54 protein-coding genes (2 of these 54 only partly in view) are annotated in these 56,957 nt (G+C 54.6%); 38 read left to right on the plus strand and 16 right to left on the minus strand.

Translation table 11 applies throughout. The features are described from left to right. From D3P09_RS18410 to D3P09_RS18440, 8 genes are all read left to right on the plus strand, one after another. Positions 1–208: the 3' portion of an acyl carrier protein gene (locus D3P09_RS18410; RefSeq protein ID WP_120112868.1), read on the plus strand. 56 nt of this gene lie to the left of the window's left edge; the window shows 208 of its 264 coding nt (coding positions 57–264); its start codon lies beyond the left edge, outside the window; its stop codon occupies positions 206–208. A 24-nt stretch (positions 209–232) separates the two neighbouring features. Next, a complete protein-coding gene (locus D3P09_RS18415) occupies positions 233–1,375 on the plus strand; it encodes a radical SAM/SPASM domain-containing protein (protein WP_120112869.1) in 1,143 nt (380 codons plus the stop codon). A gap of 19 nt (positions 1,376–1,394) precedes the next feature. Then, positions 1,395–2,522: a hypothetical protein gene (locus D3P09_RS18420; protein WP_120112870.1), complete on the plus strand. Its 1,128-nt coding sequence runs from the start codon at positions 1,395–1,397 to the stop codon at positions 2,520–2,522. A 58-nt stretch (positions 2,523–2,580) separates the two neighbouring features. Beyond that, the gene (locus D3P09_RS18425; RefSeq protein WP_120112871.1) at positions 2,581–4,014 is read left to right on the plus strand and encodes a glycosyltransferase family 2 protein; all 1,434 of its coding nucleotides are present in this window, start codon (positions 2,581–2,583) and stop codon (positions 4,012–4,014) included. A gap of 14 nt (positions 4,015–4,028) precedes the next feature. Further along, the gene (locus tag D3P09_RS18430) at positions 4,029–4,673 is read left to right on the plus strand and encodes a hypothetical protein (protein ID WP_120112872.1); all 645 of its coding nucleotides are present in this window, start codon (positions 4,029–4,031) and stop codon (positions 4,671–4,673) included. A gap of 72 nt (positions 4,674–4,745) precedes the next feature. Beyond that, a complete protein-coding gene (locus D3P09_RS27755; RefSeq protein WP_165867498.1) occupies positions 4,746–4,916 on the plus strand; it encodes a hypothetical protein in 171 nt (56 codons plus the stop codon). A 55-nt stretch (positions 4,917–4,971) separates the two neighbouring features. After that, positions 4,972–5,835 carry an SDR family NAD(P)-dependent oxidoreductase gene (locus D3P09_RS18435; protein WP_120112873.1) on the plus strand — a complete coding sequence of 288 codons (864 nt, stop codon included), beginning with the start codon at positions 4,972–4,974 and terminating at the stop codon, positions 5,833–5,835. A 48-nt stretch (positions 5,836–5,883) separates the two neighbouring features. Next, positions 5,884–7,422 (plus strand): AMP-binding protein, encoded by a 1,539-nt coding sequence (locus tag D3P09_RS18440; RefSeq protein WP_207892516.1) that lies wholly within the window; start codon positions 5,884–5,886, stop codon positions 7,420–7,422. A gap of 86 nt (positions 7,423–7,508) precedes the next feature. Here D3P09_RS18440 and D3P09_RS18445 read toward each other — a convergent pair whose 3' ends face one another. After that, positions 7,509–8,054: a GNAT family N-acetyltransferase gene (locus D3P09_RS18445; protein ID WP_120112874.1), complete on the minus strand. Its 546-nt coding sequence runs from the start codon at positions 8,052–8,054 to the stop codon at positions 7,509–7,511. Between the two features lie 163 nt (positions 8,055–8,217). On the opposite strand from D3P09_RS18445, the gene D3P09_RS18450 reads away from it, so the two are divergent. The 5 genes from D3P09_RS18450 (at position 8,218) to D3P09_RS18470 (ending at position 14,225) form a co-directional block, all read left to right on the plus strand. Continuing rightward, a complete protein-coding gene (locus D3P09_RS18450) occupies positions 8,218–8,418 on the plus strand; it encodes a hypothetical protein (protein WP_120112875.1) in 201 nt (66 codons plus the stop codon). 14 nt (positions 8,419–8,432) lie between these two features. Further along, a complete protein-coding gene (locus D3P09_RS18455; protein WP_120112876.1) occupies positions 8,433–8,648 on the plus strand; it encodes a hypothetical protein in 216 nt (71 codons plus the stop codon). Positions 8,649–8,742: 94 nt separating this feature from the next. Then, the gene (locus D3P09_RS18460) at positions 8,743–9,504 is read left to right on the plus strand and encodes a peptidylprolyl isomerase (protein WP_120112877.1); all 762 of its coding nucleotides are present in this window, start codon (positions 8,743–8,745) and stop codon (positions 9,502–9,504) included. 127 nt (positions 9,505–9,631) lie between these two features. Beyond that, on the plus strand, positions 9,632–12,619 hold the full coding sequence (locus D3P09_RS18465; protein ID WP_165867499.1) for an ABC transporter transmembrane domain-containing protein: 2,988 nt from the start codon (positions 9,632–9,634) through the stop codon (positions 12,617–12,619). A 283-nt stretch (positions 12,620–12,902) separates the two neighbouring features. Continuing rightward, positions 12,903–14,225 (plus strand): MATE family efflux transporter, encoded by a 1,323-nt coding sequence (locus tag D3P09_RS18470; protein WP_120113339.1) that lies wholly within the window; start codon positions 12,903–12,905, stop codon positions 14,223–14,225. A gap of 80 nt (positions 14,226–14,305) precedes the next feature. Here D3P09_RS18470 and D3P09_RS18475 read toward each other — a convergent pair whose 3' ends face one another. Continuing rightward, positions 14,306–15,451: a hypothetical protein gene (locus tag D3P09_RS18475; RefSeq protein ID WP_120112879.1), complete on the minus strand. Its 1,146-nt coding sequence runs from the start codon at positions 15,449–15,451 to the stop codon at positions 14,306–14,308. Next, positions 15,448–15,972 carry an RNA polymerase sigma factor gene (locus D3P09_RS18480; protein WP_120112880.1) on the minus strand — a complete coding sequence of 175 codons (525 nt, stop codon included), beginning with the start codon at positions 15,970–15,972 and terminating at the stop codon, positions 15,448–15,450. Before D3P09_RS18480 ends, D3P09_RS18475 begins: the two co-directional genes overlap by 4 nt. A gap of 482 nt (positions 15,973–16,454) precedes the next feature. On the opposite strand from D3P09_RS18480, the gene D3P09_RS28365 reads away from it, so the two are divergent. The 4 genes from D3P09_RS28365 (at position 16,455) to D3P09_RS18525 (ending at position 26,413) form a co-directional block, all read left to right on the plus strand. Further along, positions 16,455–21,659 carry a hypothetical protein gene (locus D3P09_RS28365; RefSeq protein ID WP_341538300.1) on the plus strand — a complete coding sequence of 1,735 codons (5,205 nt, stop codon included), beginning with the start codon at positions 16,455–16,457 and terminating at the stop codon, positions 21,657–21,659. Between the two features lie 33 nt (positions 21,660–21,692). Further along, complete coding sequence (locus D3P09_RS18515) at positions 21,693–22,775, plus strand: tetratricopeptide repeat-containing glycosyltransferase family 2 protein (RefSeq protein ID WP_120112883.1); 1,083 nt, start codon at positions 21,693–21,695, stop codon at positions 22,773–22,775. Then, positions 22,762–25,047, plus strand: coding sequence for an FkbM family methyltransferase (locus D3P09_RS18520; RefSeq protein ID WP_165867500.1), 2,286 nt, complete (start codon positions 22,762–22,764; stop codon positions 25,045–25,047). The genes D3P09_RS18515 and D3P09_RS18520 overlap by 14 nt, the downstream gene beginning before the upstream one ends. Positions 25,048–25,465: 418 nt before the next feature. Continuing rightward, entirely contained in the window at positions 25,466–26,413 is a 948-nt protein-coding gene (locus tag D3P09_RS18525) for an SDR family NAD(P)-dependent oxidoreductase (protein ID WP_120112885.1), read from the plus strand. A gap of 2 nt (positions 26,414–26,415) precedes the next feature. Here the strand turns inward: D3P09_RS18525 and D3P09_RS18530 are convergent, their stop codons facing one another. Continuing rightward, on the minus strand, positions 26,416–27,051 hold the full coding sequence (locus D3P09_RS18530; RefSeq protein ID WP_120112886.1) for a LysE/ArgO family amino acid transporter: 636 nt from the start codon (positions 27,049–27,051) through the stop codon (positions 26,416–26,418). A 129-nt stretch (positions 27,052–27,180) separates the two neighbouring features. Between D3P09_RS18530 and D3P09_RS18535 the strand changes: the two genes are divergently transcribed. Beyond that, a complete protein-coding gene (locus D3P09_RS18535; RefSeq protein WP_120113341.1) occupies positions 27,181–28,647 on the plus strand; it encodes an aminotransferase-like domain-containing protein in 1,467 nt (488 codons plus the stop codon). Here D3P09_RS18535 and D3P09_RS18540 read toward each other — a convergent pair. After that, complete coding sequence (locus D3P09_RS18540; protein WP_120112887.1) at positions 28,644–29,522, minus strand: LysR family transcriptional regulator; 879 nt, start codon at positions 29,520–29,522, stop codon at positions 28,644–28,646. The genes D3P09_RS18535 and D3P09_RS18540 overlap by 4 nt on opposite strands. A gap of 111 nt (positions 29,523–29,633) precedes the next feature. On the opposite strand from D3P09_RS18540, the gene D3P09_RS18545 reads away from it, so the two are divergent. From D3P09_RS18545 to D3P09_RS18590, 10 genes are all read left to right on the plus strand, one after another. Beyond that, complete coding sequence (locus D3P09_RS18545) at positions 29,634–30,917, plus strand: adenylosuccinate synthase (protein ID WP_120112888.1); 1,284 nt, start codon at positions 29,634–29,636, stop codon at positions 30,915–30,917. A 37-nt stretch (positions 30,918–30,954) separates the two neighbouring features. Then, positions 30,955–31,431, plus strand: a complete 477-nt coding sequence (locus D3P09_RS18550) for a RidA family protein (protein ID WP_120112889.1) — start codon at positions 30,955–30,957, stop codon at positions 31,429–31,431. Positions 31,432–31,642: 211 nt separating this feature from the next. Further along, complete coding sequence (locus tag D3P09_RS18555) at positions 31,643–31,903, plus strand: hypothetical protein (protein WP_120112890.1); 261 nt, start codon at positions 31,643–31,645, stop codon at positions 31,901–31,903. Between the two features lie 33 nt (positions 31,904–31,936). Further along, positions 31,937–32,224: a hypothetical protein gene (locus tag D3P09_RS18560; RefSeq protein WP_120112891.1), complete on the plus strand. Its 288-nt coding sequence runs from the start codon at positions 31,937–31,939 to the stop codon at positions 32,222–32,224. A 56-nt stretch (positions 32,225–32,280) separates the two neighbouring features. Then, on the plus strand, positions 32,281–32,634 hold the full coding sequence (locus D3P09_RS18565; RefSeq protein ID WP_120112892.1) for a VOC family protein: 354 nt from the start codon (positions 32,281–32,283) through the stop codon (positions 32,632–32,634). A 172-nt stretch (positions 32,635–32,806) separates the two neighbouring features. Further along, the gene (locus D3P09_RS18570) at positions 32,807–33,439 is read left to right on the plus strand and encodes a TetR/AcrR family transcriptional regulator (RefSeq protein ID WP_120112893.1); all 633 of its coding nucleotides are present in this window, start codon (positions 32,807–32,809) and stop codon (positions 33,437–33,439) included. Between the two features lie 57 nt (positions 33,440–33,496). Next, positions 33,497–34,420: an ABC transporter ATP-binding protein gene (locus D3P09_RS18575; protein ID WP_120112894.1), complete on the plus strand. Its 924-nt coding sequence runs from the start codon at positions 33,497–33,499 to the stop codon at positions 34,418–34,420. 4 nt (positions 34,421–34,424) lie between these two features. Next, on the plus strand, positions 34,425–35,261 hold the full coding sequence (locus D3P09_RS18580; protein ID WP_120112895.1) for an ABC transporter permease: 837 nt from the start codon (positions 34,425–34,427) through the stop codon (positions 35,259–35,261). Between the two features lie 44 nt (positions 35,262–35,305). After that, a complete protein-coding gene (locus tag D3P09_RS18585; protein ID WP_120112896.1) occupies positions 35,306–37,645 on the plus strand; it encodes an ABC transporter permease in 2,340 nt (779 codons plus the stop codon). A 14-nt stretch (positions 37,646–37,659) separates the two neighbouring features. Then, positions 37,660–38,427, plus strand: coding sequence for an ABC transporter ATP-binding protein (locus D3P09_RS18590; RefSeq protein ID WP_120112897.1), 768 nt, complete (start codon positions 37,660–37,662; stop codon positions 38,425–38,427). A 38-nt stretch (positions 38,428–38,465) separates the two neighbouring features. On the opposite strand, the gene D3P09_RS18595 is transcribed toward D3P09_RS18590, so the two are convergent. The 5 genes from D3P09_RS18595 to D3P09_RS18615 form a co-directional block, all read right to left on the minus strand. Then, positions 38,466–39,116 carry a ThuA domain-containing protein gene (locus tag D3P09_RS18595; RefSeq protein WP_120112898.1) on the minus strand — a complete coding sequence of 217 codons (651 nt, stop codon included), beginning with the start codon at positions 39,114–39,116 and terminating at the stop codon, positions 38,466–38,468. 12 nt (positions 39,117–39,128) lie between these two features. Then, complete coding sequence (locus D3P09_RS18600; RefSeq protein ID WP_120112899.1) at positions 39,129–39,344, minus strand: helix-hairpin-helix domain-containing protein; 216 nt, start codon at positions 39,342–39,344, stop codon at positions 39,129–39,131. A gap of 115 nt (positions 39,345–39,459) precedes the next feature. Then, positions 39,460–41,301 (minus strand): ABC transporter ATP-binding protein, encoded by a 1,842-nt coding sequence (locus D3P09_RS18605; RefSeq protein WP_120112900.1) that lies wholly within the window; start codon positions 41,299–41,301, stop codon positions 39,460–39,462. Beyond that, positions 41,294–43,030: an ABC transporter ATP-binding protein gene (locus D3P09_RS18610; protein WP_120112901.1), complete on the minus strand. Its 1,737-nt coding sequence runs from the start codon at positions 43,028–43,030 to the stop codon at positions 41,294–41,296. The genes D3P09_RS18605 and D3P09_RS18610 overlap by 8 nt, the downstream gene beginning before the upstream one ends. Before the next feature lie 13 nt (positions 43,031–43,043). Beyond that, on the minus strand, positions 43,044–43,475 hold the full coding sequence (locus tag D3P09_RS18615) for a MarR family winged helix-turn-helix transcriptional regulator (RefSeq protein WP_120112902.1): 432 nt from the start codon (positions 43,473–43,475) through the stop codon (positions 43,044–43,046). A 170-nt stretch (positions 43,476–43,645) separates the two neighbouring features. On the opposite strand from D3P09_RS18615, the gene D3P09_RS18620 reads away from it, so the two are divergent. From D3P09_RS18620 to D3P09_RS18635, 5 genes are all read left to right on the plus strand, one after another. Further along, entirely contained in the window at positions 43,646–44,410 is a 765-nt protein-coding gene (locus tag D3P09_RS18620) for an SDR family oxidoreductase (protein WP_120112903.1), read from the plus strand. Between the two features lie 152 nt (positions 44,411–44,562). Then, positions 44,563–45,435 carry an AraC family transcriptional regulator gene (locus tag D3P09_RS18625; protein WP_120112904.1) on the plus strand — a complete coding sequence of 291 codons (873 nt, stop codon included), beginning with the start codon at positions 44,563–44,565 and terminating at the stop codon, positions 45,433–45,435. A gap of 146 nt (positions 45,436–45,581) precedes the next feature. Then, positions 45,582–45,725, plus strand: a complete 144-nt coding sequence (locus D3P09_RS27760) for an RAxF-45 family protein (protein WP_165867501.1) — start codon at positions 45,582–45,584, stop codon at positions 45,723–45,725. Between the two features lie 107 nt (positions 45,726–45,832). Further along, positions 45,833–47,767 carry a ribosomal protection-like ABC-F family protein gene (gene abc-f / locus D3P09_RS18630; protein ID WP_120112905.1) on the plus strand — a complete coding sequence of 645 codons (1,935 nt, stop codon included), beginning with the start codon at positions 45,833–45,835 and terminating at the stop codon, positions 47,765–47,767. 35 nt (positions 47,768–47,802) lie between these two features. Next, the gene (locus D3P09_RS18635; RefSeq protein ID WP_243644300.1) at positions 47,803–48,387 is read left to right on the plus strand and encodes a DUF1697 domain-containing protein; all 585 of its coding nucleotides are present in this window, start codon (positions 47,803–47,805) and stop codon (positions 48,385–48,387) included. Positions 48,388–48,468: 81 nt separating this feature from the next. Here the strand turns inward: D3P09_RS18635 and D3P09_RS18640 are convergent, their stop codons facing one another. Next, entirely contained in the window at positions 48,469–49,050 is a 582-nt protein-coding gene (locus D3P09_RS18640; RefSeq protein ID WP_120112906.1) for an NAD(P)H-dependent oxidoreductase, read from the minus strand. Positions 49,051–49,171: 121 nt separating this feature from the next. Between D3P09_RS18640 and D3P09_RS18645 the strand changes: the two genes are divergently transcribed. Continuing rightward, entirely contained in the window at positions 49,172–50,245 is a 1,074-nt protein-coding gene (locus D3P09_RS18645; RefSeq protein WP_341538301.1) for an AraC family transcriptional regulator, read from the plus strand. Here D3P09_RS18645 and D3P09_RS18650 read toward each other — a convergent pair. Both D3P09_RS18650 and D3P09_RS18655 read right to left on the minus strand, forming a co-directional pair. Then, entirely contained in the window at positions 50,207–50,461 is a 255-nt protein-coding gene (locus tag D3P09_RS18650) for a hypothetical protein (protein ID WP_120112908.1), read from the minus strand. The two genes, D3P09_RS18645 and D3P09_RS18650, sit on opposite strands and share 39 nt — an antisense overlap. 133 nt (positions 50,462–50,594) lie before the next feature. Then, positions 50,595–51,125 carry a hypothetical protein gene (locus tag D3P09_RS18655; protein WP_120112909.1) on the minus strand — a complete coding sequence of 177 codons (531 nt, stop codon included), beginning with the start codon at positions 51,123–51,125 and terminating at the stop codon, positions 50,595–50,597. A 108-nt stretch (positions 51,126–51,233) separates the two neighbouring features. On the opposite strand from D3P09_RS18655, the gene D3P09_RS18660 reads away from it, so the two are divergent. Then, positions 51,234–51,878, plus strand: a complete 645-nt coding sequence (locus tag D3P09_RS18660) for a DUF4825 domain-containing protein (RefSeq protein ID WP_120112910.1) — start codon at positions 51,234–51,236, stop codon at positions 51,876–51,878. A 66-nt stretch (positions 51,879–51,944) separates the two neighbouring features. On the opposite strand, the gene D3P09_RS18665 is transcribed toward D3P09_RS18660, so the two are convergent. Beyond that, the gene (locus tag D3P09_RS18665; protein ID WP_120112911.1) at positions 51,945–52,394 is read right to left on the minus strand and encodes a MarR family winged helix-turn-helix transcriptional regulator; all 450 of its coding nucleotides are present in this window, start codon (positions 52,392–52,394) and stop codon (positions 51,945–51,947) included. A 175-nt stretch (positions 52,395–52,569) separates the two neighbouring features. On the opposite strand from D3P09_RS18665, the gene D3P09_RS18670 reads away from it, so the two are divergent. Further along, positions 52,570–53,814, plus strand: coding sequence for an MFS transporter (locus D3P09_RS18670; protein WP_120112912.1), 1,245 nt, complete (start codon positions 52,570–52,572; stop codon positions 53,812–53,814). Between the two features lie 200 nt (positions 53,815–54,014). On the opposite strand, the gene D3P09_RS18675 is transcribed toward D3P09_RS18670, so the two are convergent. Continuing rightward, positions 54,015–54,767 carry an SDR family NAD(P)-dependent oxidoreductase gene (locus tag D3P09_RS18675; protein WP_120112913.1) on the minus strand — a complete coding sequence of 251 codons (753 nt, stop codon included), beginning with the start codon at positions 54,765–54,767 and terminating at the stop codon, positions 54,015–54,017. A 194-nt stretch (positions 54,768–54,961) separates the two neighbouring features. On the opposite strand from D3P09_RS18675, the gene D3P09_RS18685 reads away from it, so the two are divergent. Then, positions 54,962–55,618, plus strand: coding sequence for a TetR/AcrR family transcriptional regulator (locus tag D3P09_RS18685; RefSeq protein WP_120112915.1), 657 nt, complete (start codon positions 54,962–54,964; stop codon positions 55,616–55,618). Positions 55,619–55,655: 37 nt separating this feature from the next. Continuing rightward, positions 55,656–56,069, plus strand: coding sequence for a VOC family protein (locus D3P09_RS18690; protein ID WP_120113343.1), 414 nt, complete (start codon positions 55,656–55,658; stop codon positions 56,067–56,069). Positions 56,070–56,080: 11 nt separating this feature from the next. Here the strand turns inward: D3P09_RS18690 and D3P09_RS18695 are convergent, their stop codons facing one another. Beyond that, on the minus strand, positions 56,081–56,957 hold the 3' portion of the coding sequence (locus tag D3P09_RS18695; RefSeq protein WP_120112916.1) for an aldo/keto reductase. 44 nt of this gene lie beyond the right edge of the window; the window shows 877 of its 921 coding nt (coding positions 45–921); its start codon lies off the right edge, out of view; its stop codon occupies positions 56,081–56,083.

Consider the following 56,957-nt stretch of genomic DNA (forward strand, 5'->3'; position numbering starts at 1 on the left):
CAACGTGGACGATCCGTCTGCACTGGACCAAATTGGACCGGATGATGAGCTGTCTTCGCTAGGCATAAATTCGCTTACGTTCATTAAGCTGGTTATCGCGACAGAGATGGAGTTTGGCGTCGCTTGGAAGGATGAGGATCTGGATTTCCGCAATTTCAGCAGCATTAATGCCATTATGCAGTACATCGCCACGTCGAGTGAAGAATAGCCAATACGAGGAGGGATTTCTTATATGTTGACGAAAGCAGGCAGTCTTGGTGGAACGGCGTTAGTCGAGCATGTCCAAAATTTGAAGCCGGAAATTAAGCAGCTGACGCTGTTTCCCTCGGAAATGTGCAACTATCGCTGCAGCTTCTGCCACATCTGGGGCGAGACCGGCTGGGCGCTCAAGGAGCCTCAACGGGCTATTCGCGAGCAGCTCGATATCGATGTCTTGAAGCGATTCCTTCATGACGTAACCGAGGTGAACAAAAACCTCAGCGTCATCATTACCGGCGGCGAGCCGATGCTGTACAAGAATTTCACCGAGCTGGTAGAGTATTTGCGCAGCCGCAAGGCGAATATCTATCTGCTGACGAACGGGTCGCTTATTAAACGGCAGGTTCAATTCATTATGGAAAACATTGTAGCGATGAACATCTCAATCGACGGGCCGGAGGAATTCCATGATTCCATCCGCGGGAAGGGCAGCTTCAAGACGATTTGCGAGAACATCGATGCTCTGATCGAAGAAAAACGCCGGCGCAAAAAGATGTTCCCGTTCATTAATATTACGATGGTGCTCTCCAAATACAACTATCACAGCATCAAGGACTTCCTTGGCGCGCTGCGCGAGCGGTTCAAGGATGCGAATGTCGTGCTTCACGATTCCAAGAATCCTTGGCTGAAGCGCCGCGATCTGTCGGTTAATTTCGCTCCTCTCTTGTTCACGACACAGGAGCGCGGCCTGGCGTACGCCAAGCAGATGAAAGAGCATCTGAACTGCGATGTATCCGCCGGCTGGCAAGGCTTTGTGGAAGAGGATATCGGCATTGACACATTGGCGCTTAAGAAGGATTTGGAGGAGATCTGGGAATCCGAAGGCGTCGACACGTCCAGCTTCGTCGATATCCATGAATATTTCACCGATATTGACAATGTGTTCGGCCGTACGAAGTGCGTGGCGCCTTGGCATGAGATGGTGATTCGCAGAACAGGCGAGGTGTATCCTTGCGTCGATCTGCCGGACTATAAGTATGGCAATATCTATGAAAATTCGTTCCAGGAGATGTGGGAGGGCGAGCGTGCGACCAGCTTCCGGGAATATTTGAAAACGACCAATCTGATGATGTGCAACCGCTGCACGAGAATGTTCGCCGACAAAGAATCGTTCTAACAGAGGAAGGGGACTATTGATGAGCAACGAAGCTGTGCGTACAGAGGACAGTGAATTCGACGGCGTAAGGAAGCTGCCTTTTACCATTCCTGACGTATACGGATTTCTGGGACATGCTTATGTGCTGGGCATTCTCCAAAACTATGAGGAGTGCAAGCCATGGATTTACACCCATTACAATCAGCTCTATATCTCCAAGGATTATATCGGAATCGGGGAGTATCGCCTCGACTTTTTCCCTAATCTGATGGTTCTGTTCGGCAATGTGCCGTGGCTCAAGTACCGGCAGACGTGCAAGGGCATGCTGGCCGATCTTGGTGTCGATATCCACGCTTTCCTGAAGCGGCATATTGATGGAGGCTATTATTGCTCGACGTATGTGGACGAATATTATATCCCAAACTCGATCAGCAACGGCGCGCATCACTTCAGCCATGACCTGATGGTATACGGCTACGATCTGAACCGTCAAATTTACAACATTGCGATTTTTGATAAAAACCGGCAGTTTTCCTTCCAGGAAGTGACCTTCGAGAACTTCGGCCTTGCTTATTACAAGGATACGGGGCAGAAGGGAATCAGCCTGTGCCGCAAGGTTGAGCCGCGCGAATACGGCGGTTCGCGCTACGGCGCGCAGCTGGGAAGATTCGATCTGGAGCTGCAGACGATGGTGGACAGCATGAGCGATTATTTGAATGGCGTCGATACATCGAAGCGGCTGCGATTCTATTATCAAAGCATAGAAGGGTATTATGGCCTCGATATTTACGAGGGACTGCAGGAAGGCTTTAGGCTGACCGCCGAAGGCAGCATTAATCTGGACGTCAGGCCGCTTCATATTTTATGGGAGCATAAAAAAATGATGACGGCACGCATTCGCTATTTGCAGGAACAGGGCGCGCTGGGTGAAGATAACGGGGCTCTGGAAGGCTACACGCGTTTGGAAGGCGAGGCGATGGTGCTTCGCAATATGCTGCTGAAATACTTTTACTCGCGCAACAATGCCACTTTGGGAGACATCGTAACCAGGTTAAGCCATATGCAGGCGGCGGAGGAGCAGGTATTGGGAGAGCTGGTGGAGGAGCTGTGCAGGCGCAATCATTTGACTCCTTACCAGTACGAGCAAGCGGAGAAGCTGGAAGTTTAATCATCGGGGGAGGCTTCTCCCGGAAGCCTTCCCTAAGATCGGCAGAGGATGGAGGGGAATGAAACGCATGGATATTTCAATCATTATTCCGGTGCATAACAAGCCGGATCAATTGGAGAAGACGCTATACTTCATTAGCGGGCAAAAGGACCTCGGCGGCATCGGGATGGAAGTGGTCATTGTCGACGACGGCTCCACGGAGCCGGTTCGCGAAGTCGTTGATTCTTACCGCGATAAGCTGCCTTCGCTGAATTATATTTTTATCCCGAGGGACAAGCATTCCTGCAGATCGAGAGCGCGCAATACCGGCATTGCCGAGAGCAAAGGGCGCATATTGGTTTTCTTGGACTGCGGAATCGTCATCCCGGATACGATGATCCGACAATCGGTGGGACGAATCGGAGACAGCGCGAATATGGTGCTGTACCATTATATATTGGGAGCTTTCACCGACCCGGACGTAGAGGATATGTCGGTCATTGAAGGCATTACGCCGCAGAACCTGGCGGACACTTGCGAACGGCTGAAGTTCCATCCCGGCTGGGAGGATATGCGGACGGCGCATTTCGAGCTGGTCGGCGGCGATTTGAACCGGATGGATGTGCCATGGACGATGGGCTGGAGCGGCGCGGTCAGCGCGTCGAGGGAAATCGTGGTGAAGTCCGGCGGCTTCGACGAGTCGTTCAAGGGCTGGGGCGCGGAGGATACAGACTTCTCCTACCACTTGCATCTGCATGGCGCGGCCATGTACGCCACGGAGGAGATATGCGTGCTTCATCTCCCGCATGCCGCAGACGACAAAATTGATATGAAAATCAAAACCAGCTTTATGAACCGCAAAAAAATGCATTTCAAGCATTACACATTCGATACGGAGCTGTACCCGTATTCCGCCGATATGCACTATGACGGGATTATGTCGAAGTTCAATCGGCTGGTCATCAAATATTATACGCCGCTTTATCCCGCGGAGTTAATCGGGAGGCTTCATGACGACTACCTCGCGGGCGCGGAACGCTCCGCTATTGTCGGGGCTGACAGCTACGCCCTCTTGAAGGAGCTTGACGTCTCGCATATTTTCTTGCAGAACAAGCATATCTATCAGGATTTCAAAAGCAAGCTGACGGATAAAGAGGTAGTCTACATGCTGGGTGCGGATACGCCGTATGCGTCGGGTTACTTTGATGTGCTCGTGGTAACCGACTTCTACCGGATGATCAGCGAGCCGATTGCCGGCATATGGCTGAAGGAGCTCCAGCGGATTTCGAAAAAGCTCGTATTCATCCACAACGAAACTTACGTATCCTACCTCGCAACTGTTGCAGGCTGGACATGGCATAGCCTCGACGAACTGCAGGCCATCTTAGGTCAAAAGCAGCTTGCATATTCGGTTTCCGCGCAGATTGGCGAATTCCTGCTGCTAGATATTGCGAAGGCTGCCCCGGCAGCGAACATTGCAGCTCCCGAGAAGGAGCCCGCGCTTAAAGGGTAAGCAGGGATGTTAAGATGGCGGTGACCAGGTGTTATTCCTGGCACCGCCATTTTTTTGTGCCGAGCCGCAGGCTCCAAGCCGTGATTTACGGCTTGGAGTCTGCGGAGCCGGCCCGCGTGGAGCAGCAAGCCGAGATTCTCGGCATAGAGCGTGCGGAACGAGCTCGCAAGAATCTGCAGGCCGAGTTTCTCGGCTTAGAGCTCGAGGAACGAGCCCGCATGGATCTGCAAGCCGACTTTCTCGGCATAGAGCCTGCGGAACGAACTCGCAAGGATCAGCAAGCCGAGTTTCTCGGCTTAGAGCTCGAGGAACGAGCCCGCATGGATCTGCAAGCCGACTTTCTCGGCATAGAGCCTGCGGAACGAGCCCGCGTGAATCAGCAAGCCGAGTTTCTCGGCATAGAGCCAGCGGAACAGGCTCGCGTGGATCAGCAAGCCGAGTTTCTCGGCTTAGAGCTTGCGGAACGAGCCCGCATGGATCTGCAAGCCGACTTTCTCGGCATAGAGCCTGCGGAACGAACTCGCAAGGATCAGCAAGCCGAGTTTCTCGGCTTAGAGCTCGAGGAACGAGTCCGCGTGGATCAGCAAGCCGAGTTTCTCGGCTTAGAGCCCGCGGAACGAGCCCGCGTGGATCGGCAAGCCGAGTTTCTCGGCTTATAGCATGCGGAATGAGCTCGCAAGGAACTGCAAGCCGAGTTTCTCGGCATAGAGCCTGCGGAACGAGCTCGCAAGGTGCTGCAAGCCGACTTTCTCGGCATAGAGCCTGCGGAACGAGCCCGCGTGGATCGGCAAGCCGAGTTTCTCGGCTTAGAGCTTGCGGAACGAGCTCGCATGGAGCAGCAAGCCGAGCTGTACGGCAGCGTTTATGCGTTGCGGCACATCTGCTCTTGTCTCAGCTGCTAGAGTAGTGGACAATAGAGATATTGAACATTACTTTTCCAATAAAGGGAATATGACGATGCGTAGATACAGCGTAGTTGAGAGATTACTTTTTCCGTCCGCACAGTTAAATGAAGATAAGCTGGCAAAGGCGGTCCAAGGCAAGACTGTGCTCATTACAGGGGCAAGCTCTGGCATTGGCGAGCAGACAGCATTATTGCTTGGACAATTCCCGGTTCATCTGGTGCTGGTGGCGAGAAGAGAGGACAAGCTCATGGAAGTTAAGAGCCTGATAGAGTCGAAAGGAATAGCCCGGGCTACGATTGTTGCTGTCGATATGAGGCGGGATGAGGAGCTGGAGGAACTTCTTCGGTTGCTACGAGAGAAGCAGAATGCCCCTGACATCGTAATTAGCAACGCGGGGCTGTCGATCCGGCGCTCCATCTTTGCGTCCTTGGACCGTCATCATGACTACACTCGTACGATGTCGATCAACTATCTGGCTCCAGTCAAGCTGCTGCTGTCCGTTATCCCAGAGCTGGAGCGCCGCCAAGGGCAAGTCATAAATGTATCTACTATTAATACTTCTTTAGCCCCTCTCCCGAAGTGGTCCGCGTATCAAGCCTCCAAGGCTGCATTCGATACCTGGTTCCGTTCGGCAGCGCCAGAGCTGAATGCTGCAGGAATCTTCACGACATCTATCTATTTGCCGCTGGTACGCACGCCGATGATCGAGCCTACTTCCGCCTACAAGTCCATGCCCGCGATGAACCCGGAGCATGTAGCCCGCATTATTGCAAAATCTATATATGCCAAGCAAACAAAGTGGCAGCCCTGGTGGCTGTTCATAGGCCAAGCAGCTTCACTCATATTCAGAGGGCAATGGGAAAAATGGATGGCGCGGAAACACGGCAAGCAACGGGGCAAACAAGAGAACGGATAGATTGGCGCAGATATGCTTGCGGGGACATTATAATTGGGAGGAGCGAATATGGGGATCGTAAAATTAGTGCAAGTGATGCGTAAAATAGGGATGTTGAGCCCACGGGGCCTGTATCGTTTGCTTGCCGCTATCTTCCGCTACGGTATTAATGTCATGGCGCTGCTGAAAATTGCCGAGCGAACCTATGGAGAGTCTGCCGCCATCGCGGATGACCGCGGGACGATTACTTACCGCGAGCTGCTGGGTCAATGCGAAGTGTTGTCGGTTTCGCTGCGGGAGAACTATGGAATCAGGCCGGGGAGCAAGGCTGCGCTCCTGTGCCGCAACCACGCATCGCTGGTGAAAGCTATCTTCGCATTATCTTGGTCAGGAGCGGATATCTATCTGCTGAACGCTGAGATGAACAAAGATCAATTGCAAGACTTGCTCACGGCTTATGATTTTGATTTGCTGGTCTATGACGAGGAGCTATCGCCTTTTATAGAACAAGCGGCATACAGCAAAGGAAAGCTGCTAAGCTACCACGAACAAAAACCTGCCATTAACTTGCTTTCAGCAGGGACGGCTGCCAAAAAGCGCAGCGGGCACCATCGTGCATCATCGGGCAGCATTATGCTTCTGACGGGCGGCACGACAGGCAAGTCGAAAAAGGTGCCGCATAAGCCATCGTTATTCCATTATTTGAATCCGTTCTATACGCTGCTTGAACGGCTTTATCTCGTACGTTACCATACCGGATATATTGCAACGCCGATTTATCACGGCTATGGCATTGCGATTTTGCTCTTGTTCGTTGCTCTGGGCAAAAAGATTGTATTGACAAGCGGCTTCCATGCGCCTAAGGCATGCGAGCTGATTCGGGAGCATCAGGTGCAGGCAGCGTCCGTTGTTCCGCTTATGCTGGACAAAATGCTGAAGCATAATGCTGACGATTTGCGTTCTCTTGCTTGTATCGCTTCTGGGGGCGCAGAGCTGAATCCAAGGCTGGTGGCCCATGCGTTCGATAAGCTAGGAGATGTGCTGTACAATCTGTACGGCACGTCGGAGACGGGGCTTAATATTGTCGCTTCGCCGCAAGACTTAAAGCAGTCTGCGCATACGCTCGGACGGAGAATTGAGGGGGTGCCCCTCTATGTGCTGGATTCCAATATGAATGAGACGGTACCCGGTGCGGTCGGCCAGTTCTGTGTCGAAAACTATTTTAGCCGCTCGCGCCAAAACAAGAAGTGGATCGAGACGGGCGACATGGGATATCGGGACAGCAGCGGTCTTTATTACTTGTGCGGAAGAGCGGATGACCGAATTGTATCTGCGGGTGAAAATGTGTATCCGATCGAGCTGGAGCATATTTTGATCCAGCATCCGCATGTCGAGGATCTGGCGGTCATCGGCATACCTGATGAGGCGTTCGGGCAGCGGCTGAAGGCCTACGTTCAGCTTGTCCCGGAGTCCCGCCAAAACGCTGAACAGCTTATGGAGTGGCTGCGCAGCCGGGCTGCGCGTTATCAGATGCCAAAGGAAATCATATTGGTCGAGCAGATACCCTATACCCAGCTGGGTAAGCGCGACAAGAAACAGCTAGTCTAACCGCTGCGGGCTCTATCCATGGAGAGCTGCGCCAAGCAGCCAAGAGAGGCTTATTGTCCGGCAAGCGCAATACCGCCGTGGGGCGTCTATTCGCGAAAGCGCCCCATGATTACGGTGTTATAATATTGCCCGTCGGATAATAATTTGTCATTCTGAAGCACGCCTTCAATCTGAAATCCGCATCGCTCGTACAATCGGATAGCGCTTGTATTCGTCTCCAGTACGCTTAACGTCATTTTGGTGATGCCGCATGAGTCTGCCCATGCCAGTGACGCTCTCAGCAGTTCCTTTCCGATACCGTATCCCCAGCACTCCTTTAGAATACAAACCCCGAATTCCGCTTTATGGGCAAGTCGTCTTAGTTGATTGCCCTCGCATCTGGAGAAACCGACGAGACGGCCGCCCGCTTGTGCAACGAGAAATAAATTACGCTCTAACTCGCTATCTGACTGAATCAGCTTTTCAAATCCCTTCGAATCGATAAAAGCTTCTCCCGCCTCTCGATCCATATGCTCAGTCTCGCCGTCGATCCTAACACGAAGCTTCGATAATTCCACCGCATCTCCTGCTGCGGCTGATCGAATGACATATCGCATGCCCCGAACCTCGAATTGTTGCTGCTCCATTTTCATTTATATCTCTTCCTTTCTATCAGCTTATCAACCAACATTTACTAACATAAAAACAGTGTTACGATCGTAACACTCCTCTCTATCAAATGACAACTTTGGTTGCTTTAACAATATTGTCGTTTCCTGTAGACTAAACCAGACTACGATGAAGAGGTGAATAGAAATGCCAGAAAATCATCAGCAAATTTCGTCAGAGTCCAGACAGAAATTACATTTGGAAGAATTGAGGGAAGAAGGCAAAGCGCTCACCGAGCAAGAAATGAAGCAAGTTACGGGCGGAGCTGGAGTTGGAAAGCTTCAAGGCACAGCCGGCATTAATATGAATGGAAAAACTATCCCTACTAATAAACAATTGAAATTTTAAAAGGTGGCGAGAACATGTCAGAGAACAATCAACAAATATCAAAGGAGTCCAAGCCAAAGCTTCGTCTTGAAGAATTGAAGGATGAAGGGAAAATGTTGACCGAACAAGAGATGAACCAAGTGGCAGGCGGAGTAGGACCCAATAGATATAACGTCGGCTCCGTTACGAATTCGGCTCAATTGCAGGGCAACAAAGCTGTATTGCCAGGTAGAACGATTTATATGAGCTAGGATAGGCGGCTGAAGATTGATCAAGATGAATCACCTCTACAATGAGGTGATTCTTTCTTTTCATCCTATTTATGAACTTAGATGAGGAGTCTGTATGTCAATAAATAACGTTTTAATGACGGTCAAAGGTCAGGCTGTTACGCATACGGAGTTGTTGAGGTACGTCCGCAATCATCAAGCTATCGCTGTCCTTCAGCTTAAGGCAAGACAGATGCTTATTGGCCAATATGCGGAGCAAGCGGGATTAACGGTTTCGGATGAGGAGCTGCAGGGCGGCATTGATGTGTTTCGCCGCGAGCGAGGGCTGTTGAAGGTTGCTTCAGCTTTGGAGTGGCTAGAACGTCATAGCATGACTTTAGAGGATTTGGGGGATCGGGTGCGGGATCAGCTATTGGAGTCGAAAGCGGCTGAGCACTTCTCCCAGCCTAAGATTGAGCCCTATTACTACGAAAATCGCCAATCCTTCGATACCGCGATCGTCTCCAGAATTGTGCTGAAGGAATACGGCGCTGCGCGCGAGCTGCTGTTCCGTATCGAAGAAGGCGGCGACTTCCATAGCCTTGCGCGCGAATTTTCCGAGGAAGACGAGACAAGAAGAGCGGGCGGATACGCCGGAGAGGTTGGACGCGACAGCTTAACCCCGGCTGAAACTGCCGCGGTGTTCGGTGCGCAGGCTGGAGAAGTGTTGGGGCCACTCAGGACCAACCAAGGTTATCTGATCTTTAAAATAGAGGAAATTAAAAGCGCGCGGCTCAATGAATCTCTTAGAAGCCGAATAGGAACGATTCTGTTCGAGGAATGGCTGCGCGAGCAGATGAAGGAAGTCGATATTCACTATGCGATGTGGCAGATATGAAATATAAGACCGTCGATGGGTGTGAAGCAAGTTGGAATCGCTGTTAAACAGGGTCTCTCTTTTTGATGTTATGAATGAGCAGGAGAGGGCCCTCTTATCGCAAAGGCTTGTGCCAGAGCATTATCAGATGGGACAAGCGATTATCGAGACGGGCAAGCCGATTGAAGCTTTTTATATTATTGCAACGGGACAAGCAAGACGAATCAAGGTGCAGGCGGACGGGGGCGAGATTAATTTGGGTCTGCTGCAGCCTGGTGAGCATTTTGGCGAGAGCGGATTGCTTGGTCAGGAAATCGCCGATATGACGGTTCGGGCTTCGACCGAGCTGTGGCTGTGGAAGCTGGAGAAGGAAGACTTCGCAGAGCTGCTTCTGCTGCAGCCGGAGCTTGAAGGCTACTTGAACATGTATATTGCTTCGGATTCCACGCTGACCTTTTTGCAGACATCCCCTTTATTTTCCGGGCTTGAAACCAGTGTCTTGCATTCCCTGTTGGGTAAAATGGCGGTGTGCCGTTATGAAGCCGGTACGATTGTAGTCACGGAGGGGGAAGTGGGAGACTTCCTATATATTCTGCGCTCCGGACGTGCGGAGGTGGTGTCAGAAAGCACAGGCGAGTGGCATGGCGAACTTCTGGAGGGCGACTACTTCGGCGGATTATCGCTGCTGGATGCCGTTGCATCTGATCGAACGGTTCGAATGACGGAAGAATCGACTCTTCTCCGGCTGTCCAAAGAAGTGATGGACGTGCTGATGCGCATGTATCCGGATATGAAGGAGGGGATCGTCAGCAATGCCGCCAAGCTTTATGGCATAGGCGGTCTTGCGAATCGGAGTGCTGCTGCAGCAAAGAATACTGAGGAGCAAACGGATCTCACGGGCAACAAAGAGCTTAAATTAGTAGCTGAATATGATGGCAGCGCAACCATTGGCCAGCCGTTGCTCCTTCCTGATGGGATGAAAGCGCGCAAGCGATTGTGGCGGAGATATCCGCTTGTGCTCCAACAAAGCGAAATGGACTGCGGTCCGGCATGTCTCAGCATGATAGGCAAGCATTATGGGATAAAAATTCCCGTTCATGCGATTAGGGCGATTGCCAGGACTTCCCGTTCGGGGACGACGCTTCAACAATTGAGCATGACGGCGCAGTCGCTTGGCTTCGCGGCGCAGGGCTATCGTACTGGCATGGAGGAGCTAGCCAGCCTGCATTTGCCGGCTATTGCGCATTGGAGAGGCAATCACTATGTTGTCGTCTATGCGATTACTAATGAGCATGTCATCTTAGGCGATCCCGCGGTCGGCATCGAGAAGCTGACCCGCGAGCAATTCACCGCGGGCTGGAACAGCATGCTGCTTCAGCTTGCGCCAACAGATGCGATGAAGGCAAGCGGCGGCACCAGCTCTACGATGCGCCGATATGTCTCATTCTTGAAGCCGCATGCCCGGATGCTGGCCCTTGTCCTCTTCATGTCTGTCGTCATTCAATTGCTTTCGCTATCGATGCCAGTCTTTACCCAGAAGGTTATCGATACGGTGCTGGCCGACAAGGATGAGGCGCTGCTGCTTATGCTGCTTCTGGCTATGCTGGGCATCTCGCTGGCGAATACAAGCTTTATTTTTATCCGGCAATGGATAGCTTCCCGAACGGCACTCAAGATTGATATGAATATGATCCATGCCTTTTATCAGCATGTGCTAAGGCTTCCGCTTTCGTTCTTTAATGAACGGACAGTTGGCGATATGCTGGCGCGGGTGAATGAGAACGAGAAGATTCGCAATGTGCTGACGAACAGCGCGTCGGGCTTTATTTTGGATTTGGTTACGATTGTCGTCTACAGCGCTCTTATGCTTTATTACAATGCAAAGCTATTTTTGCTGGCGGCTATTATTTTTCCTCTGTATGCCTTATTGATCTATGTAGTCAGCCCGCGAATGAGGAAGAATAGCCGAAAGCAATTTCTGGCGGAGGCCGATTCCGATTCGACTATGGTGGAAGTTGTGCAGCATATGGCTGCGGTTAAGAGCCTGACAGCTGAGCGCAAGATGTTCGACCAGCTTAAGCATAAGTTCAAGACTGCCATGGATTTGCGGCTCAAAGGCGTATTCCTGTGGGTATCGGCGGAAGCGGGCAGCGAATGGATACGAACGCTCGGCACGATCCTCGTGCTGTTCTTTGGCTCACGCTACGTGCTGGCTGATGAGATGACGGCGGGCGAGCTGGTGGCGTTCACCGTGCTTCTGGCGACGGTTACTCAGTCGCTGGCTTATTTGGTTCAAATGCTGGATGATCTCATGGAGGCGCGAATCTCGATGGAGCGGCTGGATGATGTATTCCAGACGGCTCCCGAGCAGCCGGATGGCGATGGACTTCGTAAGCTTGCAGACGTAAGAGGGCATGTATCTTGGCAAAATGTCACGTTTCGCTACGAGGAAGACGGCGCCAATGCGCTGCAGAATGTTTCTTTCGAGATGCTGCCGGGGCAGACAGTCGCATTGGTTGGAAGGAGCGGCTCCGGCAAATCCACGATTGCGAATCTGATGGCAAAGCTGTATCACCCCTCAAGCGGGGCAATCTTGCTGGACGGCCATGATCTGCGAAGCCTAGATGCAGAATCGCTGCGTGCCCATATCGGAGTTGTGCAGCAGGAGACGGCAATCTTCCGCGGCTCTATACGGGACAATATTGCATTCCGCAACCCGAATGCGTCCATTCAGGATATTGAGGCGGCTGCCGTTATGGCTGGCGCCCACGATTTTATCCGTATAGCCCCGCTAGGCTACGATACCATGATTGGCGAGGGAGGCATGAGATTGTCTGGCGGTCAAAGCCAACGTATTGCTATTGCAAGAGCATTGCTAGGCGATCCTCCGCTGCTGTTGTTCGACGAGGCGACTAGCGCGCTTGATACGGAATCAGAGAGGCTGATTCAGCGCAATATGGATGGGATGCTGAAGAACAGGACGACGCTTATTATTGCGCATCGCCTTAGCACGGTGAAGCATGCGGACCGCATCATCGTGATGGATAAAGGCAGCATCGTCGAAAGCGGATCGCATCAAGAGCTGATGGAGGCCAGAGGCCTATACTATTACTTGATCCACCAGCAGTTGACGTAGCGGACCAGTTGAACACTTATGCCGATTCTCTTTACAATAAATAAAATAAAATTTCGGAAAAACGGCACATTCGCCGTTTTTTTGTTATACTGGGGTAGAAGTCATATGACAGATTACGTCCGATTCTATTCAGGTTGAATAGATCGGGCTTTCTTTATGGACAGCGACGTGGATAAGTCAGAACAACAGGAAAAGAAGTGATGAGGCTGTGGCTGGTGGCATACGATCCGTCATTCAACGGAAGAGCGACTCGTTGTTAACGAAGTATTTTACGGGCAACTCGATGGATTACAAGCAAATATTCGCAATCATTATTCCCATTTTTGTAGACTCGGCGTTTATCGTATTAATGGCCATTATGAACACCGCCATGGTCAGCTCCTCCGGTGTTGCAGCCGTCAGCGCGGTCAGCATGGTCGATTCGATCAATATGTTTCTGGTGAACCTGTTCGTTGCGATTGCAACGGGCGGTACCGTCATCGTAGCCCAGTACAAGGGCAGCGGCAATGGGGAGATGGTGGCAAAGTCAGCTTCTCAAGCTATATCGTCGGTAGCTATCATATCGGTCGTTATTGCGGCGTTCATCATTGTGTTTCATTCGTCTACCTTAACCCTGCTGTTCGGCAACGCGGATGCCGATGTGCTGCATAATGCGAAGATCTTCTTGATCGGCAGCTGCATCTCGTACCCGTTTATCGCGATCTATCAAGCCGTCACCGGCGTGCTTAGAGGCGTTGCAGAGACCAAGGCTTGTCTGATGTTATCGCTGGTTTTGAATGTATCGTATTTTCTGCTTAATGTTGTGTTAATCAAAGTGTTCGATATGGGCGTCGTCGGCTTGTCGATCTCGTTAATTCTGGCCCGTGTGCTGGGGATGGCCGTATCAATGATTTATTTGTTTAAATATAATCAGACCATTCGCATCAAGCTGAGGGACACCTTCCTTGTTCATTGGTCGATTCTGAAAAAAATTCTGTTTATCGGCATTCCATTTGCGATGGAGCAAATGTTCTTCAACGGCGGCAAGCTATTGACCCAGACATTCATCGTTCACCTGGGCACGCTGGCTATTACGGTCAATGCGATCGGCAACTCGCTTTCGATGCTGTTCCAGATTGGCGGGACGGCGCTAAGCGTCGCTGTTGTGACGGTAGTCGGCCAGTGTATCGGGCGAAGGGATATCGAGGATGCAAGGAAGTTTGTGAAATCGTTTATCGGGTTGTCTACGATTTTCTTTATTGTCATTACGGTCATCCTGCTGCTTCTGTTCCCGATGCTGGTCAATTTGTACGCTCCTCCGAAGGAGATCGTGCCTTCCATCTTCTCGCTGATCCTGCTGATCTCAATTGCGCAGCCGATCGTATGGTCGTTCAGCTTCATCATGCCGTCGGCCTTGCGGGCAGCAGGAGATTCCAAATTTACGTCGATCGCATCTCTGCTGTCAATGTGGCTGTTCCGCATTATATTGGGATACGTTCTTGGCATTACATTGGGCTTTGGCCTGATGGGCGTATGGGTGGCGATGGTCGCCGAATGGGGCGTCCGCGGCGCCATCTTCGCGTGGCGCTTCCGGGGAGACAAATGGTATAGACATAAGCTTATATAGAAAAAAGCCGTCCTGGCAGTCTTCAGACTACAGGGCGGCTTTCTTTAATTAGCAATCGATGCGGAAACCGGATGCGGTCGTTACTGCTGGGGATCAAGTTTAATGATTCTGCCGGTAATGATTCCGTTCTCGTCCCGGTGGAATTGTTTGGCCCAATAGAGATCGTCTTTTCCGCTGACAGAGAACCTGTCGGAATCGCCAACCTGGCCCTCTCTAAAGAACTCCTCGGGAGATGCTGTAAAGCTCCAATCTTTATACTCATATTGGAAGTTTCCTGAACTGTCATAAGTAACTTCTTTCACCGATTCTGGAATCACCAAGCCGATCGATTCGCCATCCCGCAATTTCAGCCTCAATTCGTTAATCCACTCCATCCACTCTTGGTCGGGATGCGCTTCAGCCTTCAGCTGTGACGGCTGAAGGAGCTTTTCTATATAGGCTTCCGCTTCTTCATGATTTGCTTTAGCAATGTCGAGAGGCAGATCGAACAGCACCGCCGCGCCCTTATAATCTTCTTTGGCCTCAATCTCGCCTGTAGCTTCATCGAATGAAAACGCTTCGTTTCTAAAAAATGTATTGCCGCTGCTAATGGCCAAATATACGCCCCGATCTGCAAATATCTCTACCTGATCGCATTCAATCAATCTGTACATAATGCCGTTGATAACGGTCTCGTTGTAGGCTCCGTTCATGGAAGCAATGTTGAACTGCCACGGCTTCAGTCCCTTAATGAGAGGCGAGATAAAGAACGGAACTTTGCCGTATTCGTCATCAGCAGTTGCTGGCATCGGCTGCCCATCTTGTCTTGCTATCGACACAACCGCATAGGTTCTGTCCGGATAGATTTCTTCTGCCGAATGTTTGAATTGACTTAAACCTGCTCCCGATACAAGGCCGTGAAGAATAAAGCGATAATCGCCGTCTTCCTTGGACTGATTAATTTCTATGGCATCGGCGCTTTCAAAAGCTTCTGCTAACAATTGGTCTCCAAATATCTCGGTAACCTGTTTCGCGCTGAATAACTGAGTTGCGGCATAGGCGGACACAGACAGGACAAGCAGCAAGACGGCTGCCAATAATCCTGCGGATAAGCTTTTTCGATATTTAAAGTTCATGGTATTGCGCTCCTTTAATTGATGAATGAGGGATAAATGGAGTCGTTCATCGGGCTCAGCATCGGCAGCCAATGATTGGCGGAGTACACGCTCCAGATCCGCATCTTTCATAGGGATTCCACCTCCAACACTTGCTTTATCATTTTGCGGGCTTTGTGCAGCCTGCTTTTGACCGTTCCTTGAGGGATTCGAAGCGCTTCGGCAATCTCTTCAATAGTCATATCCGCTGTGTAATGCATATAAAGCGGGTGCTTAAGCTTGTCATTGAGCTTGCTGGCGGCCTTGCGAATCATGGCGCGAAGCTCTAACGACAGCAAGGATTCCTCCGGCGACGCTTCGCTTGCAGCTGACAGGAAGAGGTACGCCGCATCGTTAAGCTGGGCTGTAGGGGTAATTTTTCGCCGCCAGGCAAGCTTGAGGCGGTAATTTTGCTGCAGCCGGATAGCGATGGCTATGAGAAAGGCTTTTGGATTGCGGGATGCATCCAGCTTGTGCCGCAGCTCCAAGGCTTTGAGGAATGTTTCCTGATACAGGTCGTCGGTATCTTCTTTGCTCCCCGTCAGTTGGAAGCAGAAGCCGTATATGGACTTTCCATGCAGCTTAACTAGCTCGATCAACTCTTCAATAGTCAAGTAACTTCTCCTTCCTGAATGGCCATTCATCTATCTATTGTCATAAGCCGAGAGAACGGTTCATTTTTATTTCCTTGATCGTTTACAGAATTGTACCATTTTGGGACTATTCATTCGGACAAGTTTTTTTGAGCTTGTACATGCGAAATAGATTCATTGGATGAAACCCTGATGATGAAAGGATTAGCCTTTATCGGCATGGCAAGCCCAGAATGGTATGAATTGATAGGTTCAGTCATAAAAAATATATGAACATAAGGAGGAGGTGCAGGGCTATACCAAATCCAAGGCGGAACAGAAAATCGCTTCGGCTAAAACGCGGACGTTCATCTAAACCAATCGGAGAATCTCTCCATAGAAAAAAAGGAGCTATTCCTTCGAGAAAGCTCGGAGAGCGGGGCATTAGCGGAAGAAGGGAGAATTCACGGGCCAACGAGCCGCTTGGGCTGCCAGGGGAAGCAAAGCCTCCTTGGCCGCCTGGCTTGCCAGCAACAGGCCCGACCGGTCCTGCCGGGCCAAGAGGGCCGAAGGGGCCGCGCGGCCCCAGAGGAAAGCGGGGACATGCTGGCGATCCGGGCGTGACAGGCCCCATTGGACCAACCGGGCCACGCGGCATTGCAGGAGCTCGGGGGCCTGCCGGTCCAACAGGTGCTGAGGGTCCAACGGGTCCTCAGGGAAGCACAGGTGCAACGGGAGCTGCTGGTCCTGCAGGGGCAACAGGTGTGACAGGGGCTGTGGGCCCTGCCGGTCCCGCAGGGGCGACTGGAGCAACCGGACCAACAGGTGTAACAGGAGCTGTGGGCTCTGCCGGTCCCGCAGGAGCGACTGGAGCAACCGGACCAACAGGTGTAACAGGAGCTATGGGTCCAGCCGGTGCCACGGGGGCAACCGGAGCAACTGGTGCAACAGGCGTTACGGGGACGCCGGGTCCAGCGGGTCCCGCGGGAACAACAGGAGCGACAGGGGCGACCGGTCTTGCTGGGCCTGCGGGAGCAACCGGAGCAACAGGGCCAACTGGTCCTGCAGGCGGCCCGCCGGGAGCAACAGGGCCGACTGGAGCGACAGGACCAACGGGTCCGTCAGGTATGGACGGGGCGACAGGGCCGACTGGTCCAACTGGTCCTGTCGGTGCTACGGGTGCGACAGGAGAGTCTGGATTAGTCGGCCCGACAGGTGCAACAGGAGCAACAGGAGCGACAGGTCCTGAAGGTCCGACTGGAGCGACAGGCGTTACGGGTGCGACAGGTCCGGCGGGGGGACCGCCGGGAGCTACGGGGCCTACTGGCCCTACTGGCCCTGTCGGTCCGGCAGGTGCGGACGGAGCGACAGGTGCGACCGGTCCGACAGGACCAACAGGAGCCGACGGAGCCGCTGGCCCAACAGGACCAACGGGAAGCGACGGGCCTGCGGGAGCGACCGGTCCGACTGGTTCTGCGGGGGCTGAGGGGGCAACGGGAGCGACAGGCCCGGCAGGGCCTCCAGGCTTGACCGGAGCAACGGGAGTGACAGGAGCTACTGGCCCTGTCGGTCCGGCAGGTGCGGATGGAGCGCCAGGTGCGACCGGCCCGACAGGGCCAACAGGAAACGATGGAGCTGCTGGCCCAACCGGCCCTACTGGAGGCGATGGACCTGCGGGAGCGACCGGTCCGACTGGTCCTGCGGGAGCTGACGGGGCAACGGGCGCGGCTGGTCCAACCGGTCCGACAGGTGCGGATGGAACGACAGGAGCGACCGGCCCGACAGGACCTGCGGGTGCAACGGGGGCTACGGGAACAGCTGGAGCAGCCGGTCCGCAAGGGATTCCAGGTCCGACAGGACCAGTTGGAGCAACTGGCGAGCAGGGTCCGACAGGTCCGGCAGGGGCTGCCGGCGGAGAGGGCACGATAGGCCCTACGGGCCCGCCGGGAACAACAGGTCCGGCTGGCATACAAGGATTTCAAGGGCCGATAGGTCCGTTGGGACCGGTAGGTTTTACGGGGCCGACCGGAGCGCAAGGTTTGGCCGGCTTCGCTGGCCCGACAGGTGAAATGGGGGAGCTTGGCCCAACGGGCCCGCTGGGCGCGACGGGTACACAAGGAATAGATGGACCTGTTGGCCCCACCGGACCGCCAGGAGCGGCAGGTCCAACCGGTCCTGCCGGCGGCGAAGGTACGCCTGGTCCGACAGGACCGCAAGGCGTGCAGGGCGCTTTTGGTCCGCAAGGTCCGGCAGGAACAACAGGGCCGACCGGATCGGCCGGAGCGACAGGTGTCCAAGGCGAGGCTGGACCCGCAGGAACGACGGGGCCTACAGGTGTAGGGGCAACCGGCCCGACCGGCCCTACAGGAGAGATTGGTCCAACTGGAGCCACTGGTCCAACCGGTCCTGCTGGTGGACCGCCGGGTCCCACAGGTCCAACGGGACCTGCAGGTCCGGCAGGAGGCCCGGCTGGCCCGACAGGCGCAACAGGAGCGGATGGTCCGACAGGTCCAACCGGCCCGACAGGAGCTCAAGGAACTGTAGGTCCGACAGGGCCGACGGGGTCTCAAGGAGCGACAGGGGTTGTCGGTCCGCAAGGCTTGCCGGGCATTACGGGGCCCACCGGACCTCAAGGCCCGCAAGGAGCAACAGGCCTCCAGGGGTCAACCGGGCCGACTGGCGAGCAAGGACTGCAAGGCGATCCGGGGCCGACCGGCGCGCCCGGTCCAACCGGCCCCGATGGTCCGCCGGGGGCTACGGGTCCGCTTGGTCCGGCGGGAACGCAGGGAGCGCTTGGTCCTCCTGGTCCCCAAGGTCCGACAGGTGCCGATGGCACGCAAGGTCCGGCTGGTCCGACAGGTCCTCCCGGACCGATTGGCCCGCAGGGTGTAGCCGGTCCGACTGGCGCAGCTGGACAGCCGGGCCCCACCGGAGCGCAAGGTCCGACGGGCAGCATCGGCCCTACAGGGACGGCAGGCTTGCCTGGAGCGCAAGGTCCGCAGGGGCCAATCGGTCCGCAAGGCGCGACCGGCCCGACGGGAGCGGTAGGAGCAACTGGCCCTGCAGGGTTGCAGGGCGATGCTGGACCTACAGGTCCGGCAGGCGGGCAAGGCCCGACCGGTCCGGCAGGCGGGGTAGGTGCTACAGGTCCGACAGGTCCGCAAGGAACGGCCGGTCCGACAGGAGAAGCGGGAGCGCAAGGTCCGCAAGGTCCTGCAGGCCCTGCCGGTGATGCCGGACCGCAAGGTCCGATCGGTCCTGCTGGACCTCAAGGTCTTGTGGGAGCTACCGGCTTGCAAGGCCCAGTAGGACCCGCGGGAGCGACTGGCCCCACAGGAGTACAGGGAGCGGACGGAGCTGTTGGTCCTGCGGGAGCCCAAGGCCCTACCGGACCAGCAGGAGATGCCGGCCCGACCGGCCCGGTTGGTCCGCAAGGAACGCAAGGCCCGACAGGGGCAGACGGGGTGCAGGGGGCGGCTGGCCCTCAAGGGGCGCAAGGCATTACCGGCCCGACTGGCCCGGTGGGACCTCCAGGCGCTACAGGCCCTATCGGCGATGACGGCCCGGCAGGAGCAACAGGCCCGACGGGACCTGCCGGTCCGCAAGGCGCGGTAGGCCCGGCCGGCTCGACTGGTCCTGCCGGAGATGTTGGCGCGCAGGGCCCGGCCGGTGATACCGGCGACACCGGAGCGCAAGGCCCGGCCGGTCTTCAGGGACCGCAAGGCCCGACAGGAACGCAAGGCGTGACAGGCGCAGACGGCGCTGTCGGTCCGACCGGTTCGGTTGGTCCGGCAGGTCCGCAGGGGGCAACTGGCCCGCAAGGCGAATTAGGCCCGACAGGGCATTTGGGTCCAGCAGGAGCTACCGGCCCGACCGGCCCGATCGGCGCAACCGGCGTCCAAGGCGACATTGGTCCGACCGGCCCGACCGGCCCGACGGGCTTCGGCGTAACGGGTCCGACCGGTCCGGCAGGACCGCAAGGAGACACCGGCCCGACAGGTCCGGATGGTCCGACGGGTCCGGCGGGCGGCCCTCCAGGTCCGACAGGTCCGACTGGACCAGCGGGCCCAACCGGCCCGGAAGGTCCGGCGGGCGGTCCAACCGGTCCCACCGGCCCGACCGGACCTGCCGGTGATCTCGGCCCAACCGGTCCCATAGGTGATACCGGCCCTCCAGGTGATACAGGCGCAACTGGCCCGACGGGTCCTGTAGGCGCGACCGGTTTGGTTGGTGCATTGGGGCCGCAAGGCCCGGCAGGGGCGACCGGTCCAACCGGTCCGCAAGGCGTGCAAGGTCCGACCGGTACACAGGGAGTGACCGGCCCTCAGGGAGTTGTCGGTCCAACCGGACCAGCAGGTCCGCAAGGCGTACAGGGCGCAGACGGACAGCAAGGCGCAGTCGGTCCGACTGGACCGGCAGGAGTAACGGGACCAGCGGGAGACATAGGCGCGACCGGCCCGGCTGGCGTGACAGGGCCGACTGGCGCCACCGGTCCGGTTGGTGTCGCCGGGGCTACAGGGCCGACCGGCCCGGCAGGCCCGCAGGGCGCGGATGGCAATGTCGGGCCAGCGGGGCCAATCGGCCCGGCAGGTCCGACCGGTCCAGCCGGGCCGCAAGGCGTAACGGGACCGACGGGGCCGCTTGGTCCGCAGGGGCCCGCTGGCGCTCAGGGCGTTGCCGGTCCACAAGGCGATGTAGGCCCGACAGGTCCCGCAGGCTCGCAGGGCTCACCAGGTCCGACTGGCCCTGCAGGAGCTTTGGGAGCCCCCGGTCCGACGGGTGTTACCGGACCTGCTGGAGCGACCGGCCCGACTGGGGCTCAGGGCGTTACCGGCTCGCAAGGTCCGGCCGGCCCGCAAGGCGCGATCGGTCCAACAGGCGCCACAGGTCCGCAAGGTCCCTCGGGTCCGACTGGCCCGCAAGGCCCGACGGGTCCGCAAGGCATTGCCGGCCCGACCGGCCCGCAAGGTCCCGCAGGATCAACGGGTCCGACCGGTCCACAAGGCGCGCAGGGCCCGACCGGTCCGCTTGGCGCTACCGGTCCAACCGGATTTATCGGCCCAACTGGCCCAGCAGGCGCACAGGGCAATGCCGGCCCGACCGGCGCCACCGGATCTGTCGGGGCTACAGGAGCTGCTGGTCTTACAGGTCCGCAAGGCCCGACCGGTGCAACCGGCCCGCAAGGGGCGACCGGCTCGCAAGGTCCGACGGGAACGCAAGGCCCGACTGGCCCGACCGGTCCGATCGGAGTTACAGGCGCAACTGGCGCGACGGGAGTTACGGGTCCAACAGGAGCGCAGGGAGTGACAGGGCCTACCGGATCGGGCACATCTCTGCAATTTGCCCAGACTTCTGCAACATTGGCAATTCCGCTTGACGGTACGGAGACGGTGGTGCTTGCGATCGTGCAAAATGCGGCAGCCAATAACCGGGTCAAGGTGGATGTGTCCATGCAAAGCAATGTCATTCTCAGTTCGGGCAACCAACGTCTTGACTTGCGAATGCGGTTATACCGCGACGGGGTCTTGCTGACGGAATACCGGTCAGAGAGTAACTTCGCGGGGAATGACGGCAATCAAAGATTCATAATATGCTCAACCTATGTGGATACGCCGCTTGCCGGCGTCCATACCTACCAGCTTCGGGTTGCTGTCATTACAGCTACGAACGTTTCCAGCGTTACGGTAGAGACACGCGCAATGAATAATTTGATTACTACATTTAGTTAGCTTGGGATCGGTTCAATGAAAGGTGAGGTGCATATGAGAACCATCAGCTTATGCCTAATTGTGAAGAATGAACAATCCACCCTGTGCAGCTGCCTGGAATCGGTCCGAGAAGCGGTCGACGAAATCGTCATCGTCGATACAGGCTCGACGGATGAGACTAAAGAGATAGCCGGGCGGTATACGGAGCGCATCTTCGACTTTGGATGGAGGGATGACTTTGCGGCCGCCCGCAATTACGCATTCAGCAAGGCGACTTGCGATTATATCCTCTGGCTGGACGCCGACGACGTCTTGCTGGAGGAGGATTGCCGCAAGCTGAAGGAGTTGAAGTTGTCCATAGCCGAGCAAGTAGATGCGGTGTCCATGATTTATCATTACGCGTTTGATGAATTCGGGAATGTGACGATGAGCCTGCGGCGGAACCGGCTGGTCAAGCGGGAGAAGGGCTTTCGGTGGCATGGGGCGGTTCATGAATATTTGGCGGTATCCGGAATGGTCATCAACAGCGACATTATCGTGACGCATCGCAGGGTACACCGTCACTCGGACAGAAACTTAATGATATTCGAGAACAGAATGCGGCGGGGAGAACCATTCTCCCCCCGCGATCTGTATTATTACGGCAACGAGCTGTCCGATCATCAGATGTGGGAGCAGGCAGAGAAGATATATGAACGTTTTCTCGATACGGGGGAAGGATGGTCGGAAGATATTATATCGTCCTGCATGAAGCTCTCGGATATAGGCGAGCGGCTGGGCAAGCCCCAGAAGCAGCTTGCTTATTTGTGGAAGGCCATGGACTATGACGAGCCGCGCGCGGAGGGATGCTGCAGGCTTGGCGCTTATTTTTTGAAGAGAAACCGTTTGAGGGAAGCGGCTTTCTGGTACCGGCTCGCGGTCCGAAGGGAGAAGCCGAAGGAGCTGTGGGGTTTCGTCCATGACGCTTATTGGACATGGATTCCCCATCTGCAGCTCTGCATCGTCTATTGCGGGCTAGAACAATACACAAGGGCTTTCTACCATAATGAAATGGCCGGACGCTACAGGCCGGATGATTCGTCCGTGCTTCATAACCGACGATACTTGGAAGGAGTGTTGCGCGATGAAGCCCTTTGAAGCCACGAGCGGCCCGCTCACCATCGTTCAGGTTGCCCCCGATTATTATCCCGTTCCGCCTCCAGCCTATGGCGGCATCGAGCGGGTCATTCATACGCTGACGGAACGGCTGATCGGACTTGGCCACAGGGTGATATTATATGCGCCAGAAGGCAGCGGCACTTCGGCCGAGCTGATCGCGTATGCGCATGGGACGGGCAATCCGGAGGGCATTCGGGATAGGGTCACGCGTACGCTTCCCGTACATGTCGATGTCATTCATGATCACACGCATTCCTCTGTGATCGGTAAGCTGAATCTGCCAATCCCTACCGTATGCACGCTTCATGCTACCGTCCATAACCATATCGAGCATCCCGTCTATATTAGCCGGACCTCGCAGCTCGCGGCGGGCGATCCTGCCGGCTGCTTCATCTATAACGGTGTGAGTCCGGATGAGTTCGATTATGCGGAGCAGAAGAGCGACTATCTGCTCTACATGGGTGTAATGAGCCCGCACAAAGGCATACACCATGCCATACATATTGCGGAATCAACCGGGCAAAAGCTGATTATGGCCGGGCCGGTCTATAGCACGGACTATTTTCAATCGGATATTGAACCTGCACTGAAGCGCAATCCTTTGCTTCAATATGTGGGCGAGGTAGGCGGTTTAGAGAAGCGGCGTCTTCTCAAGGAAGCCCGCTGCATGCTGTTTCCGACATGCTGCGAGGAGGCCTTCGGCCTGGTCATGGTCGAGGCGATGATGAGCGGGACGCCGGTGCTCTCCCTTGCCAATGGGGCGGTGCCCGAGGTGATGAGCGGCTTTCCCGAGCTGGTATGCCAGACCGTGGAAGAGATGCGGGAGAAGGCGGAGAGGAGCCGTTTTCCCAGCAGTGCTGCGCTGCGCTCCTATGCCATGAGCAGATTCATCGATGAGGAGATGGCGCAGCAATATGTGCAGTTATACCGCCGCCTGATTGCGGGCAACAAATGGTCACGGGAAGGCATTGGGCAGTGGAAGGAGCTTAAGCGGAACGATCATGCGCTAAGACAATGCGAGCGCATTATTCTTAGTGACGCCGCTGAGCTGGATGACCGTCTGCATGCATGTTACGAAGAGTCGGAAATTCGCCATGTGCAAGGGGATATAGTGAAGGCGCGTGAGGCGGTCTACCGCTCCTTCGAATATGCGCCGCCGCGGGCTGAATTTTGCTGCAAGCTCGGCCATTTGTACCTTGAGAAGAAGGATTACGCCAAAGCAGCCTATTGGTACAAGCTTGCCACAGAGATCGAGCCGCCATCCGACCGCAGAGGGTTTTACAAAGAAGCTTGCTGGACCTGGCTGCCGCATCTTCAACTAGGCATCTGTCTCTATCATACAGGTAATATCCAGGAGGCTTACCGCCATAATGAAATAGCGCGCGAGTATTTCCCCGATGAGCGGCATATCCTGTTCAACAAAACGTTCCTGGAGCCGCTGCTTGCGAAAGAGCGCGCGAGCGCAAATCTGCAGGTTGAGGTTCAATTGACGGGACCGGAGGATATACCGTTCCGAATGCAGCTGGCGTTGCCCGGCTTTCTGGAGGAGACGATTGCAGAGCGCGGCGCTTGGGAGCCTGAACTTGCCAAGCTGCTTTGCAGGTATGTCAAGCCGGGCAGCATCTTCGTCGATATTGGCGCCAATATCGGCTACCACACGCTTTATATGGCGAGCCGGGGAGAGAAGGTCCAGTGTCTCGCTTTTGAGCCGCATCCCGATATTTATAGCCAATTGACTGAAAACGTGAGGTTGAACGAATATGGCCATGTAGAGACTTACAATCATGCGATCAGCGACAATGACGGAAGCCTATCCTTCTACCGGCAAAGCATGTCTGCCTATAACCGGGGGCTGTCTGGCGCTACATTAGCCGATTCGTCTGCATCGGGCAGCGACTTCGAGCCGATCGAAGTGGAGGCGCGGACGCTCGACCATTCCTTGAAGGATGAACAGAAGAAGCGTATAAGCGTGATCAAGATTGATACGCAAGGTTTTGAATACGAAGCGTTATGCGGCGCAATGGATATTATACGCCAGTCGAAGCCCGTCATCGCATTCGAGTATCATCCTTATGGATCAAGGCCGCTGGCGGATATTATCGGTCTGCTGGAAGGCTACGAGCTGTATAAGCTCCAGATCTGGACCGGCGAGCTGCGCCGGATGGAAGAGGAAGATCCGGTTGGATATGAGCAGGATTACATTTGTATCCCCAGCCATTATGAGCCATTGATCCCTTCTGCACAGCGTTAGATGTCGCTGCTGACGCCTTATTCGAGACGGATGAGGCTGATAAGCGAATTTGTACTTCGGAATAAATAATATGCACGCAAAAAAAATTGCGGCGGCGCGGGATGCAAGCCGTAAAAGCCGATTCTATCGATTTATTCTGAGCGTGCTGGTTCTGCGTAAATTCAAGACAACAAACACCTATGTAATACTCGAATAAAGTTCTAGCTGACCATCCAGAGAGGAAGCGGCATACGGAATAATGGGCCTCGGAAAAGGCCCTTTTGTTTTGCCTTCTAAGGAATGCGGCTTGAAAGGTATCTTCCTCTGGAATCTATGTTATGATCGTTTTAGATATTGGAATTTTTGCCTTTTTTGCAAGCTCGATATGCATCACTAGTAAGGAAACAGGCAACCTGACAAGATGGAGAGTGTGGCGAAAATGAAAGACAAAATTGTAGTGATTACAGGAGCGAACTCAGGAATCGGCAAAGCAGCCGCCATCAAATTTGCGGCGGAGGGGCATCGGGTCGTAATGGCCTGCCGTAATCTTGCGATCAGCAAGCCAGTGCAGGAGGAGATTATGGCGTCTGCGGGCAGTCAATCTATCGATCTGCTGGAGCTTGACATCTCCTCCTTCGGCTCCATCCGGAAATTCTGCGAGGCATTCAAAGCCAAATATGACAAGTTAGATATTCTGATTCATAATGCGGCTTTCCTGAGCCATGGCGAGAAGGAATACAGGCTGAGCCCGGAGCGCGTCGAGCTGTCTTTTGCGACGAATGCGTTTGGCCCGCTTTATATGACCGAGCTGCTCGCCGGCTGGCTGGAGAAATCCGAGGATGCCCGCGTACTGAATGCCTGCACGACGAATATCAAGAACTTTTTTGATCCCAAGAGAACGATTGAATACGACAACCTGCGCGGCGAGTATCAGACAACAAGGCGATACAGCTCCTACAAAATGTACGGCGATTCCAAGATGGCTTTTCTGATGCTGACCTTCAAAATGGCGGAGCAGTGGAGAGAGAAGGGCATTCACGTCAATGCGATCCAAATCAATCGCGTGAAGCTGTCCAAGGAAACGATTGCGAAGATGAGCTCGTACTGGAAGGCGCTGGCTTGGGCGCAGAATCTGACGAATCCGCATCCGTCGGCGATGGCCGACAATTACTATTACATATGTACATCGGATCAATACCGGAATGTTACCGGACAGCTCATTAACCATATGCGGGAGATCGTGCAGCCGGCTCCGAGCGAGCAAGGGCTGGACCAGCTGAAAAATATATTCGGCTCCGCGTACTACCCCAGATATGCAATCGATCGGACTAATGTGGATAAAGTATGGGGAATGGGACAGGAGTTGATCTCTGCCCATTCCAGCTAGTGTCAGGCTTGTCCTTGCAGGAGCAGGATGAAGCGATAGCCCAGATAGAAAGCTGTGCCCCACATCATTATCGCGGATAGGACGGGGATCAGGGTGATAATGCCAGATGACCCTGCCCGTTGTCTTATGAATCTCCCTGCGGCTCCAAGTCCGATGAACCAGATCCATGACGTGATGATGCATACGATTGCAAAAACTAGCTTGGCCGTTCCGGCGTATTGTACGGAGCTGGCGCCGATAACGCCAACCGTATCCAGAACGGCATGGGGATTGAGCAGGGAAACCGTGACCGCAAAGCCGATTTGCTTTTTGGGCGATAAGCCGCTGCTGTCTTGTTGAATGGAGCGTACCTCGAGCCTGCTTTTCCATGTTGTCCAGCCCGTGAAGATCAAGAAACCGCATCCCAGCACATACAGCAAGCCTTTGATCCAATCATGCTCCAGCACAATCATGGATACGCCGAGAACGGCCAGAGTGATTAGAATGGTATCGCACAGAGAGGCGGCAATAACAACAGGCAAAACTTTTATAAATCTGCGGTGAACAGTCCCTTGCGTCAGGACAAATGCGTTCTGCGCGCCGAGCGGCAGAATGAGCCCCAGCGCGAGAATAAAGCCGTGAATAGCAGCTCCGGTCATGATGATGCCTCCTCTTTTTTTACCTATTCTAGCGGGTGGAGGAGGCGGGGTCGACAACCAAGCCGCTATCGCTTGGCCCAACCAATCTGCTACAATAAGCACAAACTTATGAATGAAAGAATGGATGTTATGACAGAAGAATGGCTGCTTGACCGCAGTTCGGATACCCCGCTGTATCAGCAAATTCATGACCGCATCGTCGGGAAGATCCGGAGTGGAGCATGGCCGGTCGGTACTAAAATTCCGACACAGCGGGAGCTGGCAGAGCGATTCGGGGTTAATCGGAGCACGATTGTATATGCGCTGGATGAATTGTCGGCTGACGGTCTTATTCAGTCCAAGGTTGGACAAGGAACGGTCGTTGCCAACAATACCTGGAATGTCATCGCCTCCGCACGCACGCCGGATTGGGGCCGCTATGTGGCGGCTGGAGCGCACCGGCCCAACCAACAGCTGATCCAGCTTATTAATAAAGCGGAGGAGAATCCGGCTATCCTGCGGCTTGGCACCGGAGAGCCGGCTCCCGAGTTGCTGCCTGCCCGGGCTATGATGCTGTCGCTTCAGAATAGCGCAGCTTCTTTGTCGTTAAGCTACTCCGAACCGCGGGGAAGCCTTCGGCTCCGCGAGACGCTCAGCCGGTATTTGCTGGCAAAAGGGATCAATGCGGCGCCGTCGTCGATTCTGATCGTATCGGGCGGCTTACAGGCATTACAACTCATCGCGCTAGGCCTGCTGCATGATGGCTCGGCAATACTGACGGAGAGCCCCAGCTATCTGAACTCCGTACATGTCGTACAATCCGCCGGAATCCGCCCCTGCGGCGTTCCGATGGACAAGGACGGCCTGCTCGCGAGGAGACTGGGATCAATGAAGCGGAAGACGGATGCCGCGATGCTGTATACAATACCTGCTTTCCACAATCCTACGGGCTGCTTAATGCCGGCAGCTCGCAGGGAGGAGCTGCTGCATGTGTGCATGCATGAGAGGCTGCCTGTTGTGGAGGATGATGTGTACGGCGATTTGTGGCTGGATGAGGAGCCGCCACCGCCGCTTAAAGCAATGGACCGTGAAGGATTGGTGCTGTACATCGGAAGCATGTCCAAGTCGCTGGGGCCAGGCCTAAGGCTGGGGTGGATCGTTGCGCCTGTGCCGGTAATTGACCGCTTGGCTGACATCAAGATGCAGACAGACTACGGAACAAGCGCGTTGTCGCAGCATGCCGTCGCGGAGTGGCTGGAGACGGGGCGTTATGACGAGCATCTTTCCGGATTGCGCGCGGAACTGCGGCGCAGAAGGGGGTATATGGATACGCTTTTGAATCGTTACATGGGTAGTCGGGCTGAATGGAGCTTGCCGCAGGGAGGGTTCTACATTTGGCTGCGTATCCGAAGCCCGATACAGGTGAGGAGGCTATTCGATCTTGCCCTCAAGGAAGGCATCCTGCTCCATCCCGGGAGCGTATACGATCCCGGGTTGGACGAGCCGTATTTGCGCTTGTCTTATGCTTACGCCTCATTCGATCAGATGGAGCTTGGAATCCGCCGTTTGGCGGCGCTTATCTCCCAGCTTAGCGGCGACAATACGCAGGAGCTTTAAGGCAAACGCTGAAGAAAGCTCTTCGAGGCGGCAGAGAGAGGAACGCCTTTCAGCGTCGCGATGCCGATTGCCCGCTCTGGAAGGGGCGGATTCAGCGGAATTTCGATGAGACGCCCGTCAGCCAGCTCCTCCATGACATAGTCTCTCACAATAAAAGTCAATCCAAATCCGCGCTGGGCGAATTGAACCAGCAAGTCAAGGCTGCCCAGCTCGAACTCCGGCGCCAAGCGGAAGTGATGCGATGCCGCATACTGATCCAGATAGGCCCTTGTACTCCCGCCTGGCTCCAGCAGAATCAGCGGGCGATCCTGCAGGCTGGCAAGCTCGAATGGCGATCGGGCAAGAGCTGCGTAAGCCGGACCGCCGACAAGGCAATCCTGCAGCGGAGAGCTCTTCCTAATCTCTATGCTGCTGTCTGCCGCAGGAAGATTGACGATGCCAAAGTCAATGCGTCCTTCCTTCAGCAGCACAATTGTCTCTGGCGTGGTCCGGTTTGTGACGCGTACGCGAATGCCCGGATGCTGCTGATGAAAGGATTCCAGATATGGCAGCAGATAATGCTTGCATAACGAATCGCTTGCTCCTATATTGATTTCTCCATACTCCAAATTATGCATCTCCGCAATTTTCTTCTCTCCGCTGTCGATCGCCCGGAATGCTTGCTCAATATGCCGCAGCAGCACTTCGCCTTCTGCTGTAAGCGTAACGCCGCGCGCGGTGCGGAAGAACAGCTGGCCTCCAAGCCCGCTCTCGAGCTGCTTCAGCGTATGGCTGACGGCAGGTTGCGTAATATGCAGCTTCTCCGCCGCTCTCGTCAAACTCCCAAGCTTGGCTGTCCAGTAGAAGACCCGGTACCATTCCATATTAAATTCCATAGTCATTACCTCAGTTTATATCTAGTATTATTAATATCAATTATACTAATAAGTTATTGCCCATTATAATCATTCCTGTAAGAGATGACAAGAACAGGAGGCGGTTCGCAGGTGACGGTAACAGCGATTGTGGGAGCGAATTGGGGCGATGAAGGCAAAGGGAAGATGACGGATGTGCTTGCGGCTCAATCGTCTTATGTCGTTCGTTTTCAAGGCGGCAGTAACGCGGGGCATACCATTATTAACGACTACGGGAAGTTTGGGCTGAATATGCTGCCATCAGGCGTGTTTTATCCGGAAGTGATTAATATAATCGGGCCGGGAGCGGCTTTGGACGGCGAATCCTTCATTCGCGAGCGGGAGCAATTGCTGGCGAGAGGCATACCGGAGCCGAATCTGAAGATATCGGACCGGGCACAAGTCGTGCTGCCCATTCATCGGTTATTGGACGCGCTTGAGGAGAAACGGTTGGGCAATCGGAGCTTTGGCTCGACGAAACGCGGCATAGCCCCTTTTTATGCGGACAAGTATGCAAAGCTTGGCGTACAGACAGCGGACCTGTACGACCGGAGCCGATTGCTGGAGCGGGTGGGCCAGCTGCTGGAGCTCAAAAATGTACTGCTTACCCGTCTGTACGGACATCAGCCGCTGGAAGCAGGACCGATTGTGGAGGAATTGCTGGAGCTGGGCGACAAGCTTCGCCCGTTTATATGCGATACCACGATGATGCTGCAGCAAGCATATAAGGAAGGGCGGCCGATCCTGCTGGAAGGCCAGCTTGGGGCGCTGCGCGATCCCGACCACGGCATCTATCCCTATTCGACATCCTCGTCCACATTGGCAGGGTATGCCCCTGTTGGAGCAGGACTTCCCGCTTATGCGCTGACAAATGTGCTGGCGGTTGTGAAGGCGTATTCCAGCTGCGTGGGAGCGGGGCCGTTCGTCTCTGAGCTTGAAGGCGCGGAAGCGGAGCAATTGCGGCTTCGGGGCGGAGACGCCGGCGAGTTCGGAGTGGTAACGGGAAGACCGAGACGCGTAGGCTGGTTTGACGCTGTGGCGACAAGATACGGCTGTATGGTGCAAGGGGCGACGGAGGTGGCTCTAACCAATCTGGATGTGCTGGGTTATCTGGATTCTATTCCGGTATGCGTGGGTTACACATTGGCGGACGGCACGGTTACGGAGCAATTCCCCGTTAATGCCAAGCTGGAAGGAGCGAAGCCAATCTTAAGAGAGCTTCCCGGCTGGAAATGTGATATTTCTGAGTCGAGGACATTCGAGGAGCTGCCGGCGGCAGCGCGGCAGTACGTGACGTTCATCGAAGCGGAGATTGGTGTGAAAATCTCTTATCTGTCCATTGGGCCCAAACGCGACCAGCTTATGAAGCTGGTGTAATATCTATTGCAGGTTAGCTGGAAGGGAGCTGAGTGTTATGTCTGATGTGTCAGCTATGGAACGATTGCAAGCGCTTGGCATCGTATTGCCGGAAGCGAGCAAACCGGCAGCGCGATATACCAACTATGTTCTGGCTGGTAATCTGCTGTTCATCTCGGGAAAGGGTCCTGCCAGCATGCCGAAAGGAAAGCTGGGCATAGACTATTCGACCGAAGAAGGGTATAAGTATGCGTGTCTGGCCGGATTGGAAGTGCTGGCTGTATTGACGGAAGCGCTTGGCTCATTGAATCGGGTGAAGCAAGTCGTTAAAATACAAGGCTTCGTGAATGCCGGGCCGGAATTCGAAGAGCATCACAAAGTATTGGACGGCTGTTCCGATCTGATGCTGGATGTGTTCGGGGACAGAGGCGTGCATGCGCGCTCGGTACTCGGCGCGTCATCGCTTCGCGACAACTTGCCGGTTATTATCGATTCTGTTTTTGAGGTAGAGCCAAATCAGTCAGCAGCAATATAGGCTAACTAAAGTTAATCATGTACAAGTGACGGCAATGCGGGATGGAGTAGTCCTGCATTGCCGTTTCTTTTTGCGGCGGATTGGCAATATAGTCTTCAACGATGATTCGAAATGGAGTAAAATAGAAACGGATGAAAGTATTGGGCGCATTAGCGATTGACAGTTGATTGAACAGAACGTTTTAGCTTAAGCGGAGAGAGGAGTGGATGACATGTTCGATACGCTAAGGCGCTGGTCAATGGCCATTGTTATATTGGGAGTCGTATTGCTGGTATATGGTATCGCTGCTTATCTGCCGGGTTTTGACGAAATGCTTTGGGCCGCAGGGGCGAGCGGTATGTTTATTTCAATTATCGGCATTGTGTTGATGATTGTAGGGGCTTTGAATATGAAGCTGCAGGAATTGCTGCTTGAAGAGGTCTCTTTGGTAAAATATGAATTGAATAAGCTGCGCCAATCCGAGAATGGTTAACATCATATCCGTTTCATAGAAGGGACTGTAACGATGAAGAAGATAGCAGCTGGAGGCATTTTAGTATTTTGTGGCGTCTTACTCTACCTGGGTGTTTATATTCCCGCATCCCTGGAGGCCGTCAAGCTAAGCGGATGGTCCACGCCGCCGGGTCGTCTTGGAACGGCTCTGCAAGAAATAGGCGGAACTACGCCTTTTGTTTTTGCCATTATCATGATGGCTGCCGGTGCATGTTTGCTATTGTGGGGATGTCTTCTGGACGATATTCTCCGTAAAAAAACAGAAAACAAGACAGAAACATTAGAGCAACAGGTTAACTAAGATAAAGATGTTAGGCTATTGGAAGAACAACAACACAAATTAGGAGCGTGCAAGAGATGGCAAATCCAGTTCAGAACAAAGTCGGTTGTATCTTTATTCCAGTGAGCAACTTGGAGAAGGCAAGAGATTGGTATTGCAAATTGCTAGATTTGCCTGCGGATGGCGATATCATCTATGGACATCTATATATTTTGCCGATGCAAGGCCATTCCAATATCGTATTGGACAGCAAGATTTATTCGCCGGAGAAGGTGATTCAGGTACCGTTCATCCAGCTTGTGACCGCGGATATCGAAGCTTCGTATGCCTATATGAAAGAGCACAAAGTGGAGCTCCTGACGAATATTGAGAACGGCCATTGGTTCAATATTAAAGACCCGGACGGCAATGTGCTGATGATTTGCCAGTAGCGTAAGGGCAGCTACAACCGAAGTAGGCGAAAGCCCCGATTAGGAAACGCTTGAATATCCAAGCGTTTTTTTTGTTGTGTTCGTAGAAATGCGGTTGACGCTGCAATTGGTAAAATGCTACAATACATTCAATCGACCGACCGTCGGTCTATGAAAGTGGAGGGTGCCCGAAATGAGAATCTCAAAAAAACCGGATGAACGAAAAAATGAAATTTTGGACGCAGCCGAGATGCTTTTTGGCACCAAGGGGTATTCCAAGACGACGATCAACGACATTTTGAATGAAGTAGGCATTGCCAAGGGAACGTTCTATTACTATTTTCAATCCAAAGAAGAAGTGATGGATGCGATTGTGAGCCGGTACATCGAGGCTGGCGTGGAAGCGGCGAAGGCGGTTGTAACCGCGCCCGGGCTGACGGCGCATGAGAAGCTGCTCGGCATTCTGATGGCACAGAAGCCCGACACGGACCGCAAGGAGCAGATGATCGACCAGCTGCACCAGATCAACAATGCCGAGATGCATCAGAAGAGCCTCGTAGAGACAATTCTCCAGCTGACGCCTGTTCTGACGGAGGTGATCGAGCAGGGGATCGAGGAAGGCGTATTCCAGACGGCGTACCCGAGAGAGACGATTGAGTTTCTGCTCGTATCCTCTCAGTTCCTGTTCGACGAAGGCATCTTTGAGTGGGAGCCTCATGAGCGGCTACAGAAGGCTGCAGCATTCACTTCCATTATGGAGAAGACGCTGGGCGCCGAAGAAGGGAGCTTCAGCTACATTCTTGGCGTTATCGGTCAAGGCTCTTAATGCGGTCCGAGTTGAAGGAAGCGGCATGATTAGGAATAGGTTCGAGGAGGCTGTATCATGACTGACCCCATTATTGTCGTCAAGGATTTGGTGAAGCGCTACGGTTCCTTTACAGCGGTGGACCATGTCTCCTTTGAAGTGGAGCGCGGCAGCATCTTCGGTTTCCTGGGCCCTAATGGAGCAGGCAAAAGCTCGACGATACACGCATTATGCACGATAAGCGGGTATGCGTCGGGAGTGCTGACGATCGACGGGATCGATGTCGGCCGCGACAAGGACGGAGCAAGAAGCCGGATCGGGGTTGTCTTTCAGGATTGCACGCTTGATCCCAAGATGACGGTAGACGAAAACTTGCATATGCACGGCTGCTTCTACGGCATGCCGAAGGCGCTTATCCGCGAGAGATCCCGGTTCGTGCTGGAGCTTGTGGACATGACGGATTGGCGGAAGGCGATGGCCGGGAGCCTGTCAGGAGGAATGAAGCGGCGTGTGGAGATTGCCAGAAGCTTGATGCATATGCCGCAGGTGCTGTTCTTGGATGAACCGACAACGGGTCTTGACCCGCGCACCAGGGCGGAAATGTGGGCTTACATCGACAAGCTGCGGCGGGAGCGAGGAATTACGGTTTTTCTAACGACACATTACATGGACGAAGCCGAGATATGCAATCGGATTGCCATTATTGACAAGGGCAAGATTGTTGCGCTCGACAGCCCGTCTTCGCTCAAAAAAAGGTATGCAGCGGACAAAGCGACGATCGCAAGCCGGGATCCTGAAGCATTGGAGAAGCTGCTGGAGCGTCATGGGATGAGTTATGCATCCGCAGGCGCGGACGGGGATTATCTGATTCAAGTTGAGGATCAAGCCAGCCTAATGGAGCTGATCAGCGAGCATCGTACCTCGATCGGCAGAATGGAAGTGAGCAGAGGAACGCTTAACGACGTGTACCTCGAAATAACGGGCAAGGACATAAGGGGGTAACGCTATGCGTGTGATTGGGGCGCTGTGGCTTCGCAATGTGCGGCTGTTTGCCAGAAACCGCGTTCAGCTATTGCTGCTGTTCATCATGCCGTTTTTTTATCTATATCTGCTTAGCGCCATATTCAAAAGCACCTCCGTCAGCCAGCCGATTCCGTATGTGCTTGCGGGCATTGTGATGATCGTCGTGTTCCAGACTTCGCTGAATATCGCAACGTCGACGATTGAGGATATCGTGTCCGGCTATATGAAGGAAGTGCTCGTCAGCCCTGTGCGCCGCATATCCATTGTGGTCGGCCAGATCCTGTCCTCGACGACTGTTGCTGCCTTCCAGGCGTTCCTGATTCTCGCGGTCGGCTATGCGCTGGGGCTTACGTATACGAGTATGGTTACGCCCATTGCGATTGCCGGGTTTGTTGTGCTTGCGGGGCTGGTCTTCTCTTCGTTCGGACTTTGGCTCGCGGCATCGGTGAGGAATTCGCAAACGTTCCAGATTGTATCGGTAGCGGTGACGACGCCAATCACGTTCCTGTGCGGCGTATATGTACCGCTCAGCCTGCTGCCGGAAGGGCTGCAGACGGCTGCCTTGCTTAATCCGATGACATATGCCGCGGCATTCTTCCGGGCGCTTAGTCTGGAGAAGCTGTCGCTGCCGGCCGACGAGCTGGTCGCTGAGCAATTGGCGTTCCGCTTCCACGGCGTGCTGATTACGCCTGTGACCGGCCTTATTATTTTGGCGGTATTCGGGCTGATATGCGCCATGCTTTCGGCTATTGCCTTCACTAGGGCGGACTTTTCCGCCATGAACCGCTCTGCCATCCAGAAGGATGTGTTCCAGCAATAAGCAAGCGCTATGCCAGTTGATAGGAAAGGAGCTGTACCTTCAAGATGCTGATCCAGATGCTGCGGAGAGATTTTCGCAGGAAAAAGAGCATTTCTATCGCTTTATTTATTTTTATCTCCATCTCCGCCCTGCTGGTTGCCAGCGGCTCCAATATGCTGATGGAATTGACGCAATCGCTGAATGCCCTGTTCAAGCAGTCGAAGGCTCCGCATTTTGTCCAGATGCATGCAGGCGAGCTTAATGAAGCCGAGGTTCAGAAGTTTGCGTCAGCACATGACCTGGTTGAAGACTATCAGGTTGCAGCTATGGTGAATGTCGACGGCTCTCATCTCTACCTGAAGCAAGACGGGGAATCGGAAGAGCAAAGCGTTATGGACCATTATTTCGTCATGCAGAACGAGTCATTCGACCTCCTGCTGGATACGGGCAATAAGCCGGTCCGGGTAGAGAGAGGCGAGATTGCCGTTCCTGTCTATTACAAGCAGCAGAGCAATGTCAGCATCGGCGATACGATCAAGCTGTCTGACGGCGCTTTTGAGAGGGAGTGGACCGTAGCGGGATATGTGCGCGATGCGCAAATGAATGCGTCGATTGTCCATTCCAAACGGTTTGTCCTTCATCCGTCCGACTGGGCCGCGCTTAGCCAGCGCACGGGAGAGATGGAATATTTGATCGAGTTCCGCCTGAAGGACCAGGGGATGCTGCAGCAGTTCCGGAGCGATTATCAGGCCGCATCGATGCCAAGCAAAGGCCCGAGCGTGGATGAGTCGCTGTTCAAGGCGCTGAATGCGCTCACGGACGGCATTCTGGCGGCAGTCATTATACTGGTAAGCTTGCTGCTCAGCCTGGTAGCCATTCTATGTCTTCGGTATACGCTGATAGCGGCTATGGAGGAGGACTACCGGGAAATCGGCATTATGAAGGCGATTGGCATCCGGCCTAAGACAATCAAAAATATGTATTTGCTGAAGTATTCCGCACTAGCCGTCCTGGCTGCGATTATCGGTTATGCCGCTTCTTGGGGTGTGAATGCGCTGTTTACTTCCAATATGGAGCTGTATCTTGGCTCTGCCCCCAGATCTCTGCCGCTGCTTGCCGTCCCGCTAATTGCATCCGCATTGGTCTGCGCCATCGTTATCGGCTGCTGCAAGCTGACGCTGAGGGCCTTTGACCGGGTAAGCGCAGTAGAAGCGCTTCGAGCCGGGACGCTTGGCGAAGCGCGCTCTTCGGGAAAAGCGCCGGCGCTGCACCGCAGCAGATGGATGCCGGTACCGGTATTCCTCGGCATGCGGGATGTGCTGTCGCGGTTCAAAATGTACCGGCTGCTGCTTGTTGTCTTCATCATCAGCACATGCATCATGATTGTTCCGGTCAATCTGCTTAATACGTTCAAGTCGCCAAGCTTCAACACATATATGGGCATCGAACGAAGCGATCTGCGCATCGACATGCAATATTCGGAGCAGGTTACCGAAGAATTCATGAGAGTATCTCAGACGCTTACGAATGACGCCGATGTGGAGCGCTTCTCGCCGATCTTCGCCAGCGCGTTCCAGTATGTCAACAGCGATGGCGCTATGGAGGAAATGGCGGTCGAGACCGGGGATTTCTCCCTCTTTCCGCTGGAATATGCACAAGGCCGCGCGCCGGTAGAGGAAAATGAGATCGCGCTATCCTATTTGAACGGCAAGGATATGGGCAAGAAGGTCGGAGACCGAATCCGCTTACATGTAGACGGGACCGAAAAAGAGATGACCGTCACCGGAATCTACCAGGATGTGACGAATGGAGGCCGCACAGCGAAGGCAGTGCTGCCATTCCTGCCGGACCAGGTCATACGCTATGAAGTGAGTGTAGATCTGAAAGAGGGTGTTCCAGTCCGCGACAAGATGGAGCAATATGCCAAGTCGTTCTATCCGGCGAAGGTGACGGATTTGGAAGGGTACTTATCGCAGACGCTGGGCAACACCATCCATCAGCTTAGGCTGCTGACAGCGGTCGCCGTGATTGTTGCGATCCTGATCGCGATCCTGATAACCGCGCTGTTCCTCCAGATGGCGGTTGCCAAGGATGCTGCGCAGATTGCGATTATGCGGAGCATCGGCTTCTCGCTGCCGGCCATCCGCATTCAATATGTGACAAGGGCGCTGCTGGTACTGGGCATCGGAATACTATTCGGTACCATTGTGTCTAACACGGCGGGACAAAGCTTGGCAGGCTTGATCTTGTCCTTCATAGGCGCGTCGAGCATCAAATTCGTGATCAACCCGGTGCAAGCCTATGCCGGCTTACCTCTGGTTCTAATGGCGGCGGTGGCGGTCACAACGCTGCTTAGCATAGCCTCAATTAAAAAGACAACGATAACGGAGTGGAATGCGGGATAGAGAGGGGAAACTGCATGGAAGTTTTATTGGAATCCAGAGCGCTCAGCAAAACGTTCACATCAGGGAACGAGCAAGAGTATCAGGTGCTCAAAGCTATTGATCTGCAAATCCGGAAAGGCGAGTTCGTGGCGGTGATGGGTCCGTCGGGATCTGGCAAGTCTACGCTGCTGTACAATATTAGCGGGATGGACCAAGCAAGCGGAGGCAGTGTCAAGTTCGGCGGCATGGAGTTAACGGGCATGTCCGAGCAGGAGCTGTCCGATCTCCGGCTTACCCGCATGGGCTTTATCTTTCAACAAATCCATTTGCTCAAAAATTTGACGTTGCTGGACAACATCATCTTGACCGCCTATATGGCGAAGAAGCAGAGCAGAAAAGGGCTGAACGATAGGGCGATGTCGCTTATGAAGCAGTCTGGCATTGAAGGGCTGGCGAATCATGATATTACGCAGGCATCCGGGGGGCAGCTGCAGCGCGTTGCGATATGCAGAGCCCTTATCAATCAGCCCGATATGATCTTCGGCGACGAGCCGACAGGCGCGCTTAACTCGAAGTCGGCAGGCGAGATTATGGAGCTGCTTGCGGATATTAACCGCTCAGGCACGACGATTCTGCTGGTGACGCATGATGTGAAGGTCGCCGCCAAGACGGACCGCATCTTGTTTATGATGGACGGCAGCCTGGTGGATGAGAATCGGCTGGGGAAATACCGCAAGGAGCTGGATGATTTGAGGGCAAGAGAAGAGAAGCTGACGGGCTGGCTTGCGGGATTAGGGTTTTAAAATAATGCGAAGCGGCAGCCGGAGGGCTGCCGCTTGTGTTAGGGCAGCGGGTTTCGTGCGGCTGCCCACCGCATGCTGTTCCGGATTAATTGCCGGTACGAATCCGGCAGGAAAGACGGGGCGCAGTGTCCCGGCTGCAAATAAACAAGCCTGCCGAGGCCGTAGCGATGCTCCCAACCAGCCGGATAACGGCTTCCTTCAAATTCATACTCCAGCAATAGATTTCGTGGTGACAACGCATCGAATTCGAACATGTAAGGCTCTTCGTCTACTGTAAAGGCTTGTACGCCCTCAAGCAAGGGATGATCCACTTGCATGGGATGATAGGTTAGCGGCTGATAGGGCGGATGGCCCGTAAAGCGGGCACCGATCAGCCCTGCCAGCTCGTGGCTGGTCCTCCCCAGCGAGATGCCGTTGTGGATGACGAGCAGCCCGCCGCCGCCCGCAACGAAGCGGAGCAGGCGGCCAATCTGCTCTGGCGCAAGCTTTCTGTCAAAGCAATCGGCATATGAGATGACAGCCGAATATCCGTCCTGATCCAGTGTCGTAAGCGCCTCATAATCCTCGGTCGATACCAGCTCGAATTCGTCTGCGGCAATCTCCTCAAGCTGCTGGCGCGCAGGCTCCAGCGGATGCCAGGCGCTGCGGACGTTGTCTCCAATCAGCAATAGCTTGGTTAATGTAGTCACGGGCATCGCTCCTTATCGTTTCCTGGCAAAGGACAAGCCTTTTTCCTGAAGCGCCTCCCGGAGAATCCGGATGCCTTTGGGTCCCATGCCATGCAGCATCAACAATTCTGCTTCGGTCACTTGGGTGAATTGCTCCAGATTGTAATAGCCGGCCAGCCCGAGTGCCCGATTAGCAGGTTTGCTGATTACCGGGATATCGCTTGCGGGATTCGAATTTTCAGTCGTCATCGCTAAGCTCCTTTCCTTGCAGCCATGTTCATGTATTCCAAGTATAGCCTGATCCACTCGATCCGAACATAGAAAAAACACGCCTCGAGTGCGTGTTTTTTCTGTGCCTGGGAGATTACCCGGAACGTTTGAATTGGCTGTTGTACAACTCATAGTAGAAGCCCTCGCGAGCTAACAGCTCGTCATGCGTGCCTTGCTCGGCAATGCCGCCGTCGCGGATGACGAGAATCCGGTCCGCTTCGCGGATTGTGCTGAGCCGGTGCGCGATGACAAAGCTTGTCCGGCCTTCCATCAGCTTGCGCATGGCGGACTGGATATGCATCTCTGTACGCGTATCGATGCTGCTCGTCGCTTCATCCAGGATGAGAATGGCGGGATCGGCCAGCACGGCGCGTGCGATCGTAAGCAGCTGGCGCTGTCCTTGGCTGAGATTGCTTCCGCCGGAAGCCAGAAGGGTGTCGTAGCCCTTCGGCAGCTTGCGGATGAAGCTGTGGGCATTGGCCAATCTGGCCGCCGCTTCAATCTCGGCATCAGTCGCATCGAGTCTGCCGTACCGGAGATTTTCCCGAATGGTATCGGAGAATACATAGGCGTCCTGCAAAACGATGCCAAGCTTGCTGCGCAAATTGTCCTTGTCCAGCTCGTTAATTGCGATGCCGTCGATCGCAATACGGCCTGAGCCGATGTCATAGAAGCGGGTCAGCAGGTTTATAATCGTTGTTTTGCCTGCTCCGGTAGGACCTACAAGTGCAATCATCTCGCCTGGATTTGCAGTCAATGAGACATTGCTCAGGATCGGGGTGTCTGCCTTATAGCTGAACGATACATCATGGAATTCCACTTTACCTTTCATCGCCCCTAATGTCTTCGTAGACGGAGCATCTTCATATTCGGTAGCGGAGTCGATCGTCTCGAAGACGCGTTCGGCGCCGGCTACAGCCGACTGAACAAGATTGAACTGGTTGGCAAGATCGCTCAGGGGACGCTGGAATTGCTTCGAATAGTTCAAGAAAGCGACGATGACGCCGACTGTCGTCCAGTCCCGGAAGGCCATCCAGCCGCCGACCGCCGCAATCAATGCGAAGCTGGCATTGTTCAGCATGTTCATGACAGGCCCGACTGTGCCTGAATAGATTTGCGCACGGATGCCGGCTGAGGTCAGCTTGCGGTTAATCTCTGCGAATTGCGCTTCGGCATGCTGCTCGCGGCGGTAGATTTGAATCACCTTTTGCCCCGACACCGTCTCCTCGACAAAGCCGTTCAGCTCGCCCAGGCTGGCCTGCTGCTTGCTGAAGTTCTTACGCGTGCGGGAGGCGACCGTCTTCGTAAATAAAATGACGAGAGGAATGGTAACCATGCTCAGCAGCGTCAGCCACACATTCAGGTACAGCATGATGGCAAGCGACCCAGCCAAGGACAATACGCTTGCGATCAACTGCGTGACGCTTTGATTCAAGGTGCCGGATACGTTCTCGATATCGTTGGTCGTGCGGCTCATCAGCTCGCCATGGGTCTTTCCATCGAAATACCGGAGCGGCAGAAGCTGAAGCCTTGCGAACAGATCGCGCCGCATCGCCTGGACCGATTGCTGCGATACCTTCACCATCACATGCTGCTGAAGCCAGGAGGTCAAAGCCGCTCCTGCGTAGATAGCCAGCAGGATCCCGCCAAGACGAAGCAGTCCGTCATAGCGGCCTGGGATGATATAAGCGTCGACGGCATGTCCCAGCATATACGGGGCGATTAGCGATAGCGCCGTAGTTAGGAATGTAAGCAGCAGCACAGCGATCAAGCCGCGACGGTATGCGCGGATATAAGCCCAAATACGGCGAATGGTCTCCATCGTATTTTTCGGCTTAGCTTTTGGAGCGGACATGCCGGCCCGTGCGCCTCCGCGCATGGAGAGGTCAGGAGCCTCTACGCTGCCTGCCTTATTGCTGTCATTCGAGTTAGCCATAGACATGCTCCTCCTTCCCGTGCTGCGACCGGTAAATATCCCGATAAAGCTCGCAGCCTGCCAGCAGCTGCTCGTGAGTCCCCTCGGCGATCAGCCGTCCTTCATCCATGACGAGAATGTTGTCGGCATCGATAACGGAGGAGATGCGCTGGGCGATCATAATCGTGGTGCGTCCCCTCATCAGCTCCGCAAGCGCCGCCTGAAGCCGCGATTCCGTCCCCATATCGATGGCGCTGGTGCTGTCATCGAGAATGAGAATGCCCGGCTGCTGGATAAGGGCGCGGGCGATGGACAGCCGCTGCTTCTGGCCGCCGGACAGATTAATGCCGCGCTGGCCAAGCAGCGTATCATAGCCGTCCTTCATCGCGGCAATAAAATCATGCGCCTGGGCAGCTTGAGCCGCGGCGATCACTTCTTCTTCAGAGGCGTTGGGCTTGCCGAAGCGGATATTGTCCCGAATGGTGCCCGAGAACAGGAGGGATTCCTGCAGAACAATGCCAATCCGCTGGCGGAGCGAGCCAAGCTCGTATTCCCGTACATCGGTGCCGTCGACGAGCACGCGCCCTTCCGTTGCATCGTACAGCCTCGGAATCAGGCTGACGAGTGAAGATTTGCCCGAGCCGGTCGCGCCAATGACGGCGGTCTTCTGCCCCGGACGGATTGCAAAGCTCACATCCCGAAGCACTTCTTGTCCTGGCTCCTGTCCATACGCGAATGTGACGCGGTCGAAGACGACCTCGCCTCTCCAGATGCGTGCCTCCCCCGGATGCTCCGCGCTTCGTATATCCGATTCGGTCGCCATGACCTCTTGAATGCGGTCGGCAGAAACCTTGGCGCTGGAGAATCGGACCAGCATCATGGCAACGGAGGAGACGGCGAACAGCACTTGAGTGACATAATTGATGAAAGCGACAAGCTGGCCGACCTCGAATGAACCGCCGATCGCATCCTTGCCGCCCAGCAATAGAACGGCAACGATCGATACGTTCAGAATCATGGTCAGAATCGGCATGTTGACTGCAACCAACCGCTGCGCTTTCATGCCGGCCTCCGTATAATCCTTGTTCGCCCGGTTAAAGCGCTTGTTCTCGTAATCCCTGCGGACAAAAGCTTTCGATACCCGAATGCCGGCAAAGTTCTCCTGCAGCACCGTATTGAGCTTGTCCATCCTCCGCTGGACCTTCGTGAACAGCGGTAGCGTCGCGCGGATCAGCAGGAACATGACGATGAACAGGAGCGGTACGGCTATCGCGAGAATGAGCGCCAGCTTAGTGCTGATCATGACGGCCATGACTATGCTGCCGATCGCCAGAAGCGGCGAACGCACGAAGATGCGCAGCAGCATCTGAACCATCGTCTGCAATTGCGTGATATCGCCGGTCAGCCTCGTAATGAGCGACCCTGTACCCAGGTCATCCAGGTTCCGGAAGGAGAAGGTCTGTACCTTGCGGAATACGTCATGCCGCAGATCCGCGCCGAAGCGCTGCGCGGCAATCGAGGAGAAGACGGTACAGCCGAAGCCTCCGATCAGTCCGATCAAAGCTGCGCCCAGCATGATGAGGCCGGTATCGCGAATATGCGCCAGATCGCCTTGCATAACGCCTTTATCGACGATGCTGGCCATGAGGAACGGTTGCAGCAGATCCATGCATACCTCAAGCAGCATCAGCAGCGGCGCTAGCAGGACATAGATCCAGTGCGCCCGCAAATAGGACAATAATTTAAACATAAGTGCACCTCGGTTAGTTATCCATATTATCTTTCACCCGCATCAGAAAGCTGCGGAACAACGCTTCTTCTTCGGCGGTAAATTGCTGCAAGGCTTGTTGCTCCAGCCGATCGAGCGTTTCTCCGACGAGGGATACCGTGTCGAAACCCTTGGCAGTCAAATAAATGCGGGATATGCGCAGATCGGCCGGATCTGCTTCGCGCCGGACCAAGCCGTTCTTCTCCATGCGGTTCAGCATGACAGTCAGTGTAGCGGGCTTGATCTCGAGCCTGCGCGCAAGCTCGTTCTGGCTTTGTCCGCCATCTCTGGCCAGCGCCAGCATCAGCGGAGGCTGACCGGGATAGACTTCATGCCCGTTCAGCTCCGTATGAACCTGTTGATGATGTCTTCTTACAATATGGGACATAAGCCGGGTAATCGGCTTTTTGGATGTGGGAAGAGTCATCAGTTATCGCCTCCGGTTCAATTAGTTAGTCGGCTAATGAATAGAGTAGTCCCATTTCGGATTCTTGTCAAAATATTGTGGTGTGCCATTGTCTCCAATAGGAGAGCAACATTGTGCAATCCGGCCCGTGATATAACGGACATGAACACACGAAGAGGAGATGAAGGTTCATGAAAAAGCTGGACGGCAAGATCGCATTGGTGACGGGAGCAAGCAGAGGGATTGGCAGGGCCATCGCTTTGCGGTTGGCGCGGGATGGAGCATTGGTTGCCGTACATTACGGCAGCAATGCAGAGCTTGCGGACGATGTCGTGCAAGAGATTAGAGGAAGCGGCGGGGACGCATTCCCGATTGGCGCGGATTTGCTGGCGGCTGACGGTCCAAATCAGCTGTTGTCGGCGATGGATGCAGCATTAACGGTTCGGACAGGCGGAGATCAATTCGATATTTTGGTCAATAATGCGGGAATAGGGCAATACCGGACGATAGAGGATATTACGGCCGAATCGCTGGATGAGGTGATGGATCTCCATGTCAAAGCGCCAATTCTAATAATCCAGCAAGCGCTGCCCCGGCTTCGGGAAGGCGGGAGCATCATTAATCTGTCGTCAGCGGTCACACGCATCGCTTTGCCGAATGTGCTGGGCTATAGCGTCTCCAAGGGCGCAGTCAATACATTGACTCATGTGCTGGCTCAGCATCTGGGCGATCGCGGCATCAGGGTTAATGCGCTATTGCCGGGAATTGTGGAGACGGATATGAATGCGGATACGCTTGGCTCATCGGATGGACGGCAGTTCGCCGCCGGATTATCCGTCTTCGGCAGATGGGGCCAGCCGGAGGAGATTGCGGATATGGCCGCATTCCTTGCTTCGCCAGACAGCCGGTGGATAACCGGCCAGCTGCTTGATGCAAGCGGAGGCTCGCGCCTGTAAGCTGTATCTGCTGCCGGGCAGGAAGGAGTAATGAGGCTTGCCGGCTAATATTTAATCAGAAGAGCAGACCCTGCTGAACTTGAACCCGAATCGTCGGGCCGGCCTATCGGTCCGCATGCTAATCTGTGAATGAAAGGAGGCGATGAGCGGATATGCTGGAGCATCTGAACCGCGCAATTGCTTATATGGAGGATCACTTGGATGAAGAGATTGATGTGAGAGAGGCGGCAAGGATTGCGTTATGCTCAGAGCATCATTTCAAGCGCATGTTCTCATTCCTTGCAGGAGTGTCCGTCTCGGAATATATCCGGCGCAGGCGGCTGTCGCAGGCTGCTCTTGAGCTGCAGGGCACGGATGCGCGCGTCATTGATATCGCCTTGAAATTCGGCTACAGCTCTCCGGACGCCTTCACAAGAGCGTTCCAGCAGCTGCACGGTGTAACGCCGACGGACGCGAGGCTTCCAGGCCAGCGGCTGAAAGCTTATCCGCGCATGGCCTTCCGATTAACCATTCAAGGAGGCATGGAGATGAACGTACGAATTGTAGAGAAGGAAGCATATCGCATCGCCGGACTGATGAAGACCGTCAACATCCAGTTTCATGGCGTCAATCCGGAAATCGCGGGCATGTGGAGCAGTCTGGATCAAGACACCATCCTGCTGCTTAAGAGCCTGTCGAATATCGAGCCCGCGGGATTGATCAGCGCTTCGGTGAATTTCTCGGAGGGACGGATGGAGGAGCAGGGGACGCTGGATCATTATATCGGCGTAGCCTCAACTGAACCTGTGCCGGAGCATCTGGCGAAGCTGGAGGTGGCTGCGGGGACATGGGCGGTATTCGAGTCAACAGGTCCATTCCCGGAAGCGCTGCAGGAAGTATGGGGCAGAATTTATGCGGAATGGTTCCCGTCTTCCGGCTATGAGATTGCAGAAGGTCCCGAGCTGCTGTGGAATGAATCGAAGGATACCTCCTTGCCCGACTACAGGAGCGAAATCTGGATTCCGGTGATCAAGAAACGGGCATAAGCAAGCATCTCCGTTGCCATTGGCGCGGCGGAGATGCTTTTTTTCGTCTGTGAATGATAGGGCATGGATGGTCAAGCGAGAACCGATTGCAAACCTCTGCTGCATCATGGTATATTAGTTGCATTATGACGAAGGAGGTGAGGTAGGTGAATCTCGAAATGGCGAACAATCGTATTAGCCAGCTGCCAGTGGCAATGTCTGGCATTGTTCATGCTGTTACCGTTAACGGGATCAGTCTGTCCAATTTCAACTATACGATTACAACATTCGCGAGAAGACGCCTGCCTTAACCGCTACGGACTGCTTTACCATCCGGAGGGTCGCGTGCTTATTGCCGCGGCCCTCTTTTTTATTGCGCGCGAGGGTCAGGATCTTCAACTATTAGGAGGATCTTGAGATGATTATTGTACAAGTGCAGAACGTGAAAAAATACCATGCCGCCAATCTGGTGCTGGAGAATATAAGCTTCCAACTGAAAGAAGGGAGCAAAGTTGCCTTGATCGGGCGCAACGGCAGCGGCAAATCGACTCTGCTGCGGCTAATCGCCGGACATGACCGGGTCGACGAGGGTATATTGACGATCAGGAAAGGACTGGGGATCGGCTACTTGCCGCAAATCCCGGCCGAGTTCGAGAGCCTGACGGTCTATGAAGTGCTGGCATTCGGCTACAGGGAACTGCAAGCCATCCGAAGAGAGATGACAGAGCTGGAGAAAGTGATGTCCTCGCCCGAGATAGCGGAATCGTCCGGGAAGCTGGATCGGCTCCTGGAAGACTACGCGAAGCTTCAGGAGAAATTCGAGCAGGGCGGCGGCTATGAGATGGAGACGAATATCGACCAGATTGCAGCCGGCTTGCAGATCGACCGGAACCAGGACAGCCGCTTCTTCGGCAGTCTGTCCGGCGGCGAGAAGACGCGGATTGTGCTTGCTTCGCAGCTGGTCATGCGGCCGGAGCTGCTGCTGCTCGATGAGCCGACGAATCATCTGGATCTGAAGGGAATCGAATGGCTGGAGCAATTCCTTAACCGATATGCCGGCGCGTATGTCATCGTCTCGCATGACCGCTACTTTCTGGATGCCGTCACGACAGAGACGATTGAGGTGGAGGATGGTGAATCCCATCTGTATCTGGCCTCCTACAGCGGATATTTGAAGGAAAAGGAGGAGCGCTTGCTTCGGCAATTCGCCCAGTACCAGGAGCAGCAGAAGGTGATCAAGAAGATGAAGGAAACGATTCGCCAGCTTGAAGAGTGGGGCAGAAACGGCGATAACGAAAAGTTTTTCAAACGTGCCGCCGCGATGCGCAGGGCGCTGGAGCGGATGGAGAAGATCAAGCGTCCGGTGCTGGAGCGCAAGGCTGCAGAGTTCGAGCTAACGCCGCTGGACCGGTCTGCCCGAAGAGTGATTGAATTCTCCGGCGTGCGCAAGCAGTATGGCGACCGGGTTATCTTAGATGAGGCAGAGGGAAGTCTGCTCTACGGCGAGAAGGTTGCGCTGCTTGGCGACAACGGCGCCGGGAAGACGACGCTGCTGAAGCTGCTGCTCGGCGCGGAAGGCCCGGATGGGGGCGAGCTCGCAATCGGCTCCCGCGTAGATATCGGCTATCTGGCCCAGCAAGAAGCGATCGCGAATCCGAAGCAGACGGTGCTGGACTATTTCCGCATTGAAGATGGCCTTGAGGATGGAGAGGCCCGCAATGTGCTGGCTCACTATCTGTTCTACGGCAATGATGTGTTCAAGCCGCTGGGTTCGCTGTCGGGAGGAGAATGGTCACGGCTGAGGCTGGCGCTGCTCGTCAGACGCAAGCCTAACCTGCTTCTGCTGGATGAGCCGACCAATCATCTCGACATTGATTCGCGCGAGGCGCTGGAGGAGGCGCTGGAGGAATTCCCCGGTACCATTCTGGCGATCTCCCATGACCGCTATTTCATGAACCGGCTTGCGAAGCGGATCTGGGAGCTGGAGCAAGGGCGGATCGTCTCTTATCTTGGCGATTACAATGACTATAAGGCGAAGAGGAATGAACGGGCACTACAGGAGCCATCGCCTCCGATCAAGGACAGCGGCCGGAATCAGCCGGCAGCGGAAGAACGGCGGCAAGCGAGGGCGGTTGATCAAGAGGGGCGGAACAAAGGCGGCGAGCAGTTGCATGAGCTGCTGGAGCGCGAGATTGCCGAGCTGGAGCAGCAGCTGAAGGAGCTGGACAGCGAGCTGATGATACAGTCTGATAGCGGCGATACGGAGCTGCTGGAGCGGAGCTGGAGAGAGCGAGAAGCGCTGGAAGCGACGCTGTCGGACAAGATGGAGAAGTGGATGGAGCTTTCCAGTTAAGCGAAATGTGCTACTATAGCAATAGACTTATTCCAATGAAAGCGGTGATCCGTCCAGTGACCATCTATATGGCATTGCTTCGCGGCATTAACGTAGGTGGGAAAAATAAAATTAAGATGGCGGAGCTGCGGGAATCGCTTGCCGCAATCGGCTTGCAGCGCGTGCAAACCTATATCCAAAGCGGCAATATCCTCTTCGAATCGGCCCAAGAGGAGCTGCCGCTCCGAGAGCGTATTGAACGGCAAATCGAAGCGGATTTCGGATTGTCAATCAAGGTCGTCATGCGGACGCTTGACGAGCTTAGAACGATCCGGCGGAATTTGCCGTTCACTGAGGAGCAAGTTGCCGAGGCGAAGGCTGCCGCAGAAGGAGAAGTGCTCTATGTGTCGATGCTGCAGGAGCAGCCCAGTCCGGATAAGCTGGAGAAGCTTGCGGGCATCGACATTGGAGAAGACCGGTATGTGCTGGATGGCAACAACCTGTACTTGCTGTACAGCCTCAGCGTGCGCAACTCCAAGCTGTCCGCCCATGTGGAGAAGCTGGGGGTGGCTTCCACGGTGCGGAACTGGAATACGATCAATAAGCTGATCGAGCTGGGCAGCGAGATGGAAGGCGCTTAGCTCTCTTAAAGCTTAGGCTGCTGGCTGAGGCATCGTCCAGCGATGCTCGGCGGCTCCTTGGACTCTTCCATGCTGCCGCGTTTAGGCGCGCTTAGCTCCCAGCCGCTGAGCCTGATTGAGCCATTTGGCTCTTTGCTCGGGAGTGGAAGGCCGAACCGGCGTAATCTCGGTGACGCGTACAGGCTTGATGCCGCAAAACTGCAAGATGTTGCGCTTCATCACGTTATGGCCGGCATGACGGTAGATCAACCGGTTGATCCAGGACGGAGTATCCATCGTAACGATCAGATGCGCCGTGCGTCCGGTCAGCAGCTTATCCCACAGCTGAGAATTGGCCCGGTACTTGAAGGCGAAGCCGGGCAGAAAGACGCGGTCGAAAAAGCCTTTCAGCAGGGCAGGCATGGCTCCCCACCATGTAGGATAGACAAAGACGAGATGATGAGCCCAGCGGATATGCTCCTGAGCTTCTAGCAGTCCGGGCTCCAGCTCCGTTCTTTGGCGGTAGCCGTATTGGAGAATCGGATTGAAGCTGAGCTTGCTCAGATCGAGATACCGTACCTCTGCCCCGTTTTCTGCGGCGCCTTTTATATAAGCCTCGGACAACGCGGAGCAGAAGCTTTGGGGATCGGGATGGCCGTTAATAACCAGAATATTTGTTTTCATCGGAATGTTCCTCCTATAAGATAGTGATGCAGGATCTATATCAAGAATATAGGGAATCCGATTAAGGAACTATGATCGAATACGCAATTGAGATTGCTTATTTGCGCAGTTGGAGGTGAAGATGATGAGTGAAGCCAGTGTAGCGATCTCGATGGTATTTCCCGTCATGAAGACGATTGTGCATAAAGGATTCCATGCAGAGGAGTTTTGCAGGCATGCCTCTTTCGACCCTGCCTTGCTTCAGGACGTGGAAGCCCGTATTCCGGGCTCCGAGCTGAAGCGGCTTATGTTGGAGGCGGCTTCTTATACAGGCGATGAGCATTTCGGCCTGCACCAAGGGCTGATTATGGAGTTTGCCGATATGGGCTTGCTTGGCTACGTGATGATGCATTCCAAAACGGTTGGCGATGCTTTGGCGGCCTATCAGCGGTATAACGTCATATTGTGCAGCGGATTTCAATTGGGGTGGGAGGTTCAAGGCGAAGACTTCCTGCTGACGATGAAGCTTGATGACGGCGGAGGGTCTTCCCGCCATTGCATGGAGGATATGGCCAGCTCGCTCTACTGCATGATCGGCAAGCTGAGCAACCGGCACATTGCGCTGCGGGAGGTTCGCTTCTCGCATGAGGCGCCATCCGAATTGGAGCCGTATTATTCGGTATTCGGCCTGTCGCCGAGCTTCGGATGCGAGAGCAACTGTCTGCGCATGAGCAAGGAAACGCTGGAGTACCCTGTCATTTATTCCGATCCCAGATTGCTGTCTCTCTTCGAGTCGATTGTTCAGGAAACGAAGGATGGGATGACGGCAGCAGGCGGGCTGCAGGAGCAAATTATGCACTGGATGAGAAAAACGCTGCCGAACCGCTACCCGACCCTGCAGCATACGGCAGAGCAGTTCGGCATGAGCGTCAGAACGCTCCAGCATAAGCTGAAGTCGGAAAACACGACGTTTAACGATCTGTCCGTGCAAGTGCGCAAGGAGCTGGCGATGGGATATTTGCGCAATCGGAACACATCCGTCGGCGATATTGCATATGCCCTTCACTTCTCCGAGCCCAGCGCGTTCCAGAGCGCATTCAAGAAGTGGACGGGAATGACGCCGGGCCAATACCGGGCGAATCCGGAGACGGCTGAAGCGGAAGCAGCCGGTTATCCTTCAGCCCCGGGAGCGGCGGGGAGCAATCCGGCCTCCTAACAGAAGTACCGCTGGAACCAGCACGGCTACAGCGAACTGCGCCGTCACATTTTTATTGAAATCAATCAAGCGAAGGTCGAGTGCGGGCTTCGCTTTTTCCCCGTGCTTCCGTACCCACCGCTCCATCGTCACGATTTCTTCGCCGTCAAGAAGGAGAAACACCACAACGAATAGCCACATCCATACGTCCAAATAAACGGCTGCGTCCAGCAGCATACGATCAGACTCCTCGCTCATATAGTCCGATGCGTTGCGGCAGTCAATCCGTATGTCATAAAAAAAAGGAGACGCAGTCTCCTTTAATAAAGCCAAAGCTAATGATAAGTTCGATAGGTTGATCTAATGCCTGCTATGCAGAAAAGAAACGAATCAGTCCAAGAATGGCGAAGCCGAATAGGACGGTGCCGGCGCCGATGCCAGTAATGGCGCTTCTGGCCACTTGCAACTTGGGCGCCCAAAAAACGGCGATGACGGGTACAGCAACCAGCAGCGCGGCCAGCACGTACAAAGCAGAATCGTCGAACACGCTGACAAGACCGATGAAATGAATGCCGACGATAAAGGCGATCCATGGCGCGACGAAGTCGCTTTGTTTTTTGCGGATGAGCAGAAAAGCGCCCAGTCCCGCGAGGAAAAACTCGATATAGACGGTAATCAGATAAACGGTGAATGAAGCGTCATCGTTCAGGGCGGATGGCTCGCTCCAATTCTTAATGCTTAGGTATACGCCGAATAAGCAGACCAGCAGCGCAATGCCGGACGCAATGCCGAGGTAGGGGCGCCAGCCACTGCGCGGACGCTCCTGCGCCCATCCGAACCAGACAAAGCTGAACATGCCGAAGATTGACGCATACATGGCATAATCCCTTATGTAGTCCATGGAACTCCTCCTATGTCATAACCTGACCTTTGAAGTGGATGCATTTTTACTATATCATGGATAGGATAGAAAGCACGATAAAGATTTGGAAATAGGGGATATGGAATTATGATTGCGAATAAAGGGAATGCGTCTAAAAAAATCATAATGATCGCAGCGCTTGGAGGAGCAGCCGCGCTTCTGTGGGGAGCGCTGTTCGTATGGGCTGCCGGGCCGCTTGGACAATCGCCGGCGCAGGTTGAAGAGCCTGCCGTGCTGTATGCGGGGTATGACTTGGAAGGGATTGCCGAAGACATGACAATGTATGTCGGCGACAACTCCAAAGTATCCCGAATTGCAAGCTGGTTGCCGTCTCCGGACCCCGGCTATATGCAGAGATATATCGCGATTGCCAGCTCGGAGCAGCCATATGGCTTGACGCTGTTCTATGAGCCGGCAGATCCGGCCGGATACGGAGAGCTTCCCGATGCGGCTAGCGATCCGGAGTTTGCAAGGCAAAGCCGGAACAATGCGATTGTATTGTTCGCCATGATTGGCAATGTCGATCGGCTGACCTTCGCCTACCGCAATACGGGAGCGCCTGACGAGCTGATTCCGTCCGACTACGTGCCGCTGCTGGAATACAATCGATCCGACTTCGCCATAGAAGCTGATTTTGCGGATAAGCGCAATCATGTAGAGCGGTTGGGTCAATATTTGGAGCAAGCGCAATCAGAAGCCCTTGCCGTAAGCCTGCGGGAGACTGGGGCATAAGCGCGCCTATATTTTTAGTAAAGAGCAATAAGGCTTCCGAATTCGATTCGGAAGCCTTTGCTGTATTCACTTATTATTGTCTGGACCTGTGCGATGCTTCAGCGACTTATTGAACTTCGCAAGCAGCCGTCCGAATTGCTCACGGTCCTCTTCGTCCCAGCCCTCGACCAAGCGGCTGATGCTGGCCAGTCTGGACTGTCTATATTCATGAAGATCCGCTTCGCCAAGCTCTGTTATTTGGTAGAAATAAGCTCTCCCGTCCTGTGCATCCGGCACTTTCCGAACATAGCCCTTCTGCTCGAGCACGGCAGCTTGGCGGCTGACGGTGGAAATATCAAGCTGCAGCTCTTCGCCCAGCTGTTTCACGCCGGCTGAGCCCTGCTCCGAAATTTGATGCAGAAGCAAGTAGGCGGCCCTGTCGAGCTTGGCTCCTTTTTTGTTCGCTGTAATCGATGTGACCCTGCGGATCAGTACCGCAAGCTCGAATTCAATTGTATCTAATGAGCGGTCGCCCACCTTGAAGTCGCCTCCTTCTTTTTTCGGCTGTTCATGAACATCATAAGGGATACAGGGGGATTGTCAACAAAGAAACAGGATTACGGGTTCATTGACAGCTATATAATTGTATTATACAATCAAATAGTTGTATCATACAAGTTTATCTGAAAACAGATCAAAAGGGGATAGAGCAATGTCATCATTAGCAAAATCAACAGCAGCTCCGGCGGAGCTGAACAGCGCTCTGCAGAAGAGCGGCTTTCTCGGTCAGCCGATGTCGGTATGGGCCGTTTTTTTTACGAGTATTATTGCGTTTATGGGCATGGGGCTGGTCAATCCGATTCTGCGGGAGCTGTCGGAGAAGCTGATGGCCTCGCCAAGCGAAGTAAGCCTGCTGTTCACCAGCTACAACGCTGTAATGGCGGTGGCGATGCTGATTACGGGCGCAGTATCTACGCGGCTTGGCATTAAGCGTACGCTGCTGGCGGGAATCGGCGTAATTGCGCTTGTATCGTTGCTCGGCGGATTCGCCGGCGACATCTGGACGCTGGTCGGCTTGCGCGCAGGCTGGGGACTTGGCAATGCGCTTTTCGTCGCAACCGCGCTTTCGGCTATGGTTTCATTATCAAGCAATGGCACAGCGAAAGCGATCATCCTCTATGAAGCGGCAGTCGGCATCGGCATGTCGGTCGGTCCGCTGCTCGGCGGGACGCTGGGGTCCATCTCCTGGCGAGGGCCATTCTTCGGCGTCTCCATTCTGATGCTGGCCGGCTTTATTGTGCTCTCCACATCCATGCCGAAGCAAAAGCAGCCGGCAGTCGCCGCTCCGTCAGCGCCGACCTCTGTGCTCGCGCCGTTCCGCGCCATGAAGCATCGCTCGCTGCTAGTGCTCGGCATCGTGGCGGCGCTCTATAATGTCGGCTTCTTTACGATTATGGCTTATGCGCCGTTTGTGATGGGGCTGAAGCCGCAAGGGATGGGCTATGTCTTCCTGGGCTGGGGCGTGCTGCTTGCCGTCACGTCGGTCTTCATGGCTCCCAAGCTGCAGAAGCGGTTCGGCACGATCAAGGCGATGTACCTGATGCTGTTATTGTTCGTGCTCGATCTAGCTGTGATGGGCATCTTCACGGCAACCAAGGAAGTGGTTATTGCAGCGGTCATCTTCGCTGGAGCGATTCTCGGCAACAGCAACACGCTGATTACGACTGCGGTGATGGATGCCGCGCCTGTCGCGCGGTCGACGTCGTCTGCCGCATACAGCTTTCTGCGGTTCATTGGGGCGGCGATTGCTCCCTTTATGGCCAATAAGCTGGCAGAGCATTTCAACGTCCATCTCCCGTTTTTCGTAGGTGCCGGGTTTGTGCTTCTGTCGGTGGTTTTCATTGGGCTAAACCGGAAGCATCTGAGACGCATCGATGAGGCGAAGCCCGCCCATTAAAGGCGGCATTCTCTCTTTAAAGGCTCTGATAGGATATTCCTTTCGGAGCGTAGCGGCAGATTGCCGCAGCCAAAGCGGTCACGGACAAGATCGGCGCATATAATAAGACGTTGAAGCAAGCACAATCGCCCTCCTTCGCATGATTGCGAAAGAGGGCGATTACTGTATCGATCATTACGCTGCCTTGGTGCAGCGGCTCATTATTTTGCCGTAACGCCGCCGTCGACAGGCAGTTCTACGCCTGTCACATAAGAAGCTTCATCCGACGCCAGGAAGAGAACGGCCTGGGCTACTTCCGAGGCTTGTCCAACACGCGGCAAAGCGGTCTGGGACAGGAAGAATTGCAGCATTTGCGGATCCTCGACGAATTGGCTGCTCATCGGCGTAGAGATAAAGCCCGGATGCACCGAGTTGACACGGATATTTTGGCCTCCGAAATCGACTGCTGCCGCTTTGCTCAGCATGCGCACCGCGCCTTTGGAAGCTGTATAGGCGCCAGCGCCGCTGCTGCCGGTCAAGCCGGCAATGGAGGAGATGTTGATGATGGAGCCGCCTCCGCCCGCAACCATATGAGGGATAACATGCTTCATGCCGAGAAACACGCTAGTCACGTTAATATTCATGACTCTATTCCATTGATCTATCGACGTGTCCAGCAGGCCGACGGCCATGGAGATTCCGGCATTGTTCACCAGCACATCGATTTTGCCGTATTGGTTCACAGTCTCCGCGACAACCTCGCTCCAGTTGTCTTCCGACGCCACATCATGCTTGATGGCAATGGCGTCGCCGCCATCCTCTTGAATGCTCTTCGCGACGGCCTGGACCGCGTCAAAGTTAATGTCTGTCAATACGACCTTGGCGCCTTCCTGAGCCAGCAAGCGGGCCTCTTCCAGTCCCATGCCGCTACCCGCTCCAGTTACAATAGCTACTTTTCCATTCATTCGTGTCATATTATGTCTGCCTCCTCGATGGTGGTATGAAAGTTTAAATTAATGGTGATAGTGATGACTATCATCATCATAACGATTATATCATCTTCGATTTCATTATTCAATTCCCGGGGTGCGGGGCTGGCATTCCTTGTGATAGCGGACATGCAGAGGTTATAATTTGGACATACAGAGTCAGAAGGGATATACATGCAATGAAGCCTCAAGATCGATACAAGCAAGAACGCGACGAAAGCAAAAAAGCCCGTTATCAGCAAATCGTGCAGGCGGCGGAATCGGTATTTTTCCGCAAAGGGATCGAGGGAGCGACCATGAACGATATCGCCAAAGAAGCGGGAATCGGCGTCGCCACGGTATTCCGGTATTTTCCTGCCAAAGAGCAGCTTGTTACCGTGCTCGCGGACGGAATTATGGAAGAGATTCGGCTGACCTTTGCCAGCATAGCCGAGCAGAATGCGACATGCCTGGAGAAGATCGGCCTCTTGTTCGACTACTTTATTTCGCTGCTGGAGGAGCGGAGAAGCTCCTTCATCAAGTTTCTGGAGGATCTGCATCTGAATGTGGCGCATGCCAGAGGGCTGTACGGCGATGTCAGCGAGCATGGAATAGCGGGCCGGAAAATATTCGCAATCTTCACAGCGATGATTGAAGAAGGCGAAAAGGACGGCTCGCTCCGCACCGATCTTCCGGCGGAGGAGATGCTCATTACGCTTGTGAATGCGTTCGGGCTGTTTGCCAGCAAGCTGGCGTATCAGAAGAACGTGCTGATGCTGCCATCGGATGTCGAGCCGGAGAAGCAGCTGCTATTGGTGAAGGAAATGATGATGGCATTTATTAAGGCCAAATCTTAGCGGGATTGCGTCAGCTCCCGAAGGAGACATGTCAATGATGAAGCCAAGCATTACGGTATTAACGTTAGGCGTAGACGATCTGGAGCGTTCGCTTCACTTCTACAGGGATGGGTTAGGCTTTCCGACCGAAGGCATTATAGGCACGGAGTTCGAGCATGGCGCTGTGGGATTTTTTGAGCTGCAGGGCGGGCTGAGGCTGGCGGTCTGGGAGCGCAAGTCGCTGGCGCATGAAGCCAAAGTGCCGCTTGGGCCGGCAAGCTCGACCGAGCTGACAATTGGACATAATGTGGGGAGCAGGGAAGAAGTGGACCGCATTATGGAGCAAGCAGAGAAAGCCGGGGCCGTAATAACGGACCCGGCGCATGATGCATTCTGGGGCGGCTACTCCGGCCATTTCATGGACCCGGACGGCCATCTGTGGGAAGTCGTCTGGAATCCGGCCTGGGAGTAACGCGGTAAGCCTTAAGGTAGGATGTGGCCGGCCGCTGTATAGATGCCGTACCATTCCTCTCGCGTCAGCTTGATATCGGATCCTTGGCATGCATCCTGCAGACGGCCGGCATTGGTTGTGCCAAGAACGACCTGGATGTTCGCCGGATGTCTCGTGATCCAGGCGACGGCGATAGCGGTAGCTGTCACGCCATACTGGTCCGCCAAGGAATCGATCAGCTTGTTCAGTTCTGGATAGTTCTCGAGGTCGCCGAGGAACGGACCGTCGAAGAAGGCTTTCTGGAACGGGGACCACGCTTGAATGGTGATGTTGTTCAAGCGGCAATAATCCAGCACGCCGCTGTCGCGGTTAACCGATTGATCGATGTTCATATTCAGAGCGATGCCGGAATCAATCATAGGCGTATGCGTAGCGCTTAGCTGCATCTGGTTCACAATCAGCTTATGCGGCACGTACTTCTGCAGCAGCTCAATCTGCATCGGCGTATGGTTCGATACGCCGAAGTGGCGCACCTTGCCGCTGGCATGAAGCTCGTTGAACGCCTCTGCCACTTCCTCCGGCTCGACCAGCGTATCGGGACGATGAAGCAGCAGAATGTCCAGATAGTCGGTGTTCAGACGCTTTAGAATGCCGTCGGTTGAAGCGATAATATGCTCCTTGGAGAAGTCGAAGAAGCCTTTGCGGATGCCGCATTTGCTCTGCAGGATCATCGTTTCGCGCAAGGAAGGCGTCATGCCGACCGCTTCGGAGAAGTGCTCCTCGCAAGAGCCGGCTCCGTAGATGTCGGCATGGTCGAAGAAGTTGATGTCTTGTTCAATAGCTGTGCGAATAAGCTTCTCCGCTTCTGCAAGCGAAAGCTGCTTCAGGCGCATATTGCCCATAATAATG

It is taken from the genome of Paenibacillus pinisoli (assembly GCF_003605435.1).
In the GTDB taxonomy this organism is placed as follows: Bacteria; Bacillota; Bacilli; order Paenibacillales; family Paenibacillaceae; genus Pristimantibacillus; species Pristimantibacillus pinisoli.

Bases quoted from the DNA above. Each gene is read 5' to 3' on its own strand.
- D3P09_RS18415 (WP_120112869.1), top strand. From the start codon at position 233: ATGTTGACGAAAGCAGGCAGTCTTGGTGGAACGGCGTTAGTCGAGCAT.
- D3P09_RS18420 (WP_120112870.1), top strand. From the start codon at position 1,395: ATGAGCAACGAAGCTGTGCGTACAGAGGACAGTGAATTCGACGGCGTA.
- D3P09_RS18425 (WP_120112871.1), top strand. From the start codon at position 2,581: ATGAAACGCATGGATATTTCAATCATTATTCCGGTGCATAACAAGCCG.
- D3P09_RS18430 (WP_120112872.1), top strand. From the start codon at position 4,029: ATGGCGGTGACCAGGTGTTATTCCTGGCACCGCCATTTTTTTGTGCCG.
- D3P09_RS18435 (WP_120112873.1), top strand. From the start codon at position 4,972: ATGCGTAGATACAGCGTAGTTGAGAGATTACTTTTTCCGTCCGCACAG.
- D3P09_RS18440 (WP_207892516.1), top strand. From the start codon at position 5,884: ATGGGGATCGTAAAATTAGTGCAAGTGATGCGTAAAATAGGGATGTTG.
- D3P09_RS18445 (WP_120112874.1), bottom strand. From the start codon at position 8,054: ATGAAAATGGAGCAGCAACAATTCGAGGTTCGGGGCATGCGATATGTC.
- D3P09_RS18450 (WP_120112875.1), top strand. From the start codon at position 8,218: ATGCCAGAAAATCATCAGCAAATTTCGTCAGAGTCCAGACAGAAATTA.
- D3P09_RS18455 (WP_120112876.1), top strand. From the start codon at position 8,433: ATGTCAGAGAACAATCAACAAATATCAAAGGAGTCCAAGCCAAAGCTT.
- D3P09_RS18460 (WP_120112877.1), top strand. From the start codon at position 8,743: ATGTCAATAAATAACGTTTTAATGACGGTCAAAGGTCAGGCTGTTACG.
- D3P09_RS18465 (WP_165867499.1), top strand. From the start codon at position 9,632: ATGGGACAAGCGATTATCGAGACGGGCAAGCCGATTGAAGCTTTTTAT.
- D3P09_RS18470 (WP_120113339.1), top strand. From the start codon at position 12,903: ATGGATTACAAGCAAATATTCGCAATCATTATTCCCATTTTTGTAGAC.
- D3P09_RS18475 (WP_120112879.1), bottom strand. From the start codon at position 15,451: ATGAAAGATGCGGATCTGGAGCGTGTACTCCGCCAATCATTGGCTGCC.
- D3P09_RS18515 (WP_120112883.1), top strand. From the start codon at position 21,693: ATGAGAACCATCAGCTTATGCCTAATTGTGAAGAATGAACAATCCACC.
- D3P09_RS18520 (WP_165867500.1), top strand. From the start codon at position 22,762: ATGAAGCCCTTTGAAGCCACGAGCGGCCCGCTCACCATCGTTCAGGTT.
- D3P09_RS18525 (WP_120112885.1), top strand. From the start codon at position 25,466: ATGAAAGACAAAATTGTAGTGATTACAGGAGCGAACTCAGGAATCGGC.
- D3P09_RS18530 (WP_120112886.1), bottom strand. From the start codon at position 27,051: ATGACCGGAGCTGCTATTCACGGCTTTATTCTCGCGCTGGGGCTCATT.
- D3P09_RS18535 (WP_120113341.1), top strand. From the start codon at position 27,181: ATGACAGAAGAATGGCTGCTTGACCGCAGTTCGGATACCCCGCTGTAT.
- D3P09_RS18540 (WP_120112887.1), bottom strand. From the start codon at position 29,522: ATGGAATTTAATATGGAATGGTACCGGGTCTTCTACTGGACAGCCAAG.
- D3P09_RS18550 (WP_120112889.1), top strand. From the start codon at position 30,955: ATGTCTGATGTGTCAGCTATGGAACGATTGCAAGCGCTTGGCATCGTA.
- D3P09_RS18555 (WP_120112890.1), top strand. From the start codon at position 31,643: ATGTTCGATACGCTAAGGCGCTGGTCAATGGCCATTGTTATATTGGGA.
- D3P09_RS18560 (WP_120112891.1), top strand. From the start codon at position 31,937: ATGAAGAAGATAGCAGCTGGAGGCATTTTAGTATTTTGTGGCGTCTTA.
- D3P09_RS18565 (WP_120112892.1), top strand. From the start codon at position 32,281: ATGGCAAATCCAGTTCAGAACAAAGTCGGTTGTATCTTTATTCCAGTG.
- D3P09_RS18570 (WP_120112893.1), top strand. From the start codon at position 32,807: ATGAGAATCTCAAAAAAACCGGATGAACGAAAAAATGAAATTTTGGAC.
- D3P09_RS18575 (WP_120112894.1), top strand. From the start codon at position 33,497: ATGACTGACCCCATTATTGTCGTCAAGGATTTGGTGAAGCGCTACGGT.
- D3P09_RS18580 (WP_120112895.1), top strand. From the start codon at position 34,425: ATGCGTGTGATTGGGGCGCTGTGGCTTCGCAATGTGCGGCTGTTTGCC.
- D3P09_RS18585 (WP_120112896.1), top strand. From the start codon at position 35,306: ATGCTGATCCAGATGCTGCGGAGAGATTTTCGCAGGAAAAAGAGCATT.
- D3P09_RS18590 (WP_120112897.1), top strand. From the start codon at position 37,660: ATGGAAGTTTTATTGGAATCCAGAGCGCTCAGCAAAACGTTCACATCA.
- D3P09_RS18600 (WP_120112899.1), bottom strand. From the start codon at position 39,344: ATGACGACTGAAAATTCGAATCCCGCAAGCGATATCCCGGTAATCAGC.
- D3P09_RS18605 (WP_120112900.1), bottom strand. From the start codon at position 41,301: ATGGCTAACTCGAATGACAGCAATAAGGCAGGCAGCGTAGAGGCTCCT.
- D3P09_RS18610 (WP_120112901.1), bottom strand. From the start codon at position 43,030: ATGTTTAAATTATTGTCCTATTTGCGGGCGCACTGGATCTATGTCCTG.
- D3P09_RS18615 (WP_120112902.1), bottom strand. From the start codon at position 43,475: ATGACTCTTCCCACATCCAAAAAGCCGATTACCCGGCTTATGTCCCAT.
- D3P09_RS18620 (WP_120112903.1), top strand. From the start codon at position 43,646: ATGAAAAAGCTGGACGGCAAGATCGCATTGGTGACGGGAGCAAGCAGA.
- D3P09_RS18625 (WP_120112904.1), top strand. From the start codon at position 44,563: ATGCTGGAGCATCTGAACCGCGCAATTGCTTATATGGAGGATCACTTG.
- abc-f (WP_120112905.1), top strand. From the start codon at position 45,833: ATGATTATTGTACAAGTGCAGAACGTGAAAAAATACCATGCCGCCAAT.
- D3P09_RS18635 (WP_243644300.1), top strand. From the start codon at position 47,803: ATGAAAGCGGTGATCCGTCCAGTGACCATCTATATGGCATTGCTTCGC.
- D3P09_RS18640 (WP_120112906.1), bottom strand. From the start codon at position 49,050: ATGAAAACAAATATTCTGGTTATTAACGGCCATCCCGATCCCCAAAGC.
- D3P09_RS18645 (WP_341538301.1), top strand. From the start codon at position 49,172: ATGATGAGTGAAGCCAGTGTAGCGATCTCGATGGTATTTCCCGTCATG.
- D3P09_RS18650 (WP_120112908.1), bottom strand. From the start codon at position 50,461: ATGCTGCTGGACGCAGCCGTTTATTTGGACGTATGGATGTGGCTATTC.
- D3P09_RS18655 (WP_120112909.1), bottom strand. From the start codon at position 51,125: ATGGACTACATAAGGGATTATGCCATGTATGCGTCAATCTTCGGCATG.
- D3P09_RS18660 (WP_120112910.1), top strand. From the start codon at position 51,234: ATGATTGCGAATAAAGGGAATGCGTCTAAAAAAATCATAATGATCGCA.
- D3P09_RS18670 (WP_120112912.1), top strand. From the start codon at position 52,570: ATGTCATCATTAGCAAAATCAACAGCAGCTCCGGCGGAGCTGAACAGC.
- D3P09_RS18675 (WP_120112913.1), bottom strand. From the start codon at position 54,767: ATGACACGAATGAATGGAAAAGTAGCTATTGTAACTGGAGCGGGTAGC.
- D3P09_RS18685 (WP_120112915.1), top strand. From the start codon at position 54,962: ATGAAGCCTCAAGATCGATACAAGCAAGAACGCGACGAAAGCAAAAAA.
- D3P09_RS18690 (WP_120113343.1), top strand. From the start codon at position 55,656: ATGAAGCCAAGCATTACGGTATTAACGTTAGGCGTAGACGATCTGGAG.